Below are 57,671 nucleotides of genomic sequence, written 5' to 3'. Positions count from 1 at the left end.
GTTGGTGCTCGCCCTGGCCAACCTCGGCTCCGCGGCGGCGCCGGCGTTCTGGATGTTGCTGGCCACCCGGATCCTGGCCGCGCTCGGGGCGGCCGCCTTCACCCCGAACGCGGCGGCGGTGGCCTCGGCGCTCGTCCCGCCGCAGGCCCGGGCGCGAGCGCTGGCCGTCGTGGTCGGCGGTCTGACCGTCGCGACCGCGCTCGGCGTGCCGCTCGGCGACCTGCTGGCCGAGCGGATGGGGTGGCGCTCGGCGTTGATCGGGGTCGCGGTCGTGTGCGCGGTCGCCGCGGCCGGAGTCGCGGCGTGGGTGCCCGCGCTGCCTGGAAATCCGGTGGTGCCGTTGCTGACTCGGCTGGCGGTGCTGCGCGATCGATCGGTGGTGGCCGTGCTGCCGCTCACCCTGTTCGGCATGGGCGCGGCGTACACCGTGTACGCGTACGCGGTTCCGGCGTTGGGGGCCTTGGGTATCGGGTCCTCGGCGACCGCGTGGGTGCTGGGCTTGTACGGGGTCGGAGCGGTCGCGGGCAATCTGTCGTCGGGTTACGCCACCGATCGGTTCGGCCCGATCCCGGTGCTCACCGCCGGGTACGCGCTGATGGCCCTCTCCCTCGGCGTCATGGGCGTGCTGGCCGCCACGGGTACGCGTCTCCCCGTGCTCATCGGTGTGCTGGCGCTCGGCTGGGGTGCGGCGACCTGGTGTCAGACGCCCGCGCAACAGCACCGGCTCATCGCCGCCGCTCCCGCGGAATCCGGGCTGGTGGTGGCCTTGAACGCCTCCTGCATCTACCTCGGCATCGGGGCCGGGAGCTTGCTGGGCGGGGTCGCCCTCGGGCACGGCGTGACGGTCATGTTCGGTGTGTCGGCCGTGCTGGCGCTGGCGGCGCTCGGGTATCTGCGCTTCACCGCGCGCTGACGTGCGCTGAGACTCGGCTCACGAAATATGTTCTTGCTCCGGCCTGTTGATCTCGGTTACCGTAGTTCGGTTCTCATTCCCGTCTGATCGGAGACATGCCGTTGATCTTCTGAGGTGATCGCCGAGTGGCCCGCATTCGCGCGCCGCATTCGCTCACTCTCGGGAGGCCCGCATGTCTATGCCTGTTATTTCTGTTTCCGATCTCACCTTCGCGTGGCCGGACGGCACCCCTGTGTTCGACGGACTCGACGCCCAGTTCGGGCCGGGTCACGTCGGCCTGGTCGGCGCCAACGGCGCGGGGAAATCGACCCTGTTTCGCCTGCTCACCGGGCAATTGCGCGCCCAGCGCGGCTCGGTGACCATTCCGGGGCGGTTCGGGTATCTGCGTCAGGATCTCGGACTCGCCGCGGGGCAGCGCGTGGACGCGGTGCTCGGGCTGTCGGATATCCGGAAGGCGTTGCACCGCATCGAATCCGGTACCGGCGACGATACCGACTTCGAGACCGTCGGCACGGCCTGGGGCATCGAGGAACGCGCGGTGGCCTTGCTGGGGCGGCTCGGATTGCCTTACGTCGCAGGCGATGTCGCGCACCTGGACCGTCGCCTGGACACCCTGTCGGGCGGGGAGACCGTGCTGCTCGGCCTGGTCGCCGAACTGCTGCGCGAACCCGATGTGCTGCTGCTGGACGAACCGACCAACAACCTCGACGGGGTGGCGCGCGAGCGGCTCTACGAGGTCGTCGGCCAGTTCCCCGGCACCGTGCTCACCGTCAGCCACGACCGTGAACTGCTCGACCGGGTGACCACCATCGCCGAACTACGGCACGGCGAGGTGCGGATCTTCGGTGGCAACTTCACCGACTACGAACGGATCATCGACGCCGAACAGGAGGCCGCCCGCGCGGCCATCCGGGAGGCCCGCAGCGATGTCCGCAAGCAGTCGCGCGAACTCGTCGAAGCCCGCATCAAACTCGACCGCCGCCAGCGGTACGGGCAGAAGATGTGGGACCAGAAACGCGAACCCAAGATCGTCATGGGCGAACGCAAACGCCAGGCCCAGGTGTCGGCGGGCAAGCTGCGTAACAACCACATCGGCAAGGTCGAGGAGGCCAAGGATCATCTGACCGACATGCAGGACCGGCTGCGCGACGACCGGGAGATCCGTGTCGACCTGCCCGGCACCCGGCTCTACCCGGGCCAGGACGTCCTCGACCTGACCGAGGCGCGACTGCCGTGCGGACCCACCGTGACCCTGAAAATCACCGGGCCCGAACGCATCGCGCTCACCGGACGCAACGGCATCGGCAAAACCACGCTGCTGCACCGCATTCAGGAAGAGGGGCCGGCCGTGCCGTGGCGCATGCTGCCGCAACGCCTCGACGTCTTCGACGAATCGAAGACCGTGTTCGAGAACGTCGCGGCCACCGCGCCGCACGCCGCACCCGAGCGGATCCGCGCCCAGCTGGCCCGGTTCCTGTTCCGCGGCGCCGACGCCGACGTCGCGGCCGGGGCGCTCTCGGGCGGGGAGCGGTTGCGGGCGGCGCTGGCCATGCTGCTGCTGGCCGACCCGGCGCCGAAACTGCTGCTGCTCGACGAGCCGACCAACAACCTGGACCTGCCCAGCCTCGCGCATCTCACCGAGGCGCTGGCGAGCTTCCAGGGCGCGCTCGTGGTGGTCAGTCACGACCCGAGATTCCTGGCCGGCATCGGGGTGACACGACGGCTGGAACTGACCCGCGACGGGCTCGCGGCGAGTCCGAGCGAACAGTGAGCAGGACGGGTATCGTTCATCGCTCCGGAGCGGTTGGCACCGGCGGTGGACGCTGCCCCGGTCGCGATCCGATTCCAGGACTAAAGTGGATGATCTGGGTGGTTGAACGGTCCGATATGGTTTTCCTTTCGAGGCCGCGAGCGGAGGTGGCATGACACAGCATCTGGAGAAGGCGAACTCGGGGCAATCGCCCGAGGAAGGATCCGCCACCCCGGCGGCCAACGCACAGTCCGCGGCCGCCGCCCGCAACACCACCGCCGTCCCCACCTCCGCCTCCCGCCGCGTGCGCGCCCGCCTGGCCCGCCGCATGACCGGGCAGCGCGGCATCGCGGCGGTCAAGCCGGTCCTGGAACCGCTCGCCAGCGTGCACCGCGAGCTGTACCCGAAGGCGAATCTGGCTCTGCTGCAACGGGCTTTCGACGTCGCCGACGAGAAGCACCAGCACCAGTTCCGGAAGTCCGGCGACCCGTACATCACCCATCCGCTCGCGGTCGCCAACATCCTGGCCGAGCTGGGCATGGACACCACCACCCTGGTGGCCGCCCTGCTGCACGACACCGTCGAGGACACCGGGTACTCGCTCGACGAGCTGACCGCCGAATTCGGCACCGAGGTCGCCCACCTGGTCGACGGCGTCACCAAGCTGGACAAGGTCAATCTGGGCGCCGCGGCCGAGGCCGAGACCATCCGCAAGATGATCATCGCCATGGCCCGCGACCCCCGCGTGCTGGTGATCAAGGTCGCCGACCGGCTGCACAACATGCGCACCATGCGCTTCCTGCCGCCGGAGAAGCAGGCCAAGAAGGCGCGCGAAACCCTCGAGGTGATCGCGCCGCTGGCCCACCGCCTCGGAATGGCCACGGTCAAGTGGGAGCTCGAGGACCTCGCGTTCGCGATCCTGCACCCCAAGAAGTACGACGAGATCGTGCGCCTGGTCGCCGACCGCGCGCCGTCCCGCGACACCTACCTGGCCAAGGTGCGCGCCGAGATCGTCAACACGCTCGCGTCGAGCCGGATCACCGCCGTCGTCGAGGGCCGCCCCAAGCACTACTGGTCGATCTATCAGAAGATGATCGTCAAGGGGAAGGACTTCGACGACATCCACGACCTGGTCGGCATCCGCATCCTCTGCGACGAGGTGCGCGACTGCTATGCCGCGGTCGGCGTCGTGCATTCGCTGTGGCAGCCCATGGCCGGGCGGTTCAAGGACTACATCGCCCAGCCGCGCTATGGCGTCTACCAGTCGCTGCACACCACCGTGGTCGGCCCCGACGGCAAGCCGCTGGAAGTGCAGATCCGCACCCAGGACATGCACCGGACCGCCGAGTTCGGCATCGCCGCGCACTGGCGGTACAAGGAGACCAAGGGCAAGCACTCCAACGACTCCACCGAAGTCGACGACATGGCGTGGATGCGTCAGCTGCTCGACTGGCAGCGGGAGGCGGCCGACCCGGCCGAATTCCTGGAGTCGCTGCGCTTCGACCTGAAGTCGCCGGAGATCTTCGTGTTCACCCCCAAGGGCGACGTGATCACGCTGCCGCAGAAGTCGACCCCGGTCGACTTCGCCTACGCGGTGCACACCGAGGTCGGGCACCGCTGCATCGGCGCGCGCGTCAACGGACGTCTGGTCGCGCTGGAACGGCAGCTGGAGAACGGTGAGGTCGTCGAGATCTTCACCTCCAAGGCGCAGAACGCCGGACCCTCGCGGGACTGGTCGAACTTCGTGGTGTCCCCGCGCGCCAAGGCCAAGATCCGGCAGTGGTTCGCCAAGGAACGCCGCGAGGAGGCCCTCGAGGCGGGCAAGGACGCCATCAGCAAGGAGGTCCGTCGCTCGGGCCTGCCGCTGCAGCGTCTGATGAGCGTGGACGCCATGAGCGCCCTCGCCCACGAACTGCACTACACCGACATCTCGGCGCTGTACGCGGCCGTCGGCGAGAACCAGGTGTCCGCGCACCATGTGGTGCAGCGGCTCATGGCCCAGCTCGGCGGTGTCAGCGATGTCGAGAACGAACTGGCCGAACGGTCCACGCCGTCCACGGTGCCCGCCCGCCAGCGCACGACCGGGGACGCGGGCGTGGAGATTCCGGGCGCGCCCGGCACCGTCTCCAAGCTGGCCAAGTGCTGCACCCCGGTGCCCGGCGACGAGATCATGGGCTTCGTGACCCGCGGCGGCGCGGTCAGCGTGCACCGCACCGACTGCACCAACGCCGACTCGCTGCGCTCGGAGCCCGAACGCATCATCGAGGTCAAGTGGGCGCCGTCGCCGTCGTCGGTCTTCCTGGTCGCCATCCAGATCGAGGCCCTCGACCGCACCCGCCTGCTCTCCGACGTCACCAAGGTGCTCGCCGACGAGAAGGTCAATATCCTCTCGGCCGCGGTCACCACCTCCGGTGATCGAGTCGCCATCTCCAAGTTCACCTTCGAGATGGGCGACCCGAAGCACCTCGGGCACCTGCTCAATGTGGTCCGCAATGTGGAAGGCGTCTACGACGTCTACCGCGTGACCTCCGCCGCCTGACGCCCTCCGCCTCGAAACGGGGTGGGGGAGCGGTCATTCGGCGCGCAGCAGCGGCTGGGTGGAGCAGCGGAACGCGCCGCCGAACAGCCGCGACACCGAGAAATCGATGTACTCGACGGTGATGCCGCGCTCCTTCAACAGGGTGCCGACCCGGTCGAATCGCGGGTCGGTGATGTAGGTTTCGCTGTCGATGGGCAGGCCGTTGGTGGCCATGGCGGCGGCCTCGTCCTCGGTGACCTCGATGCGCTCCCACTCGCGCAGCGCCGCGGGCAAGCCGTCGGGGAGGCGGTCGGGGCAGGCGATGAGCAGACCCTCGCGGACCAGGCCCAGGGCGCAGTCCAGGTGCAGGACGTGTTCGGGCATCCGGACCGGGGTCACGGTGAAGCCCTGGGGGCGAAGGTATTTCGCGAGCCAGTTGTAGCCGAGGGCGTTGCTCGCCATCCCGGACAGGCCGACGAAGACCTGCTTGCCGAGGACCAGGACATCGCCGCCCTCGAGGAACGGACCGGGTCCCGGATGGCCGATGCCCGGCTGCGGCAGCGAGACGTAGTGCGCGGCGGCCGGCATCACGCGCGCCAGCAGCAGGTCGCGGCTGGGCAGCACCTCGCGGCGGCGGTGCGGGAACTGGAGTACGCCCTCGATCACGTTCTCGCCCACCGTGAACCACGGATCGCGGACGAAGAAGTTGGCGTAGCCCTCGGGTCCGGCGGCCGCCTTCTCGGCGGCGGTGAACAGGCGCGGGCGCAGCACCTCCACGCCGTGGCGTTCCAGGACCGCGGCCAGCTCCTCGCGTTCGGCCTCCCACGCGCGTTGCTTGTCGGGGTACACCTCGCCGAAGGTCTTGCCCCAGACCACGTCGAGGACGCCCACCGCGGCCGGTTCCACCGGCATCTCGTGGCCGATTAGCTCCTGGTTGTCCGGAGCGCGGAATTCGCTCTGGGCGACGACCACGGTCCGTAGGGGTGCGAACTCACTATCTACGCGAACATTCTCAGTTGCAGCAGACATAGGTGAACGATAGCGCCCGCCATCCGGTCCGGCGCGTCTGCGAGTCGGATTGCGGGCTGTTCGCTGATCGCCGTACCGTCAAGGACATGGTGGAGTGGCGGGCGCTGGTGCGGTTCGCGGCGGTCTACGCCGCCACCGCGACGGCCGGGCTGGCGATCATGATGCCCGTCAGCTACGGCTGGTTCACCTCCGCACCCCAGCAGGTCGACCTCATGGTGCGCAGCGTGCCGCCGGCCATGGAGTCCGGTGCCATGGTCGCGGTGATCTGCGCGGCCGCGGTGGTGAGCGTCCGCAGTAACCGTGCCGCCTGGTACGCGGTCGCGGTCGCGCTGCTGGGCATCCTGGTCAATCACGTGGGTATGTCCGGGGTCGGCATGGATTCGCTGACCACGGTCAACTACGTCGACGCGCTGTGCGCCGGTGTCATCATCGGCTGCCTCGCACCCGTGGTGTGGACGCCGTCCCTGGCGGGCGGCGCGTATCTGTTCGGCTGCCTGAGCTCGGTGATCTTCGGGGATATCGCCCAGCCCCCGGACCAGGATCGGTGGTCGAGCACCCTGGACCGCCTGTTCGGCGGTGCGCCGCCGGTGTGGCTGATCCTGGTCGCGTTGGCGCTGGTGGCGGCGAATCTTCCGGCCCGCGATCACATCGGGCCGATGCCCGGCGAGGGACCGGACTTCTCGCTGGCCCCGATCCTGTCCGGAGCCGTCGCCGTGTTCACGCTGGCTCGGGCCTCGCGCTGGCTCGCCGAGAGCGGTGACCGGGTCGCGGTGGTCGTCGCGGGTGTCGCGCTGGTGATCGTCGGCGCGTTCCTGGCCGCGCTGATTCTGCCCGGCCGTGACGGCGTGCTGCTGCTGTTGCTGGTCGCCTGCTCCGCCGCGGCGTCCGCGGTGGTCACCGTGCCGCGTCCGGGCTGGCCGAATCTGCTGATCGACGTGGCGGTCGCGGCGGGACTGCTGGTGGCCTGGCTGCGGCCGCGCCCCTACGTCGCCATCGCGGCGTCGGCGGTGCTGGCGGCCGTGGCGGCGCTACTCGCGGTGACCGGAATCGCGAATCCGACCTGGGCGGTGCTGGGCGTGGTGGCCATCAGCCTGGTGGGTGGCGGCAATCTCGGGTCCGCGCTGCCGCGGCGCGCGACGAGCGTGGTGGTCGCGCTGTCGGCGCTGTTCGTGCCGTCGGCGGCGGTCGCGTTGCGCGGCAGGCCGTTCGGGCGGATCGGGTATTCACCGCACTGGTATCGACTGCCGCAGGTACCCCACGAACCGGTGCCCGCCTACGCGGCGCTGGGAATCACGGCGGGCTGTGCCCTGGGGGTCTACCTGGTGCGGCGCTGGCGGCCGGAACAGCCCAAGCCCGTCGGTCCGGTCGCCGTCGAGATGGGAGAACGCCATGGCGACGCGTGACGACTCGGTGCCGACGAGCAGCGACTCGGTGCCGACGAGCAGCACCGCGCCGATCGGCGCGATGCCCATGGGCGGCGCGGTGCCGACCGGCAAGCGGGTGGCCCTCGCCCTGGGCAGCGGCGGGGCACGCGGATACGCGCACATCGGCGTGATCGCGGAGCTGCGGGAACGCGGCTACGAGATCATCGGGGTGGCGGGGTCGTCGATGGGCGCGCTGGTCGGCGGGCTGTACGCGGCGGGCAAGCTCGACGAATTCACTTCCTGGGCAACGACTCTCGGCCAGTTCGAGGTGGCGCGCCTGCTGGATCCGGCGTTCAGCGAGCCCGGGGTGATCCGGGCGGGGAAGATCCTGGACCGGATCCGGGAGATGCTCGGCCAACTGTGTATCGAGGACCTGCCGATTCCCTACATCGCGGTCGCCACCGACATCACCACGGGTCGCTCGACCTGGTTCCGGGACGGTGAACTCGACGCCGCCATCCGCGCCTCGATCGCCATCCCCGGCTTCATCACCCCGGTGCTGCGTGAGGGGCACGTCCTCGTCGACGGCGGCGTCCTCGATCCGCTGCCGGTGGTCGCCACCATGGCGCTGGGATCGGCCGACCTGCTCATCGGGGTCGACCTGTCCGGTCCGCCCGACCCCGCCTACGACCGGGCGCAACCGCGGACCAACTGGTTCACCCAGTGGTGGCGGGCGTCCGCGCAAAGGCTGGGCCGCACCCCGGACGCGCCCGTCGAGGAGCAGCCGCCCGCCTTGAGCAGCGTGCGCGCCACCGATGTCGCGCAGCGGGCGATCGATCTGATGCTGGCCTCCATCACCCGCCAGCATCTCGCCGCCCACCCGCCCGACCTGGTGATCTCGGTGCCGCAGAACGTCTGCGGCACCATGGATTTCCATCGCGCCGCCCCGATCATCGAGCAGGGCCGGGCGCTGGCGGTCGCGGCCCTGGACGCGCTGGCCGACGCGGGCGCCGGCGTCCTGCCCGACTGAACGATCGCCCGGAGACCACCGGTACGATCGGCGCGAACCGGACCGCCCGCCAGGCGGGTCCCCATCCGAGCAAAGGACTCCGTAGCAGCATGAAGTTCGAGAATGTCACCGTCACCAAGCGCGCCAACGTCTACTTCGATGGCAAGTGTGTGAGCCACAACATCGAGCTGGCCGACGGCACCAGCAAGTCGGTCGGTGTCATCCTCCCCGCCACCCTGACCTTCAACACGGGCGCGCCGGAGATCATGGAGCTGCTCGAGGGTCAGTGCAACGTCACCCTCGCCGGTGAGACCGAGGCCGTCGCCTACAAGGGCGGCGAGTCCTTCTCCGTCCCGGGCAACTCCAGCTTCGTCATCGAGGTCGTGGAGCCGGTCCACTACGTCTGCCACTTCGGCTGAGCCGAACTTCCCCGCGGCCCGGTCCCTCGAATGGGGCCGGGCCGCAGTCGTTTCCGCCGCCCGCGTGGTAGGCATGGGGGATGACGACGCTGGGAGTGGTGTTCCGGCCGCAGCAACCGCCGGAGCGGCTGCGGGAGGTGGTGCGGGCCGCCGACACGTCGGGGCTCGAAGAACTGTGGCTGTGGGAGGACTGTTTCCTCGAGGGCGGGATCGCGACCGCGTCGGCCGCACTGGCCTGGAGTGAGCGCGTGCGCATCGGCGTCGGGGTGTTGCCGGTGCCGCTGCGCAATGTCGCGATCACCGCCATGGAGCTGGCCACACTGGAACGAATGTTCCCCGGGCGCGGGATCTGGGGTGTGGGGCACGGGGTGCAGGACTGGATGGGCCAGGTGGGGGAGCGGGTCGCCTCGCCGATCACGCTGCTGCGCGAATACCTCGAGGCCTTGCGGGCCCTGCTGGCAGGGCAGCGAATCTCCGTGCGGGGCAGGTATGTTCAGCTCGACGACGTCGCGCTGGACTGGCCCCCGCCCGCCGCGCCGCCGATCCTGGCCGCGGCGACCGGGCCCCGCACCCTCGAACTGGTGGGCGCGGCGGCCGACGGGGTGATCCTCACCAGCTCCACCCCTGCCGCAGGGGTCCGCACGGCTGCCGGGATCGTGCGGGCCGCCCGGCCGGAATCCATGGCGGCGCATCCGTATCCGATCGTCGTGTACCTACTGGCCGCCACCGGGCCCGGAGCCGCCGACCGGGTGGCGGCGGAACTGCGGGCCGAGAACCGCGACACCATCCCCGGGATCGGGGTTGGCGGGGACGCCCGGGCCATCGCCGACGCGGTGATCGCCTGGACCGAGGCCGGGGCCACCGGTGTCGTGCTGCAACCCACCGGCGACGAGCCCGACCTGGTCGGCTTCGTCCGCTTCGCCGCCGAGCAGGTCAGGCCACTGGTGCCCTGAATCCGGCCGGACCGCACCGGATTCCGGTCCCGGCGCTCAGCGCAGGTCGCGGAAGAACTCGCGGATGTCGCCGACGAGGATCTCGGGTTCCTCCAGCGCCGCGAAGTGGCCGCCGCGGTCGACGTCGGTCCAGCGGGTGATGGTGTTCGACGGCTCGCAGTAGCGCCGGATGCAGACATCGTGGGCGAAGGCGATGACGCCGGTCGGGACACCGGAATTGGTTGCGGGAGCGCCCCATTCGCCGGTCTGGGCGTAGCCCACGTAGGCGGCGGAGCCCGCGGTGCCGGTCAGCCAGTACAGCATCACATTGGTGAGCAGGCGATCCCGGTCGATGATCTTGTCGGGCACGACATTGCGGGGATGCGTCCACTCGCGGAACTTGTCCATGATCCAGGCCAGCTGCCCGACCGGGGAGTCCACCAGGCCGTAGGCCAGCGCCTGCGGCCGGGTGGACTGGATCGCGATGTAGCCGAACTCCTCCCGCATGAACGCCTGGATCCGCCGGATCCGGTCGCGTTCGAGGTCGGTGAGTTCGTCGAGGTCGTTCACCGCCGACTGCGGGGGCAGATTGGTGCCGCCGTTGACGTGCACGCCGATCACCTTGTCCGGTGCCGACCGCGCCACTTCGGGGCTGACCGAGCCGCCGATGTCGCCGCCCTGTACGCCGTAGCGCTCATAGCCGAGGCGGCGCATGAGCTCGGCCCACAGCCGGCCGATCCGCGCCCGCGTCCACCCGGTGTCGGCGACCGGCCCGGAGAACCCGAACCCGGGCAGCGACGGAATGACCAGGTGGAACGCGTCGGCCGGGTCGCCGCCGTGCGCCGCCGGATCGGTGAGCGGCCCGATGACGTCGAGGAATTCGACCACCGAGCCGGGCCAGCCGTGGGTCAGCAGCAGCGGCACCGCGCCCGGTTCGGCCGAGCGGATGTGCAGGAAGTGCACCCGCTGCCCCTCGATCTCGGTGAGGAACTGCGGATACCGGTTGAGTTCTGCTTCGGCCGCGCGCCAGTCGTATCCGGTGCGCCAGTGCTCCACCAGTTCCCGCAGCCAGTGCACGGGCACGCCGGTGTCCCAGTCGTCGCCCGGCAGCGGGGCGGGCAGCTGGGCGGATTCGAGCCGCCGCCGCAGATCGTCGAGCTGAGTCCGAGGGATGTCGATGCGGAAGGGAGTGACCTGTTCGCTCATGAGAACAACGCTACGAGCCGGTTAGGACAGGTTCTGCCCTAGCTGTCGGGAAGAATCGGATTCATGTTGGAAACCTCGGCTCGACTGCTGCGACTGCTGTCGTTGTTGCAGACCCCGCGCGAATGGAGCGGCGCGGATCTGGCCGCCCGGCTCGAGGTGGACGTGCGCACCGTGCGCCGCGATATCGAGAAGTTGCGCGCCCTCGGCTATCCCGTGGACGCCACACCCGGTTGCGCCGGATACCGCCTGGGCGCGGGCGCGAATGTGCCGCCGCTGTTGCTCGACGACGAGGAGGCTGTCGCGGTCGCCATGGGCCTGCGCACCGCCGCGGGCGGCACCATCGCGGGCATCGAGGAAAGCTCCCTGCGCGCGCTCACCAAACTCGAACAGGTGCTTCCGTCGCGGCTGCGTCACCGCCTCACCGCCCTCCAGGACGCGACCGTGTCGGTCCCCTCCGGCGGCCCCCGCGTCGACCCCGACACCCTCACCACCATCGCCGCCGCCATCCGCGACCAGCACCGTCTGCGCTTCGACTACCGCACCCACGCCGGCACCGAAACTTCCTACCGCACAACCGAACCCCACCGTCTGGTGCACCACGGTCGCCGCTGGTACCTGACCGGCTGGGATGTCGACCGCGAGGACTGGCGCACCTACCGCGTCGACCGACTCACCCCGCGCATCCCCACCGGCCCGCGTTTCACCCCGCGTGAGGCCCCCGACCCCGCCGACCAGGTTTCGCGTGGCGTCACCTCGGCGCCCTACCGCTACCACGCCCGGATCACCCTGCTGACCTCCGCCGATCGGGCCGCCGACCTCATCTCCCCGACGGTCGGCGTCCTCGAAGCCGTGGACGCGACCACCTGCGTCCTGCACGCGGGCGCGAACTCCCTCGACGCGATAGCCGTCTACGTCGCGGGCTTCGGCTTCGAATTCCGGGTCATCGAACCACCGGAACTGGTCGACCGCATGCGCGAACTGTCCGCGCTCCTTCGCCGCGCGGCCGGAGACGGCTGAACGGATCCCGCGCTCTGGTCGATTCAGCCCGCGAGGGCCGTGGTGGTGGCCGAACGGATTGCGGCGGTGACGGTTTCGGGCTGCTCGAGCATGATCAGGTGGCCGCAGTCGGGGAGGGTGATGGCGTGGGCCGGGCGGAGGGTTTCGTTGAGACGGGCGCCCGCGGCGGCGGAGAGGATGCGGTTCTTCTCGCCCCAGACGGTGGTGATGGGCGGGAAAGTGAGGGAGGGGTGGAAGGTGTCGAGGGTGGCCAGCGTGGGGAGATCGCGCGCGATGGCGGCGGGCGGGTACAGGCGGCGCGGCTCGGACCAGCGGTGACGCAGGGCCGCGAACGACGGGGAGGTCATGGCGCGGCCGCGCGGGCCGAGCTGTTCGCGGACCACGAGGTTGGCGGCGACGCCGGGCAGGCGGATGGCGCTCGCGACGGAGTCGAGCGGGATGCGGGACGCGGCGCGGGCGGTCCAACCGGTCGGTGTCGGCCGCAGGGTGGCCGCGGTGAGCGGGCTGCACAGCACCAGGGCGCGCACGTTCTGCGGGTTGGCGCGGGTGTAGAGCAGCGACAGCGCGCTGCCGAAGCAGTTGCCGACCAGCGTCACAGTGGTGAGATCGTGGGCGCTGATGAACTCCGAGACCAGGCGCACGTAGTTGGCGACGGTATAACCGCTGGTGGGGGAGTCGGAGTCGCCGTAGCCGAACAGGTCCAGCGCGTAGACGCTGTGCGTGGCGGCCAGGGCCCGGGTCTGGTTGGCCCAGATGTGGCGGTCGCCGCCGATATTGTGCAGGAACAGGATCGGATCGCCGGATCCGGCGTGGTCGTAGGCGACGGATACGCCGTGATAGTCGAATGCCGGCATCGGGCGCTCTCCTCATTGAGTGCGGTACTGCGCTGTATCCAAGCCATGGTAGCCGGTACCGCGCGTAACACAAGGTTTCGCGGAGAGCGCCCGAACGCTGGTCAGTGGGTGGATCCGGCGATCACCCCCGTGCGGTGGATCCAGGATTTCAGTTCGGCCATGCCGGTGTCGCGGTCCATAACGGGCCGGTATCCGAAATCGCGGGCGGCGGCCGAGGTGTCGTAGGTGCCGGTGCGGGTGAGCACCGCCACCGAGTAGCGCGACAGCGGCGGGGTCCAGTGCTCGGCCAGATACGGGACCCGCCTGAGGTTCTCGATCACCGACACCACCAGCGCCACCAGACGCGGGTCCAGCGCCCGGCCCGGCGGCGGATACCCGAGGTCGGCGGCGACCTCGGCCAGGAACCCCCACACCTCGGTGCGTTCGGCGTCGGCGATGAAATACGCTCTGCCACCGACGTTCTCGCCGCCCGCGGCCTTGACCATGGCGTCGACGATATTGTCCACGTGGCACAGCGAGGCGTGGACGCCGCGCCCGCCCGACAGATCCGGCAGGGTCCCCGCCGCCGCCCGCTCCAGGAGCCGCACGATGGGTCCGGACCGGTCGCCCGCGCCCCAGATGGCGCGCGGCCGCAGCGCGCAGGTGGTGAAGCCGGGCGCATCGGCCGCCAGCACCAGGCGTTCGGCGGCGGCCTTGGTCTCGCAGTAGTGGTTCAGATAGCGCGACGGATACGGAACCGACTCGTCTATATCGATCTGGTCGCCGCCGTCACGATCCATCAGCGCGCTCGGACTCGACACGAACACGAACCGCCGCGCGCCACCGGCGGCGGCCGCGGCCAGCAAACGCGCGGTGGCCGTGGTGTTCTCGGCCCAGAAGCGGGCGCGGGTGCCGCGTTCGTCGACCCGGGCCGCACTGTGGAACACCATGTCCACGCCCGCGACCGCCCGCTCCAGCGACGCCGGATCGCCGAGATCGCCGACCACCCGCTCCACCTGGTCCAGGACCGGGGTCAGGTCGCGCAGATCGCTGGTGGGCCGCACCAGAATCGACACCTCGTGCTCGCCGTCCCCGACCAGGCGGCGGGTCAGCGCACCGCCGAGGAACCCAGAGGCTCCGGTCACCAAGACCTTCATGACGCCCCCGGTCCGAGCTGCTTGTCCGCCCATACCGCCAGCCGTTCGCGGCCGATCTTGGCGTTGTGGCGGATGTCGACCGGGAACCGGGGATGGAACAGGAACTCCGTCACCGGCTTGGTGATCTCGAATTCGTCGCGCCGCCCGCGCAATTCGCGCTCGACGGCGTCGCGGTCGGCGCCGGGCTCGAGTTCGACGCACAGCACCGGCAGGTGCTCGCCGCGCGTGCCCACGCCGACCAGCGCGGTCCGGGCGACGCCCGCGACGGTGTTGAACACCTGCTCGACCTGGACGGTGAACATCGGACCGCGCGCCGTCTCCAGGCGTTGACTCTTGCGGCCGCAGAACCGGATTCGTCCCGCGTCGTCGAGCCAGGCCAGATCGCCGGTGCGATGCCAGATCACCTCGTCGTCGGCGATCTTGCCGACCCGGTCCGCGGTCGGCGGCCAGAAGTAGTGGGTGCTGACATTCGGCCCGGACACCACCAGCTCCCCGATCCCGAGCGGGCCCGCGAGGCCGCCCCGCCCCTCGACATCCGGCCAGTCCGGCAGCGGATCATCGGTGATCGGGATGATGCGGGCCCGCACGTGCAGCGCCGGCGCGCCCACGCAGACGCCGTGCCCGGTGTGGGCCTGCGCCACGAGTTCGCCCAGCAGTTCCCGGGATTCGATGGTGGCCATGGGCAGCGCCTCGGTCGCGCCGTATCCCGAGTACACCCGGGCGTCGGCGGGCAGCACCTCGCGCAGTCCGGCGATGCAGCTGTCCGGCACCGGCGCGCCGCCGGAGTAGACGCTGCGAATGCTCGGCAGCGCGGCCCCGGTGCGGCGGATGTGGTCCAGCAGCGGGATCAGCACGGCGGGGGAGGCGAACATGGTCCGCACCTGGAACCGTTCGACCGCGTCCACCACGTGCGCGGGATCGGTCGCCCCGACCTTGGACGGGATCAACGGCGGTAGCACGCACCGGGATCCGAGCAACAGTTCCAGGATGCCCGCCACCGGCGCGGTGATCAGCGAGGTCTCCGGCGCGACATGCTCGCGCGCGGCGTCCACCTGATCGATCATGGCCGCGAGATTGCCGTGGGTGAGCACCACCGCCTTCGCGGGCCCGGTGCTGCCGGTGGTGTAGGCGATCAGCAGCGGCTCGTCATCGGGCGCGGGCTCGCGCTCGGGCAGGGCGGAAGCCGGTGTGCGGCCCCAGCTCTCCAGGGTGGGTCCCTGCCACCAGGACCGGCCCACGGTGACCGCCACCCGCACCTTGCGGAAGTAGGCGCGGAACACGATGCGCAGCGCCTGCGCCTCGGTGACCCCCACGAACGCCTCGGCGTCGGCGGCGCGCAGGCAGCGCAGCATCTTGAACAACCCCATGCCGGGGTCGATCACCACCGGCACCGCGCCGATCTTGAACAGTCCGTACAGCACCGCGTACAGCTCCGGCCCCGGTCGCACCAGCACGATGGTGCGCACGCCTGCGCCCACCCCGGCCGTGAGGAACCGCTCGGCAATGGTGTCCGACCAGGCGTCGAGCTCGGCGTAGGTGAGTTGCCGGTAGTCGGGCAGGCCGGCCCGGGTCCGGCCCTCGGCGTGGATCACCGCCGCCCGGGAAGGATGCTCGGAAACGATATCGGTGAATCGATCGAGGGCGCGCCAATAAACAGTGGGCAAGGAATGCGACACACTTCCCCCAGGGAATTGTCGAGGAATGCGAGAAATATGTCGGTGAGGCTACACGGGGCTCACCGTGGCCGCCAGCCGTATTGATTCGAATTCCTTTGATGGACAACAATTTTAGTGTGTCTCGCGGTACCGACACCGGTTACTCCGCACCCCCTATCCCACCCCTACGCGGATTCGAAATACTGTGTACAACAGGCTGATCCGTGATCAACGCCCACCTCCCGTCCACCCCTCCGTACGGTAGCTTTCCACTCGGCATCGGGGCCTACGGAAATCACCCGAGAGAGCAGGGGGCCACATGCGTACACGCTTCGAATCCATTGGCGCGTATACACCCAGCACCATCCGTTCCACCGAAGAAGTCATCAATGCCCTGTCGGTACCGCGGGCCTTGGATCTGGAACGAATTACCGGAATCAAGAATCGCCGCGTGCACAATAGCGACCCCGGCGATTACGAATCCTCCTTCGTGCTCGCGCAGCGGGCCATCGAGGATTGCCTGGAACGCTCCGGCTACACGGCCGAGGATCTGGACGTGATCATCTCGGTCTCGATCACCCGCTTCACCGCGCCCGGGCAATACTGCTTCGCCCCGTCGTTCGCCGCCCAGCTGGGCGCCGCCATCGGCGCGGGCAAGGCCCTGCACTTCGATCTGTCCAACGCCTGCGCCGGGATGATCACCGGCGTGCTGGTGCTGGACCGCATGATCAAGGCCGGCGTGGTGCGCCGCGGCCTGGTGGTCAGCGGCGAGCAGATCACCCCCATCGCCGAGACCGCCACCCGCGAGATCTCCAAGCCCTACGACCCGCAGTTCGCGGCGCTCACCGTCGGCGACGCCGCGGTGGCGGTGGTGGTCGACGACCGCGGTGACGATGACGACGAGATCCACTACATCGAACTCATGACCACCTCGGCCGGCGCGGAACACTGCATCGGCATGCCGAGTGACAAGACCACCGGCATCGCCATGTACACCGACAACCGGGCACTGGCCAGCGAATCACGATTCCTGCAGGGCATTTCCCGCATGGCCGACTTCCTCTTCGAGACCGGCCGAGCGTGGGAGAGCGAGAAATACGACTACTGGATCCACCACCAGTTCAGCGGCCCGGCCATCGAGTACATCAGCTCGCTCACCGAACGCCATTTCGACACCCCCATGCCGCAGGCGCTCAATATCTACGCCGAGTACGGCAATACCGCGTCCACCTCCCACTTCCTGGTGCTGCGCGAACATCTGGCGCAGGGGCGAATTCCGCGCGGCTCCAAGGTGCTGCTGATCCCCGAGGCGTCCGGGGTGGTCTCCGGTCACCTCGCCGCGACGATCTCCCGGCTGGAGGCCTGAATCCATGAACACCGCAATCGTTTCGGCGGCCGTGTGCACCGACGCCGACACCGGAAGCTATTTCGAACTCGCCGCCCGCGCGGGACGGCAGGCGCTGGCCGCCGCCGAGATCTCCGCCGACCGGGTCGGCCTGGTGATCAATGCCGGGGTGTTCCGCGACAGCAATATCGCCGAACCCGCCGTCGCGGCACTGATCCAGAAGCGCCTCGAGGTCGGTCTGGAGTACGAGACCGGCCGTCTGCCCGCCTTCTCCTTCGATCTGCTCAACGGCGCCACCGGGGTGCTGCACGCCCTCATGGCCGCGCACTGCTTCACCGGGCTCGGTGATGTCGAGTACGCGCTCATCGTCGCCGGGGACACCCACCCCACCACCGAACGCGGCCGTGAGGACTTCCCGTACACCGCCAGCGGTGCGGCGATCCTGCTGCGCGCCGACGGTGGCGCGGGCGGTTTCGGCCGCCTCTACACGACGGGGAACAGCGGCCCGCTCACCCCGACCGCGTGGGCCGACCTCGAGGCCGCCGGAACCGCGGGCCGCGGCGCGCTGACCGTGCGCGCCGCCACCTCCGATCCGCTCGACCTCGCCGAAACCATACTGCGGGAATGCCTTTCCGGCGAGGGCCTCGAGCCCGGCGACTTCGCGACCGGCGCGGCGGTGCTGCTCGCCCCGGCCCCGGTCGCCGGATTTCGCGAGCGCGTGGCCTACCGGGTCGGGGTGCCGTCGGCGGCGGTGGCCGGAATCGATCCCTTCGCGGGCGACCCGTACTCGGCGTGCCCGGTGCACGCCTACCTGGGCGCGGCGGGCCAGGGCATGCTCGACGAGGCCCGGTCCGTGGTGTTCCTCGGCGTGGACGGCGACGCGGCCGCCGCCCTGGTCTACCGTCCGCGAGTGCTCGCCCCCACCTCCTAGGGGAAAGTGAAATACACTGTTTGGCAGTAGATTTCGAAACCCGCTGTGCCCCGGCTGATCCTGGGCGTCCACACGCCCTCGCTGCAATGATGCCGCTCGCGCACACCGAAGCTCGCCGTGCCATGTCCGACAGCCGGGCGCCCGCGATTCGGTGAAGGGACCTCAGATGGCACGGTCGGTCGCACGGGACCGAGGGGGATTACCGGTGGGGGCCGGTGGCGGAACGAGCGGCGCGCCCGTCATCCGCACGACCGCGGGCCGGGTCGACCCGGCGGCGACGCGAGCGCGGCCGGATGCGGCCGGCGCGCAGACGGATTCGGGCGAGCTACGGTCCACCACCGCGGTTCCGGCGATTGCCCGAGCCGGGCGGGTGAACGCCTCCGTGCCCCGGTCGAAGGCGGCCGAGACCGAGCGGCTGCGGGTGGCGCGGGTGGCGGCGGTGCTGGGCGATCATGCTTCCCTGGGCCGGGTGGCGGCGCTGCTCGGCCGCGGCGTGGGCGAGATCCGGGCGGTGACGGCGGCATTGGTGCGGGCCGGGCTGATCGTGGGGGAGTGTCGTCCGCATCCGGACATGGCGGCGCTGGTGCTGCGTGAGCTTCCGGAGGAGGAGCGGCGGGCGTTGCACGCGGCGGCGGCGGAACTGCTGTGCCGGGAGGGGTTTCCGGCGGCGGTGGTGGCGGCGCACCTGGTCGCGGCGGGGGACACGCGCGGGTCCTGGGCGGCGCAGGTGCTGCTGGAAGTCGCCGACCATGCCTTCGACGCCGACGAATGGGACAGTGCCGGAACCTATTTGGAGCTCGCCTATCGGGCCAGTCGCCGAGCCGACGAGCGGGCGGGGATCGCGACGAAGCTGGTCGCGGTCGAATGGCGGATCAATCCGTCCGGTCGCACCCGCAACTTCGGGCGGCTCAAGGCGGCGCTGCGCACCGGGCGGGTGCCGTGCCCGGAGCTCCCGATGACCGTGCTGCAGATGCTCTGGCACGGTCACATATTGCACGCCGACCACGCCCTGCTGCGGCTGCGGCGGGAGGTGGACGCCGCGCTCGGCGATCGGCTCGAGTTCCTCGGCGCGTGGCTGCGCTACACCCACCCGGTCCAGGCCCAGCGGCACTCCTGGCTGCTCGCCGCACCGAGCTGCGGAGCGAAGTCGGGCTCCCAGGCGCCCGCCATCGCACACCACAACGCGCACTCGGGTGGACACGCCGATCCCGCGAGCTCGCGGGCCACGAAAGGGTCTCCGGTTCCCCGGATCACGCCCCGCCGCGCGGCGTCCGGTCCGCATGCGCCGCAGCGTGATTCGGCGCACCGGCAGGCCGCCGCCCTGCTCGACGGCCTGTGGAATCAGCGTCCGCCGGAGGAGACCGCCGCGGCGGCGCAACGCATGCTGGCCCAGCACCGCCTCGCGCCGGACACCGTCGAAGTGCTGGTGGCCGCCGTGGACTGCCTGCTGCACACCGACCGCCTCGACGCCGCCGACGCCTGGTGCGCGTCGCTGCTCGCGGAGGCGACCGCGCGGCGCGCCCCGACCTGGCAGGCGCTGTTCGCCACGGCCCGCGCGGAAACGCTGCTGCGCAAAGGCAATCCGGCCGAGGCCGCCGGGCACGCCGCCGCGGCGCTGAACCTGCTGCCCGCCGAACAGCTCGGGGTGTGGCTCGGCCGGGCGGTCGCGGTGCTGGTGCGCGCCCTCACCGCGCAGGGGCGTCACGTGGAGGCCGCCGCCCAACTGGAACGCCCGCTGCCGCGCGCGGTGTTCGAAACCCGTTTCGCGCTGGGCTATCTGCGCGCCCGCGGCGAGCACTGCCTGGCCATCGGGCTGCTCGACGAGGCCGAACGCCACTTCCGCCGCTGCGGCCGGCTCATGACCGAGTGGGGCCTGGACTTCGCGTGGCTCGCACCGTGGCGCAACGACCTGGCCGCAGTGAGCCTGGCGGCGGGGGAGTCGCGGCAGGCCCGCGCTCTCGCCACCCGGCACCTGGACGCGATCGGCGGGGCCGAACGGCATCACAGCGGCGGGGTGTCGCTGCGACTGCTGGCCGCCACCGGCGACCCGCTGCGGCGGGTCACCCTGCTGCGGCGCGCGGCCGCCCTGGCCCGCTCCGGCGGCGACGAACTCGAATTGGCCACCGTGCTGGCCGATCTCGGGGCCGCCTACCGCGCGCTGGGGGAGGCCGATCGAGCGCGCCCGCCGTTGCGCGAGGCGGCGCGGCTCGCCGAAACCTCCGGCGCGGAACCGCTCCTGGCCCGACTGCAGGTCGACTCCGGACCAGGACCGCGAGACACGCTGGGCGGCAGCGGCTTCGAGACCCTGAGCCCGGCCGAGCGGCGCGTCGCCGAACTGGCCGCGAGCGGGAATCGCAATCGCGATATCGCCGAAACCCTCGACATCACCACCAGCACGGTCGAGCAGCACCTCACCCGGGTGTACCGCAAACTGTCCGTCGCCCGCCGCAGCGAACTGCGATTCGCCCTGGCAGCCCGGACCGCGACGATCGGAAGGACCGCCACCGGCTGACCCGGATCAAGGTCGGGCATCGATTCGGGTGAACCCCCGCGGCCCCGCACGGGCACTCCTATCGTGAAGCCATCCGGAAGGGGTCGTCATGGCGGCAACGGACAAGATCCTCATCATCGGCGGACTGTTGACCCTCACCTACGGGACGCTCCTGGGATATCCCCTGGTCGCGCTGCGGCAGCGCGAGGGCAATCCACCGGCACCCCGCTATGTCAATGTCGCCCACGTCGGGGCCATTCTGCAGGGTGCGCTGGTGCTCGGCCTGGTCTGGGCGGCCCGGCTGTCGGATCTGCCCGACGGCTGGAACATCACGGCCGCTTCGCTGGTGGTGGCCTCGGGCGCGTTCATCGCCGCCAAGGACACCATCAACTGGCTGACCGGGGTCGAGGACGAATTCGCGGAGAAGGCCAAGACCATGCCACTCGGTCTGGCGGGCGCGCTGACCTTGACGGTCGGCCTGATCATCTTCATCGTGGGCGACCTGGTCGCGCTCTGAAGCGCGGTCAGTGCAGCGAATCGGCCTTGCTGATCCAGCCGACGATCGGGCGCGTCACGAACGGCGGGGACAATCGCTGCGCCAGACCGGTGAGTTTGGTCTGTAGTCCGACCAGTACGTGCGGGCCGCGCAGTGGTCCGCGGCCGGACGCGGTCCGCCACACCGCTTCCGCCACATCCTGCGGGGTCAACCGCACGCCGAGGGTGGTCGCGGATTTCGAGCCGCGGCTCACCTCGGTCATCATGTCGGTCGCCACGAACAGCGGCAGCAGATCGCTGACCGTGATCCCGTACTGCCGCCACTCCAGGTCGAGGGCCTCGGTGAGACTGCGGACCGCGGCCTTGGTCGCTCCGTACACGGCCAGCCCGGGTTGTCCGTAGAGCGCCGACGCCGACGCCAGGTTGATCACCCGGCTGCCCGGCGTCCGGCGCAGATAGGGGAGCGCGGTGTGGCACCCGTTGAGGACGCCCTTCACATTGACGTCCACCACACGGTGCTGGCGGTCCACGTCGATATCGCCGAACGCCCCCGACACCAGGATGCCCGCGTTGTTGACCAGTAGATCGAGACGACCGGTCGCCCCGGCGAATTCCTTGAGCGCCCGATCCCAGCCCGCCGCATCGGTGACGTCGAACGCGCCGGTGATCGTGTGCCCGCCGATCTCCGCGGCGGTACGGGCCACGGTGTCGGCGTCGATGTCATAGAGACCGACCGTCCAGCCCTCCCGCGCGAAGCGGGCGGCGATGGCGCGGCCGATCCCGGCGGCCGCGCCGGTGACCAGGACCGCGGGGCGGGAAGCGCTGTCAGGCTGGGACATCGGAGCCTCTCGGATCGCGGGTTCGGGCCGCCGCTGATACTCGCGGTCAGGCCGCGCTGCGGCCGACGCGACCCGGATCGATCATCGCACGATGGAACTCGGCCGCGTCGCGGGCGGCGTCGCGGCCGTCGGCGAGCAGATCCGCGCCCAGGTGGATGAGGGTGTGCGGCGCGCTGGGCCGGATCTGCAGGCGCAGCGACACCCCGGCCGCCTCGGCCCGGCGCGCCACCGCGAGCGCGTCGGTCAGCAGCATCTCCCGGGACCCGACCTGCAGGAAAATCGGTGGCAGACCGGTGAAGTCGTGATTCACCACCGACCACGCCGGATCCAGCTCCCCGTCCACCGCGATACCGCGGCGCACCACCATGTCCGGTCCGAGCGCGGGTAGCACCGCGTCGTCGCGGCTGTTGGGGTGCGCGAGACGGGCGGTCGAGTCGAAATCGGCCCACGGCGAGGTGACCGACAGCGCCACCGGCAATGGCAGCTCCCGCTCACGCAGCGTGAGCGCCAGCCGCAATGCCAGTCCGCCGCCCGCGGAATCGCCGGCCACGATGATCTTCTCCGGCGGGAAGCCCTCGTCGAGCAGATGCCGGTACCCGGTGAGCGCGTCGGCGAGGCTCTCGTTGGGGTGCGCGTCGGGCAGCTGGCGGTAGTCGACGGTCAGCACCGGCAACTCGCTCAGCGCGGCCAGGCGCGCGGTGTGGCGGCGATAGCTGTGCAGGCCGCCCGCGATGAACGCGCCGCCGTGCAGGTAGAGGATGGCGGCGTCGCGGTCCACGCGCGGATCGGGAACCGGTGCGCTCCACAGCCATTCGGCCTCGAAGTGCTCGAAGCGCAGGGTTTCGCGGCGGGTGCCGCGCGGGGTGCCCATGACCCGGGCGGGCTGCTCGGACAGCCGGGTCACCCGGAAGATCAGGTTGGCCGGACGCGGTCCCAGGTCGGCGACCCAGGCTCCGGCGCGCAGGAACTGCTGGAGCGTGGTGCGCAGGACGGGGTGCACGAGCCGGGTCCCGATGCGGGCCGGGGGGATCGTCTCCACGATCACCGAGGACGCGGGGCGCACTGACGATGCCGGGCGCACCGGGGATGCGGGATCCTGGCCCGCGGGCACGGGGTGTGAGGGCTGCGGCGTGGTCGCCACGGGCACTCCTGTCCGCGCCACGGCAGGAGGCGCTGAAGAGACAACGATGTCGGTTCGGCTGAAGGCCGTTGACCATCTTGACCGCTCGGACGCGGATTGTCATGCCCGAGAACGAAATTCCCACGAAATCGGGGGTGCGCTCCGGCGCGTGCGGCACCCCCGTTGACTTATGCAGGTAAATGCCTGCATAATTTGAGCCGTGCAACCCGAACCCGACATGGACACGGTCTTCAAGGCCCTGGCCGACGCCACTCGGCGGCAGCTGCTCGACCGGCTGCGTGAACACAACGGTCAGACGTTGCGGGAACTGTGCGAACGGGTCGCGATGGCCCGGCAATCGGTGACCCAGCACCTCGACATTCTCGAGCGGGCGGGGCTGGTCACCGTGCTACGCCGCGGCCGCGAACGGGTGCACTACATCAATCCGACCCCGATTCACGACATCGAACAGCGTTGGATCTCCGTGTTCGACCGACCCCGGCTGGACGTCCTGCGCGCCATCAAAGACCAGGCAGAGGAGTACGCCATGACCACCACCGTGCCGAACTACGTCTACGTCACCTATATCCGGGCCAGCGCCGAGCAGGTGTGGAAGGCCCTGACCGACGCCGACCTGACCGCCCAGTACTGGGGACACGCGAATGTGTCCGACTGGCAGGAGGGTTCGCGCTGGGAGCACCGCCGCGTCGACGGCTCGGACAAGCTCGACGTCGTCGGCAAGGTACTCGAGGCCGACCAGCCCAACCGCCTGGTTGTCACCTTCGAGGACTCCCCGCAGGAGGAGCGCTCGCCGTCGGTGGTGACCTTCTCGATCGAGCCGCACCAGGACATCGTGCGGCTCACCGTCACCCACGAGAACCTTCCGAACCAGGAAATGCTGCAAGGCATTTCGAGCGGTTGGCCCGCGGTCCTGGCCAACCTCAAATCGCTGCTGGAGACCGGTGCGGTGCTCCCGCAGGCGCCCTGGGAGATGGAGCCGGCGGCCTGCTCCTGATCCGGAACGCGAACGGCACCGGGCGAGCATGTGCTCGCGCCGGTGCCGTTGGCGTGTTCGCGGCGCGCCGGGCGCCGCTGCCCGCTGATTAGCGCGGGGCCATGCGGATCGCGCCGTCGAGGCGGATGACCTCGCCGTTGAGCATCGGGTTCTCCACGATGTGGCGGACCAGGGCGGCGTACTCGGCCGGGTCGCCCAGGCGCGAGGGGTGCGGCACCTGCGCGCCGAGCGCGTCGATGGCCTGCTGCGGCAGGGTCGCGAACAGCGGGGTGTGGAACAGGCCCGGCGCGATGGTCATGACGCGGATCTTGTACGAGGCCAGGTCGCGGGCGACCGGCAGGGTCAGGCCGACGATGCCGCCCTTGGAGGCGGAGTAGGCGGCCTGGCCGATCTGGCCGTCGTACGCCGCGACCGAGGCGGTGTTGACGATGACGCCGCGCTCGCCGTCGGCCTCCTCGACCGCGGACATGCGCTCGGCGGCCAGGCGGATCACGTTGAACGTGCCGATCAGGTTAACGTTGATGATCTTGGAGAAGGCCTCCAGCGGGAACGCGCCCTGCTTGCCGACCGTCTTGACGGCATTGCCGATTCCCGCGCAGTTCACCGCGATTCGCAGGGTGCCGAGCGCCTGAGCGGCATCCAGCGCGGCGCTCACGTCCGCCTCGCTGGTGACGTCGCCGGGGGAGAACACCGCGCGCTCACCGAGTTCCTCGGCGAAAGCCTTGCCGTCGGACGAGGGAAGGTCGAGGATAACGACCTTCGCGCCGGCCGAGTGCAGTTCCCGCACGGTGGCCATGCCCAGTCCCGACGCGCCGCCGGTCACAACCGCGACGATATCTGCTGTCTTCACAAAACCTCCAAAATTCTTGGTCTTGTTAATGTAGATTCCGCTCGGATCGCAGGGAAGACCGCCCCGTCGGCGTGGCGTTCACGAGACCGTACGAACCCTGCTACTCGCGCGCACGCGCGGATTGAACGGTGTGTCGTCCGGCGCGTCGAGTCGTTGGAATCCTGTTCATGCGAGAGAATTTCCGATCGGGACCGTTCGGACGCGGAGCCGGTGGCGACGTGGTACCGGCGGACGCACCCGGCACCACCGATCACCGACGACAACAACACCGTCAGCCACGACCGACCGCCGAGAGGGTCAGACGATGCCGAGCGACGTGCCCGCAGCGGGAATGTTGAAGTCGTACAAAAAACAGTCGCGCTGGTACCCGGCCCTCGACCCGGCCACCCCCGAACCGCCCGCTCGCGACGCGGCCCCCGAGACGCCCGCCTTCGACGAGAGCGCCGGCCCGGCCCGCTTCCCGCACTACATTCACGACACCGAGCCCGAGGTCGAACTGCCGCCGGTCCCCGAATCGGTGCTGCGGCACAATCGCTTCGACGGCACCTGGTCGGACTGGATGACCGGGACCGGCGAGACCGACCCCTACACGCCGCCGCGCTACCGCGGGAACACCGTGATCGAATTCCCCACGGACAGTGGCGAACCCGCCATCCCGGCGATCGACACCATCGCGCAGTGGCGCGAGACCTTCGAGGTCCCCGAACCCGCACTCGCCCAACGCCTCCCGGATCGGCGGCTGCTCACGCTCGCCTTCCTGATCGTTGCCATTGTTTTGCTGGCCATCGTCGGTGGGGTTGCCCTGTATGTGCTGAATTCCCATGGCGGCTCGGCGCAATCCCTCGGCGAACCCGGCGCCGGCGCCGGTTCTCACCCGATCGCGGTCGCGGCGGCGTACAACGAGATGACGGCCCCCGCGATCATCGGCGACCATGGACCCACCGCGGGCGTTCCGGCCGGATAAGAAGAGAGCGGAGACAATGGATCAGGACTGGAGCCGCTGGCTCGACGATGTGCCCGAAGTGGGCGAATCGTCGGGTCGTGCCGCGCGTTCCAAGACTCCGGTGGTGCGCTTGCGCAAGCGCCGTGGCGATTCCGGCGAGTCCGGACCCGCCCCGCGCCCGATTCTGGTGGTGGGAGGCTGCGGTGGTGCCGGGACGACGACCACCGCGCTCGGCATCGCGGGGGAGCTGGGCGCCGCCGGTGACCGAACCGTGGCCGTGGACGGCACTTTCGCGGGCAGCGACCTAGCGCTGCGGGGCGCTGACGAGCATCTGAGCCCGATCAGCCTGCAGGCCTGGCTCTACGGCCGCGGCGACGACGAGCCCGCGCCGCTCAAGGAGTGCCTCTCGCGGGCGACATCCGGAATCGGGTTGCTGTGGCGCGATCCCGCGCCGCTGCGCCGCCGCGCCACCTACCTGACCGTCGCCCGCGCCCTCGGGGAGTCCGGGTACACCCCGGTTTACGACGGCGGCAATCCGATCGCCAGCCGGCACCTGCGCCCGCTGCTCGAAGACGCCGATATCGCACTGGTGCTGGCGATTCCGGCGCGCGTGGACGCCGCCAACCGGCTGCGCGTCACCCTGGAGTGGCTCGACGATCAGTTCGGCGGGCAGGGCGAGGGCCCCGGCGACGGAATTGTCGGCGACACCACGATCGTCGTCTCACATCAGTTGCCGGGCAGCGATTCTCGAATCGCTGAACATTTGCGCGAGCATCTGGACGGTTGGGTGAACGAGGTCGTCGAGATACCCTATGACGCACACCTCGCGCGGGGGGAGCTGGTGCGGCACAGCGAGCTGGCCGCCGAGACACGCCGCGCGTATCGCCGCCTGCTTGCTGGAGTGGCATCATGACCGCAGCCATGAAGGAACGCCGATCCGCCGACCGGAACATCGATTCAGGGGCCGCTTTCGCGGCCGGTGTGGTGCCACCGCCGGAAGCCCGCCGCGCACCCCTGTGGGACCGACCCGTACCCGGTGGCGGCCGGGCGCCGCTGGTGTGGCTGCTCGGCGTGCACGGGGGCGCGGGTGCGACCACGCTCGCGCATGTGCTTGCGCCGGCGGCGGATTCGTACCGGCGCTGGCCCGGCGTCTACGAACGGGAGTCCCCGTTCGTGGTGCTGGTGGCCCGCGAGACCATCGCCGGGCTCACCCGCGCCCACGACCTGCTGCGCCAGCATCACGCCGGACTGGCCGGTCCGTGTGAGGTGCTGGGGCTGATCACCGTGGCCGCGCGCCCGGGCCGGATGCCCGCCGAGATCCGCCGCTACCGCGACGTGGTCGGTTCGCTGGCCGGTCAGGTGTGGCAGCTGCCCTGGCACGAGGAGTGGACGCTGGTCGAAGCCGACCAGTTGCCCGTCTGGTCGCCCGGCGACCCGCCGCCGGTGCAGCGCAAGCGCAAACCCGATCCGTTGGAAGAGGTTACGCAGGCTGTGCGGGACCTGGGCGCGGGCATCGTGGCCGCCGCCCAGGACGCGCTCGACTCCCCCCGTGACGTGTTCACGGACCGGGGGGAGTGATCATGAACACCCTTGGATTGCATTGTGCTGGAAAGATTTCCGAAGTAGGCGCCGCCTCCGGTTGGACGGCGGGGCCGGTGATCGGCGAGATTGTTACTAGCAGTTCGCTTTTGGAGAAGGACAGACAATGAGCATGCTCCTCGCCGTACATGACGCGTACGGTCAGATCCTCGCCCAGGTCGGTAACCCGACCCCCGAGGCGCCGCCCGCGTCGGACAAGTTGCTGAAACTGGTTCGGTACTTCACCTGGTTCGTACTTTTGTCGGGAATCCTGGGCATCACCTACGCCGGTGGCCGGTTCGCCTGGGAGAAGTGGACGGGAGGCGGTTTGGAGTCCCCGAAGATGGTGGCCGGCGCGATGATCGGAGGCATCGTCGCGACCAGCGCGGGCACGATCATGAACGCAGTGATCACCTAATGCCCGCCGCGCTGGTGCCACAGGCCCTGCATGCCGCGCTCTCCACCCGCGCGGACGCGGTGGCCGTGCTGGCCTACAAACAGATGCCGGCCGATGTGCTCCGGCCGATGATGCAGCTCATCGACTGGCTGCTGTGGTGCGTCCTGCTGTTCTGCCTGGCCTGGATGATCCTGGCCGCGGGCCGGCTGTGGTACGCGTTCCGCGGCGACCTGGCGGCCAACGAGGCGACGCACGGGGTGGTGATGAGCCTGCTGGGCGCGATCATGGCGACCTCGGCCAGCGGCATCGCGCTGGCCCTGCTGCCGACCTGAGGGGCCGGTCGGCTGAATTGACCACCCGCACACATGCTCTTGTCAACGACACCGTGGAGGCACTGCGATGAGCGAGAAGGAGTCGCCCGAGCGCGACGGCGTCTCGTTCGGCGTGATCGCCTCGGCCGCCCTGGTGGCGGTCATCCTGATCGCCGGTCTGGTGGTCTATTTCGGGCACGGCGACGCCAAGCCCAGCGCCAAACCCGACCCCGGCGCGACGCCGGCGACCTCGGACACCGGCGCCACCGGATTCGCCTCACCCGAGGTGGATCTGTTCGGCCGCCGCATCGACATCCCCAACAACACGGCGGGCCAGCCCCTGCCGCAGGTACCCGGCAAACAGCGCAAGGCCACCGACACCGACTGGCTGACCGCGGCCCCGCTGGGCATCACCGATCCGCACGGCTGGCAGCGGGTGTACGGGGCGTCGGTCCCCTTCTCCACCTCCGACGGCCCGGCTCGCCTGGAAAACGGCCTGGCCGTGGGTTATTCGCACACCCCGCAGGGCGCGGCCCTGGCGGCGGCGCAGATCACCTACCGGCTCAACGCCCGGCCCGCGGACCGGGAGCTGTACGTGCGGCAGGTCCGTGTGCCCGCCGAACAGCTCACCGCCTACGACCAGGCGCTGGCCGATCAGCGGCTGCCGAAACAGCAGCCCGAGAAGGTGACCCGCTACCTGGTCGCCCCCGACGGCTTCCAGGTCGAGAACTACGCCGACGACATGGCCATCGTGCGGCTGGCCGCGCGCGGGCCCGTCGTCGACGGCCGGCAGTTGTGGGCGGCGGTGCGCCTGATCATGGTCTGGGACGCCGGAGACTGGCGGCTCAAGCCCTCCACGTCGCGGACTTCGCAGACCGAGTACGTGGATTCGCTGGCGGGGTGGACCCGTTGGTGACGACAACAGCTCCACAGGTGACAGAAGAAGATATGGCATCGCGACCCATCGAGAGGTGGACCACATGCTGAGGCGGCTAGTCACGATTCTCGCGGTCGTATTCACCGTCATGATCGCGACCCCGACGGTGGCCTACGGCCAGACCTACGGTTTCGACCAGGCCTGCAACGAATTACACGACTCCCTCGACGGACTGGGCGTGCCCGGCATCTCGCTCGGCGACGCGGCCTCGGCCGCGTGCAAGGCCGGCAATGTCGCCACCCACCCGAACGAGGTGGCCAACACCGTGCGCGACAAGGCGTGGGACTCCACCTTCGGCAAGGTCGTGGACTCGCTGATGAGTGGTCTCGGTGAGGCGCTGATCCTGGCGCTCACGTTCTGGATGAAAATCCCGAACGAGAGAGTCAGCGACGCCGGAACGCTATTCACCAAGATCAACGACTACACCTATCAAGTCCAGATCCTGTTCTTGATGACCTCGGTGATACTCACCGGCCTGAAACTGGCGCGAGCCAGACGCGGGGCCGCGGTCGACCAGGCCACGGACTCGTTCTGGATGTTCGCCCGCGTGGTGTTCAGCTCCTGGATGCTGGGCGCGGTGATCGTGGCCGCCACCCAGGCCTCGGACAAGTTCTCCGAGTGGGTGATCAACGACTCCACCAACGGCAATGCCAAGAACATGGCCGAGCTGATGGTGAAAACCTCCAAGCTGCAGGCGTTCTCGCCGGGTCTGGTGCTGATCATCGCCATCGTCGGTCTGCTCGGGGCGCTCGCGCAGATCGTGCTGGCCATCGTGCGCCAGGGCATGCTGGTGGTCGCGGCGGGCGTGCTGCCGCTGGCCGCCGCGGGTTCGGGCACCGGCATCGGAATGTCGTCGTACAACAAGCTGATTCGCTGGATCATCGCGTTCATGCTGTACAAGCCGGTGGCCGCGATCGTCTACATGATCGCCTTCACCACCGCGGGCGTCACCGACGACCGCACCGGCACGGCGAACCTGCCCGACGCCGACGAGGCCCAGCGCATGCTGGTCGCCATCGTGCTGCTGGGCACCGTGGCGTTCGTGCTGCCCGCGCTCATGCGCCTGGCGACCGCGGGCGAGGTGGCCATCGTCGGTTCCGGCGGTTCGGGTCTGGCCGCCACCACCGGCACCCTGGTCGGTATCGCGGCGCTCGGCGCGGTCGGCTCGCGCGCGGTGGCCCCGCGCGGGGTCGCGGGTCCGGGCGCGGCCGGATATGTCGGCGGCGGCCGGGGCGGACGGCCCCGGCCCGGTCCCGGCGGCGGCCCGGGCGGCGGCGCGCCGCGCCCGACCCCGCCGCCGCGTCCCGCCGGTGGCGGCGCGGCCGCGAGTCCTGCGGCCCAAGGGGGCGGCGGCGCAGTACCGTCAGGCGCGTCCGCGGTGGCGAGCCGGGTCGCGCAGGCCCGGGCGGCGACCGCCTCGCTGGGCAAGGCCGAATCGACCGCGGGCGACGTCGCCGGTGACCGCTGGGCCAACCGTGCACCCGACCTCGGCAGGAGCACCATCCCGCGATGACGATGACCGACACCTACGAGCGGCGCTCGTACGGACTGTGGCAGAAGCCCCGCAGCGCCGGCCTTTTCGGCCTGCGCTGGGGCGAGACCGTGGTCGGATTCGCCGTCGTCATCACGGCGCTGCTGACGGCGCTGGTGGCCGGTCCGCAACCGGCCGCCGTGGTGGCGGGCATCGGCACGGTCGTGATGGTTCCACTGGTGTGGCGGACGGGGGGCCGCTCCGGCTACGAGAACGGATTGATGATGTTCCATTGGTTGCGCGGCCGGTCCAAGGGCGAGCACGTGTACCGGGGCGGGCGCTTCTCGCGGATCCCGGGCGGCGTCACCCGGCTGCCCGGGCTGATGGCCCCGTCGCGCCTGTACGAAGGCATCGACGCGGGCGGCTACAGCTTCGGCATGATCCACCTACCGCAGTTCGCCCAGTACACGGTCGTGCTGCGGGCCTGGCCGCAGGGCCACGAGGCCGTCGACCAGCCGGTCATCGACCGCTGGGTCGGCGCGTGGGGCACCTTCCTGGCCTCGCTGGGCCAGACCTCCGACATCGTGGCGGTGGTGCCGGTCATCGACACCGTGCCCGAGACCGGAAACCGTTTGCTCACCGAGGTTTCCGCCATCACCCGGCCCGAGGCCCCCGATCTGGCCCAGCAGGTCATGTACGAGCTGGCCACCGAACTGCCGCAGGAACGGGTGCAGTTGCTGCCGCGGGTGGCCATCACCTTCAAGGCGACCACCGCGGAGCGGCGCAAGAATCCGGCGGAGGAGGCGGTCGAGATCGGCCGCCGCCTGCCCGGCATCTGCGCGGCGCTGGCCGAGGCGGGCGTGCGCTGCCAGCCCATGGCCGCCGACGACATCATCTCCTTCATCCGCCGCAGCTACGACCCGGCCGCGCAGGCCGACCTCGAGGTGGCCGCGGGCGAACCCGGTGGGCACGGCCTGGATTGGGCCGATGCCGGACCGGTCTCGCACGAGGAGCGCTGGGACCATTTCATCCACGACGGCGGCCGCTCGGTCACCTGGGAGATGGACACCGCCCCCGAGGGCGCGGTCGACGAACGCGTGCTGCAGCGGCTGCTCGCGCCGAATCCGGAGGTGCCGCGCAAGCGGATCACCATCGTCTACCGCCCGCACTCGGCCGGTGACGCCGCCCAGATCGTGGACGACGACTACAAGAACGCCCTCGTCGCACAGCAATCCGAGCGCGGCGTCGTGTCCGCCGCCGCCACCCTGCGGGTCGGCGCCACCCAGCAGGCCCGCGAGGAGCAGGCCCGCGGCCACGGCGTCACCCGATTCGGCGCGCTGGTCACCATCACCGAACCGCTGCGCGGCGACCTGCCCCGCATCGAGTCCATCACCCGGGACCTGTCCACCCAGGCCCGCTTGAAGATCCGCCGCTGCTACCGCTATCAGGCCGCGGCCTTCGCGGCCTCCCTCGGCTGCGGGGTGATCCTCCCCGAACACGCCACCATCCCGAAAGCACTCGCGGGGTAACCCACCATGTCACGTGACCTCGACCCGCCCGTCCGCGAACGCGACGCCGCGCCACCCCCTGCGCGTCGCGGCTCGCGGCGGGAGCAGGCGCCCGCCGACGCTTACGACGACGCGGACCCCTACCCGCCCACCGGCTCCCGCGTCATGCGCGACGAGCACCGCCCCCGCCGCGGCACCCTCCCGGACCGCCGCATGCTCCGCCGCGACACTCCGATCGACTACTCGGCGGAGTTCGCGGACACCGCGGCGCGGTCCGGTGCCGACGGAGACGCCGGCGAGGCGCGCCGCGCCGACACCGGGGCCTGGGACAACGCGGCTCTCGGTGCACGACAGGACGATCCGGTCCGGGGCTCGGAGCCCGGAGTCCCCGGCCGGGGGCCCGGGGACTCGGAGTCCCACTCGACCAGCGGCCGGGCGTCGGCCGATCGTGCCGAATCGGTCATTCCCGCACCCGGTCTCGGCGATCGCGCCGGGGAAACGGGTGTGTCGGCGGGCCGCGGTGAGTTCGAGCCGGGCGGCGTGCGCGCGGAGGCAGGTCGTCCGGGCCCGGGGGAATCCCGGACGGCAACGGTGACCCGTGGCGCGCAGGAGGCTGCCGGAGCGGTCGAAGCGACCGGTCGCGATGACATCGCCGTAGCACGGAGCGGTACGTCGCCGAAGCGGCGGCTTCCGGCTCTGCCCGCCCTCGAACCCGGTGGCGAGAACACCGATTCGAGTGCGGCCCTCGGTGACAGCCGCGCGTCCGAGACGTCCTCGCGTGACGCTGCTTCCCGTGGGCGCGAGCTCGCGGTGCGCGACGCGCCGGATCCGGGTGCTGCTGTGCAAGGCGGCGCGGGCTCCGTGGCCGCGGAGCGCGGGCGGGCACGCGGGCCGGAACGAACCGAGGGGGATCGCATGGAGCGCAAGCGGACTCGTGAGGTCGAGCCCGGCCGCGGCACCGCGCGCCGCGCGGAGACCGGCGAGCGTCCACAGCGTGAACGTCCCGGCGACGAAGATCCCCGGCGCTCCCGGCGCGCTGCCGAGAGCGGTGACGGGCGTGACCGCCGGAGCGCCGCGAGTGACTCCGCGCGTGGACGGCGCGACGGCGACGGGCGCAGCGGCCGTGACCGACGTGAGGGCGAGGGACACCCCGGCCGTGAACGTCGCGGCGTGGAAGGCGAACTCGGGCGTGAACGTCGGCGTGCCGACGGAGATCCCGGACGTGACCGCCGCAACGCCGACGGACACCGCACGGCCGAAGCTCACCGCGGCGCCGACGGCCACCGCCGCGGCGAAGGTGACCTCCCGCGCGAGCGGCGCGCCACCGGCGACCGGGACGCGCGGCGCGGTGACGGCGAGCGGGATGCGCGGCGCGGCAGCGGGTCCGAAGGACGCGGCCGGGCGACCGACGCGGATCGGGTGCATCTGGGCGGCCGCACCGGAACTCCCGGGCGAACGCGATCGGCGCGGCCCGAGAGCGACGCGGGGGAGCGGCCGGCGCGCAACCGGCCCACGCGCAATGGCCGCCCCGAGCGGTCCACCGCGGAGGAGCGCGGGCGCGGCGGACTCCGGAAGAACAAGCGGGACAAGGACCTCGATCAGGCCGAGCGGGAGGCGGCGGCCAAGCGGGCCGCGGCGCGCAAGGCGGCGGCCAAGAAGAAGCAGTCCGGACCCAAGCTGCTCGACGACACCCAGCGGGCCAAGCTGGAGGTGACCGCGCGGGAGGGCAACGGGATCAAGGCGGCCTGGGCCACCTTCCGGCTGCACACCGACGACCTGCGGCGGCGCAACTTCGCGGCGCGGGCCGAGCGCATCGAGTACGGCAGCTTCGACGAATTCGACCGGACCACCGCGCAACTCACCGATCGCGGGTACATCGGCGCGGGCGGCGGGCGGATGAACGTGGTCGGCCGTCCCGTCGAGTATCGCGCCACCACCGCGCAGGTCGCGGGCCTGTGGCCGTGGTCGGTCGGCGCGGGCGCGCCGCTCATCGGCACCCCGCTGGGCTCGCACCTGCACACCGGCGCTCCGGTCTGCTTCGACCCGATGAACTGGTTCATGCGCGGCAGTTTCATCACCGCGCCCAGCCTGTTCGTCCTGGGCCTCAACGGTTTCGGCAAGTCCTCGCTGGTGCGCCGGATCGTGCTCGGCGGTGTCGCGCAGGGCATCACGCCGCTGGTGCTGGCCGACGTCAAGCCCGACTACCGCAAGCTGGTGGAGCTGGTCGGCGGTCAGGTCATCGATCTGGGCTACGGGCACGGCAAGCTGAACCCGCTCGCCGCGGGCGTGCTGGGCTCGATCGTGCCGCGGCTCGACGACTTTCCCGAACTCCAGACGCAGGTCATGCAGGAGATGCGGGCCCGCCAGGTCACCCTGGTCGCCGGTTTGGTGGAGCTGGTGCGCGGCGAGCGCGTGCGCGACTTCGAGGAGACCCTGATCTCGACCGGTCTGCGCATCCTCTACCGCGACGGCAGTACCTTCACCCCCGAGAATCCGCCGATCATGGAGGATCTCCTGGATGTGGTGGTCGCCGGCGGCGACGAACTGCGCCTGGACGCGGGCGCGGACGATATCGAGGAGTACGCGGACGCCATCAAGGAACTGCGTCGCTCCCTGCGCGCACTGACCCAGGGCCCGTTCGGCGCGATCTTCAACGGCCAGACCACGACTCCCATCGACACCGGCGCGACCGCGGTCTGCATCGACGTCTCCCACATCCCCACCGGCGACAAGAAGCTCAAGGCCGCGGTCATGCTGGCCTGCTGGGCCGACGGTTTCGCCTCGGTGGAGGCGGCGCACGTGCTGGCCGACGCCGACCTGGGCCCGCAACGCTACTTCCAGGTCGTGATGGACGAGCTGTGGCAGGTGCTGGGCCTGGGCGACTTCATGGTCGACCGCGTCGACGAGCTCACCCGTCTGCAGCGCGGCATCGCCACCTCGCTGATCATGATCAGCCACACCATCAAGGACCTGCAGGCGCTGGGTTCCGAGGCCGCCATCGCCAAGGCGCTCGGCTTCCTGGAACGGGCCCGCGCCAAGATCTTCGGCGCGCTGCCGGCCGAGGAGATCGCACGGCTGGACTCCACCGTGCCGTTCACCTCCGCCGAGGAGGACATGGTGACCAGCTGGTCCGCGCCGCAGGCGCTCACCGGTGAGGCGCTCAAGCCGGGCCAGCAACGCCCGCCCGCGCCCGGCACCGGCAAGTTCCTGCTCAAGATCGGCGAGGACCGCCGCCCCGGCATCCCGTTCCAGATGGAGTTCACGCTCTCCGAGCGGGAGAGCGGAATCCACGACACCAACCAGCGTTTCAGCGAATTCACCGAGACCACCGCCACGCGCGGCGCGGGCACGGAGTCCGGCTCGGACGAGGGGAGCGCCGCATGATGCCGCACCGGTCGTATCGAAGAGTGTCGCCGGAGGTCCGGCAGGCCGCGGTCGAACAGGTCATCGCGCTGACCGGCAAGCTGCGCTCGGAATCCGAGGCATGCCGGGTGGTGGCCGAACAGATCGGCGTGCACACCAATTCGGTGCGCAATTGGGTGCGCGCCGCCGAGACCCCCGGCCTCGAGCGCATGGACGCGGTCGCGCTGCGCCGCAAGGTGGCGCTGCTGCAACAACAGCTGGCCGCGGCCGCGGAGATGAATCGCTCGCTGGTGGAAACCCTCCACGACGCCAAGCGCGGCACATGAGCCGCTGCCGCGACGAAGACCCGAACGGCCGCAACGGGGCTGGACACGCCGAGCACCGAAACCGGCTGGTATGGCGCGCGCGCCGGACCCGGAGACTAGCCTGGAAGGGTGGTCCGATTGGGGTGGTGATGCTGGTGGTGAGCGTCACGATGCTGGCCACCGCCTGTTCCGGCGGCGGCTCGAACGGCGGCGGCTCGAATCCGCCTGCCGGGCAAGCACCCACGACCACCACCCGGTTGCTGGAGGTCGCGCCCGCGCCCGACCCCACCACCCCCGACGGGGTCGCGGTGGCGGCGCTGCAGCAGATCTACACCTGGTACCCGGCCACCGAATCCGAGGGCGACGCACTGCGACGCGCTCGGAAATGGCTGGGCCCCACCCTGATCCGCACCTTGGACAATCCGTCCACCGCCGTGGACACACCGCGCCCGACGCTGCGGTGGGCCGAATGGGCCAAGGAGAACGCGCACGTCGAGGCGTTCGCGTTCGCCTCCGGCGAGAAGGCGCCCGCGGGCGCCGACCCGAACCGGCAGCAGTACAAGATCGGTATCGAGCAGACGGTCGTCCACCCGGACGGCAGGCGGGAAAAGCTACCCCCGGCCACGGTCGTCGCCACCGTCGTGCGTGGCCCCGACGGTAGCTGGTTGCTGGACGAATTCCGTTGAGTGGCAACGACTCACAGGTCATCCCAGGAGGATAGAGATGGCGAAGACACCGGTGCAGGACCCGGCCGATCCGGGTCCAGACCGCACCCTGCACCTCGTGTACGCGGGTTTCTATATCTTCGGAACCCTGTGGCTGGCAGTACAACTGGGCAATCTGCTCAGCTCCCCGCGCCAGAACCTGCCGATCAACCCGATCGCCATCGTCGTCAACCTGATCAAGGGCCAGGTGCGCTGGCCCACAGCCGCCACGGTCATCGTGGTGCTGGTGGTCGCCGGGACGGCGGGCTGGGTGTTCTACAAGCGCCACCGCGCCGAGACCTCGAAGAAGGGCCGCCTGGCCATCGACGACAAGGCCGACCACATGGGGTCCGGCGGCGCGATCAAGGCGCTCACCCTGGCCGGGGTGCGGGAGAAGGCCGGGAAGATGGGCGTCCCGCTGCACACCCACCTCACCGGCGACAAGGTCATCCCCGGATCGCTCATGCGGCCGGGAGACGCACTGGTGCCGGGCATTCCGATCGGCATGTCGGTCGCCGACGGCGAGATGATGTACGGCTCCTACGAGGACCTGCAGGTCGACATCTGGGGACCGCGCCAGGGCAAGACCACCTCCCGGGTCATCCCGGCGGTGCTGGCCGCCATCGGCCCGGTGGTCGTCACCTCCAACAAGCGTGACGTCGTCGACGCTACCCGGGATGTGCGCGCGGGCAAGGGTTCCCCGATCTTCGTCTTCGATCCGCAAGGCGTGGCCCCGGATTCGCACGACTGGCAGGCCCAGCAGGAACCCCAGTGGTACTGGGATCCGCTGGCCTGGGTCGACGTGCACCGCCCCGGCGCCGAGGTGCGCGCGGTCAGCCTGGCCGGGCACTTCTCCGACGCCGAGGGCAGCCCCTCGGCGGGCGGCGGCGCCGACTCCTACTTCGACCCCGAAGCCGAGGACCTGCTCGCGGCGCTGTTCCTGGCCGCGGGCCTGGAGGGCAGCAATATCCTGCGCGCGTGGGAATGGGTGAACAACCCACTCGACACCACGCCCGTGGAAATCCTGCGCCGCAGTGCCAAGCACTACATGGCCGAGGGCCTGGCCGGGCAGTACAACCTCGACGTGCGTACCCGCGACGGCATCTTCGGTGGCGCGAAGGCCATGATCCGCTGCCTGAAACTGCCGCACATCCAGCCGTGGATCATCCCCAACGGCGGCCGCGAACCCTTCGACGAGCTCGCCTTCCTGGAGGGCAACGGCACCCTGTACTGCCTGTCCCTGGAAGGCCGGGGCTCGGCCGCGCCGCTGGTGAGCGCGCTGACCGCGGCGGTCATCGAGGTCGCCACCCACAAGGCGTCCCGCTCGCCCGGCGGCCGCCTGCCGGTGCCGCTGCTGGCCGCGCTCGACGAGGCCGCGAACGTGGTGCGCTGGAAGGATCTGCCGAAGCAGTACAGCCACTTCGGATCTCGCGGCATCGTGGTGATGACGGTGCTGCAGTCCTGGGCCCAGGGCGCGCGCTGCTGGGGACCCGACGGCATGGAAGCGCTCTGGGGCGCGGCCAATATCAAGGTGATCGGCAGCGGCATCGACGACATGGCCTTCCTGCAACAGCGCTCCGAGGCCATCGGCGACTACGACTCGATCGCGCAGTCGGTGTCGGAATCCAAGGGCGGCAAGAGCTATTCGCGTTCGCTGAGCTCCTCGCGCACCTTCAACGCGCACGCCCTGGCCACCCTGCCGCGCGGGCGCGCGATCCTGTTCTCCTCCGGCACACCGGCGGTGCTGTTGCGCACCGTCCCGTGGTGGGAGGGCGCCGACGCGGCCGCGGTGGAGCGTTCCATCGAGGCGCACGACCCGTCACCGACGAAGAAGACCACCATCGATGATCTGACCAGTCCCGCGCTGATCAAAGAGACAATCCCGGATGTCGCGGCTCCCAAGGAGGTCCGACCGCTGTGAGCGACGAGCAGCACCCCGACAATTTCCCCTTCGACGACTCCCGCGGCCGTCGTCCCGACGAGCCGCAGCGCATGGTCTACCAGAGCGTGGTCGAGTTCGTCGAGAACTACCTGAGTCTGGTGTACCGCCGGCAGGTGACCGACATCAGCGACACCGTGTGGTGTCCGGAATGGTGGAAGCACGCCGAGGCGGTCGCGCGACTGGATGCCATGTGGCGGGCGTGGGAACACTTCCGCCACGACGGCAAGACCGGACTGAGTGTGTGGTTCCTCGACCACGCCGACCCGCACATGGCGAAGCTGTTCGACCCCAAGGGCCCGTTCAAGTACTGCAGTGTGCGCAACGGGCACAAGGACATGCTGACGCCGCTGCCGTTGAAGTCGCCGCAGCAGGGCCTGTTCAGCAATCCCACCATGGGCGAGTTCCCGCTCTAGGCCCCGGAAACGGATCGTGGCGGATCGCAAGGCGATCCGCCACGGTACACATCACAACAGCCGAAACGACTGGTACTCAGACTCGTTCGCGCGAGCGGGCGCGTTCGCGCTCCCGCTCGTGGGCTTCTTGCTCGCGGACGCGACGCTGAGCCGCCTCCTGCTCGCGGATCCGCACGGCGTCCTGAGCGGACTGCGCCTGACCGACTTCCATCAGCATGCGCACCGATTGCAGTTCCGGCGAGATGCCCATGCGCGAAAGATGCTGGGCCAGAGCGGTTCGCCGCTCCACCGAGTCGTACCGGGCGCCACCGCGACCGGCCTGCTGCGCGGCCATGCGGGAGGCCTCGGTCGCCGCCGAGAAGCGATCCTTCTCGAGGGAGACGCCGCCGCGTTCGAGCGTGGGGCGCTCCAGGATTCGCGAGAGTTCACGGTTACGCGGATCGCGGGCCTTGGCATCGGCCGCCTCACGCAACCGGCGCTCACGGCCTTCCTTCTGGCGGGCCTCGGTGACCCTGACACGCGCTTCCGCTTCCTTCTGGCCACGTTCCCGGGTGCGCAGCGCGACAAGTGTCGCGAGCTGCAACATTTGCCTCATCATCGCCGCCGTCTCGCGGCCGATGTCGTCGAGTTCCTCGGCCATTGCCTGCTCCCCGATGCTGCAGTTGGATCACTATGGATGATGGTGCTTCGTCACGGACATCGCTACACGAACGGTGGTTGCGCATAGGTCGTCCCGCCTGCAAACGCGGACACCCGGAGAACATGGGGCAAAGCGGCGGCCCGAGTGGGGATTGCCCGTGGGCTTTACTTCGCCTTGGTACTCCGTTCTACGAGATTACCAGCGAAAACTCTGAAACCGCCGTACGCGCGCGTCGCGATCCAGCATATATCGCACAATTCCGGCAGGTGAGGGAAAACTCAGGATTTTCTTTGGTTAGGGAAGCCTTACGCGAGAGGTTCAACGGGACCTTCCCGAGACTTTCGCCGGAAAAGCAACGGCCCCGGCGCGATTCGCGCCGGGGCCGAAATACCATGCTGGTCAGTTGATTTGGACCGACTGGATGTTCACATCCATGGCCGGCTTGCCGTCCTGACCGCCGCCCGCGACGCCGCCCTTGGCGATCTTGTCGAGGGTGGCCAGCCCGGCCTCGTCGACCGTGCCGAAGATCGTGTACTGCGGCGGCAGTTGGGAATCGCCGTAGACCAGGAAGAACTGGCTGCCGTTGGTGCCCGGGCCGGCATTGGCCATGGCCAGCACACCGCGCTTGTACTCGACCGGGAACTGCGCGGCCTGATCGGTCGCCGCGTACTGGTCAGTCGGGTACTCGTTGTCGAATTCGTAACCGGGGCCGCCCATTCCGGTGCCGGACGGGTCGCCGCACTGCAGCACCTGCAGACCCTTACCGGTGGTCATGCGGTGGCAGCTGGTCGCGTCGAAGTACTTCTGCTTGGCCAGCGACTCGAAACTGTTGACCGTGCAGGGGGATTCGCCGGGATTCAGGGTCATGGAGATGGGGCCCTGATTGGTGTCCATGGTGGCCTTCACCTGACCGGCGGCGGTGATGTTGGCCGTGCCCGGCGCGCTCACCTGCTTGTCGGCGGGCTTCTGCGACGGACGGTACTCACAGCTCACCGAGGCCGGCTTGGCCTTCGCGGCCGGCGGGGGAGCGGCGGTCAGCGAGGCGTCGGGCGTCTCGGACGCCTTCGCACTGTTGCTGCTGTTGTCATCGCCCTTGGTCAGGAAGTAGATGCCGACACCGGCCGCCACGGCGACCACGACGCCCAGCGCCGACGCCGCGATGGTGAGCTGCTTGCGCTTGCGCGCGCGCTGGGCCCGGTTCTCGAGTTGACGCTCCAGCTTCCGTTTCGCCGCAGCGCGTCGCTGTTCATTGCTCGGCACTAACTGTCCCTCCGTGAACGGTCGGTATCTGATGTCTGTACAGACTTGGGCCGTCAGCACAAACGAGCCCGTCAGCCCAGCGGCCGCGGCAGACATTACCTGCATTCGCTGAGAAAAACCTACATATGAGGGCCGGGCCGGTAACCGGTTGGACTTGTCGCGCGGCCGTGGTGGAAACTTGACAATCGTGACCAAGACCAGCAGCTTCAGTGCCCCGAGGGGGGTCCCCGACTATCTGCCCCCCACCTCCGCGGAGTTCGCCGCCGTCCGTGACGGACTGGTGGAGACCGCGCGACTGGCCGGATACGGGCATGTCGAGCTGCCGGTTTTCGAGGAGACCGCCCTGTTCGCGCGCGGTGTGGGGGAGTCGACCGACGTCGTCTCCAAGGAGATGTGGACCTTCGCCGACCGCAACGGCGAGAGCTTCACCCTGCGCCCCGAGGGCACCGCGGGCGTCATGCGCGCGGTCATCCAGAACGGCCTCGACCGCGGCCCACTGCCGGTCAAGCTCTGCTACGCCGGGCCCTTCTTCCGCTACGAGCGCCCGCAGAAGGGCCGCTACCGGCAGTTGCAGCAGGTCGGCGTGGAGGCCATCGGAATCGACGACCCGGCCCTGGACGCCGAGGTGATCGCCATCGCCGACGCCGGGTTCCGCAACCTGGGCCTCGAGGGCTTCCGGCTCGAGATCACCTCGCTCGGCGACGAGACCTGCCGCCCGCAGTACCGGGACCTGCTGCAGGAATTCCTCATGAAGCTCCCGCTCGACGAGGAGACGCGCCGCCGGGCGCTGATCAACCCGCTGCGCGTGCTCGACGACAAGCGTCCCGAGGTCAAGGAGATGACCGCGGACGCGCCGCTCATGATCGACCACCTGTCCGAATCCGCCAAGACCCACTTCGAGCAGGTGCTCGGTTACCTCGACGCGCTCGGCGTGCCGTACGTGGTCAACCCGCGCATGGTGCGCGGCCTCGACTACTACACCAAGACCACCTTCGAATTCGTGCACGACGGGCTCGGCGCGCAATCCGGCATCGGCGGCGGCGGCCGCTACGACGGGCTGATGGCCGAACTCGGCGGGCAGGCGCTGTCGGGCATCGGCTACGGCATCGGCGTCGACCGCACCGTGCTCGCGCTCGAGGCCGAGGGCAAGACCGCCGTCCACACCCCGCGCGTGCAGGTCTTCGGCATCCCGCTCGGCGACGTCGCCAAGCAGCGCCTGGTGGTGCTGGCCGCCGACCTGCGCCAGGCCGGAATCCGCACCGACCTCGCCTACGGCGGGCGCGGCATGAAGGGCGCGATGAAGGCCGCCGACAAGTCCGGCGCCCGGCTCGCGCTGGTCCTGGGCGACCGCGAGGTCGCCGACGGCGAGATCGGGCTCAAGGACCTCGGCAGTGGCGAACAGCGGCAGATCCCGCTGGACGAGGCCGTCGTCCAGGTCGCGGCCGCTCTTGCGGGCGAACAGGACTGATCGCGTAGGCGGGACCCGGCAGTACCGAGATGCGCTGGGTCTCGCCGCCCGCTCCCGCCGCACGACGGCACCTGCTCCGCCGCCGCACGATGTGACAACCGGCTGCCGCGCCCGCCGTGGCCGTGGCGGGCGTGGCCCCACGGCCGGTCCGGGTCGCGATCAGCGGCTGTGAACCACCAAGGATGTCGTCGACCGGCTGGCCTGGCTGCGACACGAGCGCTCTCGGCGCCGGGCGCGGCAGTGCCACCGGGCAGCGCGGCATCGTTGTTACCTGGCGGTGCGGCATTGTTACGGCCCGGCGAACCTCCGCCGAATCCGCGTACGGGTGCGCGAATCGGGGTATGAGGTAGAGGCCAGCTGACATACCCGCGCACGCCGCACGGGCCGGTGCCCGCCGGCGGACCGCGCGAACCCTACAGACCTGGACGAATGCACCGCTGTGACTCATGAATCGACGCCGGGATCCGGCGAGGTCGGCCTCGACCTGATCGCCCCCGAACTGCTGGCCCCCGCGCTGCGCAAACTCACCCTCGCCGCGCTCGGCATCGGCATCGGGGTCGGCCTGCTGATGGCGCTGTTCGTGCACTGGCCGACCGCGCTGGCGGCGGGTCTGGTCCTGGGCGCACCGACCGCCTTGTACGCCATGGCCGTGCAACGCCGCCGGATCACCGTGTCCGGCAGTGTCATCCACGCCCGCACCTGGCGCGGCGAACGCCACCTGGACCTGGCCGCGGCCACGGCCGTGGAGATCGTCGTCCACCCCGGCAAGATCAGCCGCATCGTGCTGCGCGCGACCGCGGGCCCCGATGTTCAGGTCGTGCCGCTGGCGATCTACAGCGACTCCGGCAGCGGCCGCGAACTCCACATTCTGGGCCTGCGCAAACTCGCCGACGCCCTGGCCGGATGCCCGCTCGCCGCCGCCCTGGCCATCTCCGGGCTGCTGGTCCAGCAACTGCGCGCCGAGGCCCGCGACGCCAATGCCGAGCAACGCCCGCTCTACCGTGCGGTCCAGCTGGTGCGGGCCCGCGACGAGGCCGGGCCGATCGTCCTCGCCGACTCCGATATCGCCGACCTCGCCCGCTGAGGCGACGCGGACCGGACATCGATCACCGACTACCCCCGCGGCACGACGGCGCACGCTGCCGCGGCCCTCGGGTCGGGGTGGGCCGCCGTCGCGGATGGACGCCGCGGTACACCCGGCGGTGATCGCCGGTCGCGCACTCCGACGGCGGCCGGGGCCTGGTAGCGGCCTGTGATGTGAGCTCGCGGCCGGTGTTCCGTTGCTCACGGCCGCGCCTCACGCGCGGTGAGCGTCGATAGGGTCGAAGAGAGATCAGCCGCTATCGCGAGGAGATCGCCGTGAGCAACGTTGCGCCAGTGACCGTCACCGTGACCGGAGCCGCCGGGCAGATCGCCTACGGCATGCTCTTCCGCATCGCCTCCGGAGCCCTGCTCGGGAAGTCCACGCCGGTGCGCCTGCGGCTGCTCGAGATTCCCGCCGCCGTCGGGTCGCTCGAAGGCGTCGCGATGGAACTCGAGGACGGCGCGTTCCCGCTGCTGGCCGGAATCGATATCGCCGACGACCCGTGGCTCGGATTCGAGGGCGCGAACATCGCCGTTCTGGTGGGGTCGCGGCCGCGCAGCGCGGGAATGGAACGCGCGGACCTGCTCGCCGCCAATGGCCCGATCTTCACCGATCAGGGCGCGGCCATCAATGCCAACGCCGCCGATGACGTCCGGGTGCTGGTGGTCGGGAACCCGGCCAACACCAACGCCTACATCGCCATGAACAATGCCCCCGACGTTCCCGCCGAACGGTTCACCGCCCTCACCCGCCTCGACCACAATCGCGCGATCGCGCAGGTGGCCGCGAAGACCGGGGCCGCGGCCGCCGACATCGCGCGGATCACCGTGTGGGGCAACCACTCCGCGACCCAGTACCCCGACCTGGCGCACGCCACCGTCGGCGGCCGCGACGCGCTCACCGTGATCGACGATCCCGCCTGGGTGACCGGCGAATTCGTGCCCACCGTCCAGCAGCGCGGCACCGCCATCATCGCCGCGCGCGGCGCGTCCTCGGCGGCGAGCGCGGCCAGCGCCGCCATCGACCACATCCACGACTGGGTGCTGGGCACCGCTCCCGGCGACTGGACCTCGATGGCGGTGCCCTCGGACGGCTCCTACGGCGTGCCCGAGGGACTGATCAGCTCGTTCCCGGTGACCTGCGCCGACGGCGAGTACACCATCGTGCCGGACCTGGAGATCGGCGAATTCGCCCGCACCCGAATCGATCACAGCGTCGCGGAACTGGTCGGCGAACGCGACGCCGTGATCGACCTGGGCTTCGCGAAGAAGGCGTGATCAGCCCCCGCTCAGCGGGAGAGTTCAGCTCAGCTTGGCGATCACGTTGTCGCTGTACCACTTGATCTTGGTGATCTTCTCTTCCAGGGTCTCGGTGTCCTGCTCCTTGGCGTAGGAGTTGCGGAAACCGACGATCAGGTCGGTGATGCCCTTCTCCTCGCAGCGCTTCACCCCGTCGGGGGTGTAGCCGTCGTAGGAGACCGCGTGGATCTCGAAGTCGCCCTTGTGGTCCCGCTCGGCGCGCAGCTCGTCGATCCGGGCCAGGTACTTGTCCAGCTCCTCGGCATTGCCGCCGGCGTGCATCCAGCCGTCGCACAGGCGGACCGCGCGGCGCAGCGCGGCGTCGCTGTGGCCGCCGAGCAGGATCGGCAGCGGCTCGGTGGGGGCGGGGGTGAGCTTGATCTTCGGGATGTCGTAGAACTCGCCGTGGTACTCGAAGTACTCACCGGTCGACAGACCGCGCACGATCTCGATGCACTCGTCGATGCGCTTGCCGCGCTTCTCGAACGGGACGCCCATGATCTGGAAGTCCTCCGGCCACGGGCTGATGCCCACGCCGAGCGCGAAGCGGTTGTTGCTCAGCCGGGCCAGCGAGCTGGCCTGCTTGGCCACCAGCACCGGCGGGCGGATCGGCAGCTTGAGCACGAACGGGGTCTGGCGCAGCGTGGTGGTGGCCGCCGCGATGGCCGCCGACAGCACGAAGGTCTCGATGAACGGCTTCCCGTCGAGGAACTCGCGATTGCCGTCCGCGGTGTAGGGATACTTCGAATCCGACTCGGCCGGGTAGGCGATGCTGTCGGCCACGGTGATGCTGTGGAACCCGGCGGCTTCGGCAGCCTGAGCGAGGGGGATGTAGTAATCCGGGTTGGTCATCGCCTCCGCGTAGGTGAAGCGCATCGATCGTCCTCTCGACAGTGAGCAAGTGCCAAAAAACTAGAACCGATTCTAGTTTTGCGACTGATGCTAGCGCCACCCTCGCCAAAAGGCATCAGTTCCGGGGCGATCCGGACAGTCAATCCACCCGCCGGACGCCCCGCCGCCACTGTCCCGCTAGCCGAGATGATCCGCGACCGGGGCTTGCTGGATTGTTCTGCCTCTTGTTCTAATCGCCCCATGACCATCGCCATCACCGGCTCCGGTTCCGGCATCGGCGCGGCCACCGCCGCCGCCCTGCGTGCCGCCGGGCACGACATCATCGGCATCGACCTGCGCAACGCGGACATCACCGTGGACCTCACCGACGCCGACGCCCGCAACGCCGCGGTCGAAGCGGTGCTCGAGCGCTCGGGCGGCAGCCTCGACGGCCTGATCCTCTGCGCCGGCGTCGGCCCCCAGGTGCCCGATCCCAACCTGGTGGTGGAGATCAACTACCGGGCCACCGTCGCCCTGCTCGACGCGCTGCTGCCCGCCCTCACCAAGGGCGAGAACCCTGCGGCCGTGGTGGTTTCGTCCGTCGCCTCCACCCATATCAAGTGGGAGGACAACCCGATCGCCTCCGGCACCGAGGCCGAGGCCTTCGCCCAGGCCGGGGACTACGCGGGCAGCTACGCCTACGCAGCCTCCAAGAACGCCGTCACCGTGGCCGTGCGCGAGCGCGCTGTCGAGTGGGGCGCCGCCGGCGTCCGCCTCAACACCGTCGCCCCCGGCAGCGTCGACACCCCGCTGCTGCAGGCCGGGCTCGACGACCCGCGCTACGGCGACGCCATCCGCAACTTCGTCTCCCCGATCGGCCGCAACGGCCGCGCCGAGGAGATCGCCTCGCTCATCGTCTACCTGATGGGTCCGCAGGCCGGATTCATCCACGGTTCCCAGTTCGTCATCGACGGCGGAGTCGACGCGCAGGCGCGCCCGACCGCGGTGTAACCCACCGCGGCGTGCGCCGGCGCGCCCTGAAACGGTGGCCGAGCCCGCGGGGTGTACATCCGCTTTCGGTCTCCACCGATGCCGCGGTGGTCTGGGTACCCGTCCAGATCACCGCGGCATCACCCTTTTCCGGAGTGATCGGGTTGTCAGTGATCGGGTTGTCTCAGAGCTGATCGAGCTCGGCGTCGGCCGGATCCTCGGCATCGCCGAGGACTCCCGGGGCGACGGTGCCCAGATTGCCGGTGAGTTCGCTCTCGGCCGTGGGACTTCGGTGCGGTTGCACCGTCCGGCCGTGCGGTGCGTCGCCCGCACCGCCCTTGCCCGCACCGGCCACGGCGGGGGAGCCCAGGAAGCCCGAGCCGGCGGGTAGACCCGGACCGGGCACGCCGCCCGCGCCCACGCCGAACTGATTCGCGGGATTGGTGATCCTTCCACCAGGCACCGACGAGCCCGGCCCGCCGGGAGCCGACGGCATGCCGGCGCCGAGACCGCCCGCGCCGCCGCCGTGTCCGAGGCCACCACCCCCGCCGACACCGGTCGCGGAAGTATCCGGAAGCTCGCCCGGAGAATTCGATCGGGACGGATCGTCGGGCGTGGAAGTCGCTGCCGGCAAACCGCTTTCGAGCAAGTCCTCGGCCTGCTCCAGGAGCGGCCGGGCCACATTCTGGACCAGGGCCTGAGCGACCGTGGCCGGATCCGGGCCGCCGCCCAGCCCGACCAGCTGCCCGATCAGCCCCTGCACCTGTGCGGTGCAGACCGACAGTTCGCCGTGCGCGGTGTTCACGACCGTCACGGCCTCCCCGAGATGCCGGGTGGCCGAAGCGATCAGGGTGGTCTGGCCGAGCGGGGTCAGGATCAGCGGGGCCAGCGCGGTGGCCTCCGTGGCGAAAGCCTGCGCGATGGCGCTGAGCTGGATATTGCCGCGCCGAACGACGGCAGCGGCCTGATCGGTGATCGCCGACAGGGCGAACCCACGCTTGGCGGTCTCCAGACCGTGATCCCCGGCCCGCCTGCCCGACGCCTGAGCGCTCTGGGAAGCCTCTCCCTGCCACAGGGATTCGACCGTCCGCAGCGCGCCGCTGCCAACCAGCATCGCGGACTCGATGGCCTTCGACCCGGTGCTGAGCAGTGTGGTCGGACTCAGCCGGCCCGGCACGCCGGTGCCGAACGCTCGCAGCAGTTGCAGGAACGGTGCGAACAGCGCGTCCAGTCCCGGAATCGCGGGCAGCGCCAAGCCCTTCATCAGATCGCCGACCGGATCAGCGGGCAGCGGCGGCAGGGGCGCGACCAGATCCGTGGCGGCCCGCGCGAACGCTGCCTGCGCGGCATCGAGCGCGGCGGGCACCCCGTCGACCGCGGCCTGCACACCACCGAGCGCGGTCCCCGCCGAGCCGAGAACGTCCTGCGCTGAACCCAGGGCGGCCTGCGCACCCGCCATCACGCCGTACGCGCCATCGAGGGCAGGTGCGATCACGCCGCCGAGGGTTCTCGGCTCGGACCCGCCGCCGGGGATCGGGCCGGGTACACCGGCGACCGGTGGGCCGCCCTGGTCGCCCTCCTTGCGCGCGAGCACGAACGCGGGCGGTTCGAACGACGGCACATCGGCGGGCAGCACACCCACCGGCAAATCCGGAATCGGGCCGGGTGCGACGACGTCCACGCGAAGCGCTCCCAGCACGCCGAAGTCCGGACCGGCAGGGGCGGCTCCGATGACGCCGGAGTCGAGCGGCCTCATACCTGGTCGCCGATCTGCCCGGCGACCGCGCCGAGCCCGCCCGCGCAGTCGGCGTCGATGCGCTCGTAGATGGCTGCCGAACCGAACGCGGCCCGTCCGAGCTCGGCGAAGCGGCCGGCGAGGGCGGTGATGTCGCGGTCGTGCAGGAGTTCGGCGACGGCGTAACCGGCCAGGAAGTCCGCGCCGATGAGCCCGAAGACCGGGGTCATGGCGGCGACGTGGGTGACGGTGTCCAGACCGCCCTGGGCGGCGATGTCGGCGGCCACGCCGTCCTGGGCCGCCGCGAAGGCGCGAACCGCGACGGTGTCGACCGAAAGATCGGCCATATCAGCTCCCCCAAGCGTCGTGGACATGCGAAGGCCGAATATATACCGTCGAGAGTCCAGTCCGGCGTGGCGTTCGCGCCCACGCCGAGGGATGTGTGCCGCCGCGCGGCGCCACCGGGCGTGTCGGCACCGTGACGCCGCCCGCATCCCGACCGCGACGTCGTCCGCATCCCGCCCGTGATGTGACCGTTCTTGCAAATTAGAACAAGTTCTATATTCTTCTGACCATGAAGGTCGCAGTCACCGGCGCTGCCGGGTTCCTTGGCACCAATTTGCTTCGCCTGCTTACTGATCGCGGTCACGAGGTCACCGCCATCGACCGGGTCGCCGGTGCCACCCAGCCCGGGGTGACCTGGGTGAACGGTGACGTGCTGGATCCGGTCTCGATGCGGTCCGCGCTCGACGGCGCCGAGGTGGTCTACCACCTGGTCGCGCTGATCACCCTGGCCCACAAGAACGATGTCGCCTGGCGGGTCAACACCGAGGGTGTGCGCGTCGTCGCCGAGGCCGCGCTCGAGGTCGGCGCGCGCCGCATGGTGCACACCAGCTCCATCCACGCGTTCAACCAGTACTCCTGCGGCGGCGTCATCAACGAGCGCTCGCCGCGATCGATCGACCCGGATCTGCCGGTGTACGACCGGTCCAAGTGGCAGGGCGAGATCGAGCTGCGCTCGGTCATCGACAAGGGCCTGGACGCGGTCATCTGCAACCCGACCGGCGTGTACGGCCCGATCGACAACACCGCCTCGCGCATCAACACCACGCTGTGGGACGCCGCCCGCGGCCGGGTGCCGGTCATGATCAGCGGCGGCTTCGACCTGGTCGACGTGCGCGACGTCGCCACCGGCCTGGTCCTGGCCGGCGAGCGTGGCCGCACCGGCGAGAACTACCTGCTCGGTGGCCACTTCACCGACATGTTCCAGGCCACCCGCACCGCCGCCGAGGTCAACGGGAAGATGAAGCCCGCCTTCGCGATCCCGGCCAAGGTGATCAACGCCTGCATGCCGGTCATGGAGCCGGTGGCCAAGGCCTTCGGCAGCGACCGCATCTCCAAGGCGGCCATGGGCGCGCTGCTGGCCGCCCCGATCGTCGAGCACACCAAGGCCACCGAGGAACTCGGCTACCGTCCGCGGCCCGCCGAGCAGACCATCCGGGACCTGGTCGCCTTCTACAACGGGCGGCCGATCGAGGCCGACACGCAGAAGATTGCTTGACACTCGTTAGAACACATGTTCGACTGGGGTGGTGCGTTGGCAAAGGCAAACCCTCGGCGCCGATGACGGCGCGCTCCCCGGGCTCGAACGTGCGGGTTTCGTACGCAGCGTACAGACACCCGAGTTCGAGGGCATCACGTTCCACGAGGTGCTCTGCAAGAGTGCGCTGAACCGGGTGCCCGACAGCGGCACCCTCCCGTTCAGCTGGACCATCAACCCCATGCGCGGGTGCTCGCACGCGTGCCGCTACTGCTTCGCCCGTGGCACCCACGAGTACCTCGATCTCGACGCGGGCGCCGACTTCGACTCCCAGATCGTGGTCAAGACCAACGTCGTCCCGATCCTGCGGCGTGAACTGCACAAACGGTCCTGGCGGCGCGAACACGTCGCGCTGGGCACCAATACCGATCCGTATCAGCGCGCCGAGGGCCGCTACCGGCTGATGCCGGGCATCATCACCGCGCTCGCCGAATCCGGGACCGGATTCTCCATCCTCACCAAGGGCACCCTGCTGCGGCGGGATCTGCCGCTGCTGGTCGAGGCCGCCGGGCAGGTGCCGGTGGAACTCGCGGTGTCCATCGCCATCCTGGACGAGGAACTGCATCGCGGGCTCGAGCCCGGCACGCCGTCACCCCGGGCGCGGCTGGAACTGGTGCGCGCCCTGTCGGATGCCGGATTCGCCGTGAATGTCATGGTAGCTCCGGTCATTCCGTATCTGACCGACTCCCAGGCGCATCTGGACGCGCTCTTCGCCGCCATCGCCGAGGTCGGGGCGGCCCGGGTCACGGCGTTCCCCATGCATCTGCGCGGTTCCACCCGCGGCTGGTTCCTGGCCTGGCTGGCCGAGGCCCACCCGGCGCTGCTGCGCCGCTACCGGCAACTGTATGGTCGGGGAACTTCGGTGACACCGGAGTATTCTGCGTGGCTACGCGGCCGCATCGAGCCGCTGCTGGAGAAACACCGTTTGAACCGTGATCGACCGGCCGAGCCCGAGGTTCGCGCCGTCGAATCGCACACGCCCGACCCGCAGTTGGCGTTGTTCGCCTGACGGCGGTTCTTTTGATCGAAACCATTGCGCTTCACGGGTGTGTCGCGAATATTGCGGAGTAGTTTGGCGTTGGTACCTCACATCTGACGAGGAAGTGATGCACGCGCATGGCTCATTCGAAGGACACCGTGCAGCATGACGACTCTGCGACGGCCGGAAACGGCGACGGCCCAGGGAAATTGGCGGTGGAGAAACTGGAACGGGTCGTCATCCGCTTCGCGGGCGACTCCGGTGACGGCATGCAGCTCACCGGTGACCGGTTCACGCACGAGGCCGCCGCATTCGGCAATGATCTTGCCACCCAACCGAATTTCCCCGCCGAGATCCGCGCACCCCAGGGCACGCTCCCTGGTGTGTCGTCGTTTCAGATCCAGATCGCGGACTACGACATCCTGACCGCCGGTGACCAGCCCGATGTGCTGGTGGCGATGAATCCCGCTGCGCTGAGGGCGAATCTGGAGGATTTGGCGCGCGGGGCGACAGTGATCGTCAATACGGACGAATTCACCAAACGCACCCTGGCCAAGGTCGGGTACGCCGGGGATCCGCTCACCGATGACACCTTGACCGATTTCGTGGTGCACCGGGTGCCGATGACGTCCTTGACGCTCGGTGCAACCGAACCGACCGGTGTGGGTAAAAAGGATGGGCAGCGCGCGAAGAATATGTTCGCGCTCGGCTTGCTGTCCTGGATGTACGGGCGGCCGATCGGCGGCACCGAACAGTTCATGCGGGAGAAATTCGCCGCCACCCCCGACGTCGCCGAAGCAAATATCCTCGCATTCCGGGCAGGGTGGAATTACGGCGAAACCACCGAGGCGTTCGCCACCACCTACGAAGTGGCCCCCGCGACGCTCCCGGCGGGCACCTACCGGCAGATCACCGGCAATACCGCGCTCGCCTACGGCATCGTCACCGCCGGGCAGCTGTCCGGGCTGCCGGTCTTCCTCGGCACCTACCCGATCACCCCGGCCTCGGACATCCTCCACGAACTGAGCAAGCACAAGAACTTCGGCGTGACCACCTTCCAGGCCGAGGACGAGATCGCCGGAATCGGCGCGGCCCTGGGTGCCTCGCTGGGCGGGGCACTCGGGGTGACCAGTACGTCCGGTCCCGGGCTGGCGCTCAAGAGCGAGACCATCGGCCTGGCCGTCATGACCGAACTGCCGCTGGTGATCATCGACGTGCAGCGCGGCGGCCCGTCCACCGGTCTGCCCACCAAGACCGAACAGGCCGATCTGCTGCAGGCGCTCTACGGGCGCAATGGCGAATCCCCGGTGCCCGTGGTCGCGCCGCGATCGCCCGCGGACTGCTTCGACGCCGCCGTGGAGGCCGCCCGCATCGCCCTCACCTACCGGACACCGGTGCTGCTGCTGTCGGACGGTTCCATCGCCAATGGCTCCGAGCCGTGGGCGATTCCGCGGGTCGAGCAGCTCGCCCCGATCGACCCGGCCTTCGAACCCGCGGGCGCGCAGGACGATTCGTTCCAGCCCTACGCGCGCGATCCCGAGACCCTGGCCCGGCCGCTGGCCGTGCCCGGCACCGCGGGCCGCGCGCACCGCATCGGCGGGCTCGAGAAGGCCGACGGCAGCGGCAATATCTCCTACGAACCGGCCAATCACGAACTCATGGTGCGATTGCGGCAGGCCAAGATCGACGGCATCGCGGTGCCCGACCTGGCGGTGGACGATCCCGGCGGCCACGCCGAACTGCTGCTCATCGGATGGGGCAGCTCCTACGGTCCGATCGGCGAGGCCTGCCGGCGGGCGCGGCGGCGCGGGGTGCCGGTGGCACAGGCGCACCTGCGGCATCTGAATCCCTTCCCGCCCAATCTCGGTGAGGTGCTGCGTCGCTACCGCACCGTGGTCTGCCCGGAGATGAACGGCGGCCAGCTGGCCATGCTGCTGCGCGCCCGCTACCTGGTCGACGTGCAGCCGTGGACCAAGGTGGCCGGCACCGCCTTCCAAGCACAGGAACTGGTCGGCGTCATCGACGCGGCCCTGGACGGCTCCATCGCGGAGATGGAGCAGGACAAGGCCTTCGCCGCACGGGCGCGCGCGACCTACCGCACCCCAGGGGGCAAGGCATGACCATTCTCGAAAACCTGCTCGTGGGAACCGATCTGGGCCTCACCGGACTGTCCGGGGTGCCGCAGGCGGCGGGCCCGCAGAAGGCCAAGGACTACACCTCCGATCAGGAGGTGCGCTGGTGCCCCGGCTGCGGCGACTACGTCATCCTCGCCACCGTGCGCGGCTTCCTGGCCGAGCTGGGCCTCGAGCGCGAGAACCTCATGTTCGTCTCCGGGATCGGCTGCTCGAGCCGGTTCCCGTACTACCTGGAGGCGTATGGGATCCACTCCATCCACGGCCGCGCCCCGGCCATCGCCACCGGGATGGCGGTCACCCGGCCCGACCTGTCGGTCTGGGTGGTGACCGGCGACGGTGACGCGCTCTCCATCGGCGGCAATCACCTCATCCACGCGCTGCGCCGCAATGTGAACATGACGATCCTGTTGTTCAACAACCGGATCTACGGCCTCACCAAGGGCCAGTACTCGCCGACATCGGAGACCGGCAAGGTCACCAAGTCCACCCCGATGGGCTCCATCGACCATCCGTTCAACACGCTGTCGGTGGCGCTGGGCGCGGAAGCCACCTTCGCGGCCCGGGCCCTGGACTCCGACCGGGCCGGGCTCACCGAGGTGCTGCGGGCCGCCGCCGAACACCGCGGCACCGCGTTCGTGGAGATCCTGCAGGACTGCCCGATCTTCAACGACGGCTCCTTCGACGCGCTGCGCCGCGAGAACGCCGAATCGCATCTGGTCCGGCTGCGGCACGGGCAGCCCATCCGCTTCGGCGCGGACAATGAATTCGCCGTGGTCCGTGACGGTTTCGGTCTGAAGGCGGCGCGCGCCGAGGGCGTCGCCGAATCCGACATCGTGGTGCACGACGCCTACACCGACCAGCCCGAATACGCCTACGCGCTGTCGCGGCTGTCCGACCAGGACCTGACCCACGTGGTGACCGGCGTCTTCCGCAGCGTCACCCGCCCCACCTACGACGACGGCGTCCGCGCCCAGCTCGGCACCGCCGTCGAACGCAAACCGGTGAGCCCGGACTCCTTGCAGGAGTTGCTCACCGGCAACGAAACCTGGACGGTCGGCTGAGTTTCAGGCCGGAGTGAAGGCGTTCAGCAGGCGCTGGAACAGATCGTCGAAGCGCTTGCGGGACGCCTTCTGCTCGTCACTGAGGCCGTCGGTGATCTCGGGCGCGTACACGATCAGATGCAGATCCTGGTCGCGGTGCTCAGGCATGTAATCGATGATCGAGGTGCCCTTGTCGGTGGCCTCCGGGGTCCCCATATCGACGGTGACCAGCGCCTTCATCTCGGTCGCCGCCGCGGTCAGCACATCGGCCGGCACCTTCCCGTTCACCGGCTGCGCGGTCGGATCGGACCGCTTCACCGCGTGCCCGTCCGGCTGCACCTCGAGGGAGGGCCGCAGATCGGTCCGGGTCTGCCAGCCCGCGGGCAGAGCGGTCAGCGTGAACAGCGCGGGGGGAGCGGCGGCCGCCGGCCGCACTCCCGCGAATCCGCCCGCGCCCGTGAGCAACACCGCACACGCCGCCGCGGTCAGCGCGGCCCGCGACCCTCGCCGCCGACCCGTGGCGCCCGATCCCGCGCCGAAGTCTGCTGTTCCCATCGCATCCCTCCGAACTCCCTGGCGGGCGTCCGCCCGCCGCCCGCAGATTGTGGCCGCACACCCATCCCGGCGCGAAGCGCCACGCCGACGGCACGCCGGGATGTGACACGGCGCGCGGGATTCGCCCGAATTCGCCTGTGGCGGAGCCGCTCGACGCGCACATCCGACATCGCGTGGAAACCGCCACTGTCCTCTGCTGGATCACCACGTGAAGCGCAGCACGGCGGCAACTCACCGGCGGTCGCACCGACAGGGCACGTGATCCTGGTTGCCAAGCGCGACAGTGCTGGGCGCGCTGCTCGAACTCGTCGCGCTCGGCGACCAGCGCGACCCGCCGCCGCTGCTGTCAGCGGCGATCGGGTGGGGAAAACAGCGAGGTCCGCGGCCGACACGGACGGGGACCTCGGGTCGGAAGGGGTCAGCGCAGGGCGGGCGGGTTGCCGAGGTCCTGGGCGGAGTAGGTGTCGCAGGCCTTGACCTGGCCGGTCTTGTAGCCGGTGAGGAACCACTTCTGGCGTTCCACCGAGGAACCGTGGGTCCAGGCTTCGGGGTTGACGCGGCCGGTGGAGGCCTTCTGGATGCGGTCGTCGCCGACGGCGGAGGCGGCGGAGAGCGCGTCGCGAATGTCGTTGTCGGTCAGCGGCTTCAGGAAGGGCTGGCCGCCGCCGGGGGCGGGCAGCTTGTCGGCGTAGGCGGCCCAGACGCCGGCGTAGCAGTCGGCCTGCAGTTCGGTGCGGACCGCGCCGGAGGTCGGGCCCTTGGGGTCGCGCTGGGCCTTGTTGATGTCGCCGAGCTGGTTCTGGATGTGGTGGCCGAACTCGTGGGCGACCACGTACTCCTGGGCCAGGGGTCCGCCGCTGGAGCCGAAGCGGTCGACCAGTTCCTGGAAGAAGCTGGTGTCGAAGTAGGCGGTCTGGTCGGCGGGGCAGTAGAACGGGCCCACCGCCGAGGACGCGCGCCCGCAGGCGGTGTTCACCGCGCCGGAGAACAGCGTCACCTTCGGCGCCACGTATTTGCGGCCGGTCTGCTTGGGCAGCTCGGTGCCCCACACATTGTCCAGGCTCTGGACGGTGGCGATGACCCGGCAGTCCACGTACTTGTTGGCGTCCGCGCCGGTCTTGCAATGGTCGGGGGTCGTGGCCGTGCCCGACTTGGCGTTCGAGTCCGCGCCGGTGAACTGGCCCAGAATGCTGCCCGGATCGCCGCCGAGCAGCAGGGACGCGATCAGGGCGATGATGCCCAGCGCGCCTCCGCCGAGAGCCAAGCCGCCGCCCAGTCCGGGTCCTCCGCCGCCGCTCACCCGGTTCGGGTCGATTTGCAGGCCCTCGTTGAAGGTCATGCGTATCACTCTGACACGGGCGAGCGGATATCGGTTTCCACTCGCCCCACGTGTCTCTCTACGATGGGTCTGCACCTGGTCACCCGCACCGGTGCTTCGAGTCCCGTCGAAAGGAATCCCGTGCTGCGCACCCACTTGGCTGGTTCGCTGCGAAGCGAGCACGCCGGTCAGACCGTCACCCTCACCGGCTGGGTGGCCCGGCGGCGAGACCACGGTGGCGTGATCTTCATCGATCTGCGCGATGCTTCGGGTGTGGCCCAGGCCGTCTTCCGTGAAGGCGAGCCCGCGGAGGCCGCCCACAAGCTGCGCAACGAGTTCGTCGTGAAGATCACCGGCGTGGTCGAGAACCGTCCCGAAGGCAGCGAGAACCCGAACCTGCCGACGGGCGCGATCGAGGTCAACGTGACCGCGCTCGAGGTGCTCAACGAGGCCGCGCCGCTGCCGTTCCAGCTCGATGACGAGCCGGGTGAGGAAGCCCGCCTCAAGTACCGCTACCTGGATCTGCGCCGCGAGGGCCCGGCGCACGCGATCCGCCTGCGCTCCAAGGTGAACTCCGCCGCCCGCGAGGTGCTGGCGAAGCACGCCTTCATCGAGGTCGAGACCCCGACCATGACCCGCTCCACTCCGGAGGGCGCGCGCGACTTCCTGGTTCCGGCCCGCCTGGCACCCGGCAAGTTCTACGCCCTGCCGCAGTCGCCGCAGCTGTTCAAGCAGCTGCTCATGGTCGGCGGCATCGAGCGCTACTTCCAGATCGCGCGCTGCTACCGCGACGAGGACTTCCGCGCCGACCGTCAGCCGGAGTTCACCCAGCTCGACATCGAGATGAGCTTCGTCGAGCAGGAGGACGTCATCCTGCTCGCCGAGGACATCCTGACCGCGCTGTGGAAGCTGGTCGGCTACGACATCCCGACCCCGATCCCGCACATGACCTACGCCGAGGCCATGCGCCGCTACGGCTCGGACAAGCCCGACCTGCGTTTCGAGGTCGAGATCACCGAGATGATGGAGTACTTCCAGGACACGTCCTTCCGTGTGTTCCAGGCTCCTTATGTCGGTGCGGTGGTCATGCCTGGCGGCGCCTCGCAGCCGCGTCGCCAGTTCGACGCCTGGCAGGAGTGGGCCAAGCAGCGCGGCGCCAAGGGCCTGGCCTACATCACCTTCAACGAGGACGGCACCCTCGGCGGCCCGGTCGCCAAGAACCTGACCGACGCCGAGCGCGAGGGTCTGGCCAAGCAGGTCGGCGCCGAGCCGGGCGACTGTGTCTTCTTCGCCGCCGGTGAGCAGAAGTCGAGCCGGGCGCTGCTGGGCGCGGCTCGCGGCGAGATCGCCCGCAAGTGCGGTCTCATCGACGAGAACGCCTGGGCCTTCGTCTGGATCGTGGACGCCCCGATGTTCGAGCCGACCGCCGACGCCACCGCGAGCGGCGATGTGGCCCTGGGCTATTCGGCCTGGACCGCGGTGCACCACGCGTTCACCTCGCCCAAGCCCGAGCACATGGCCACCTTCGACACCGATCCGGCGTCGGCGCTGGCCTACGCCTATGACATCGTCTGCAACGGCAACGAGATCGGCGGCGGCTCGGTCCGTATCCACCGCCGCGACGTGCAGGAGCGGGTGTTCCAGGTGATGGGCATCGGCGAGGAAGAGGCGCAGGAGAAGTTCGGCTTCCTGCTCGACGCCTTCTCCTACGGCGCCCCGCCCATGGGCGGCATCGCCTTCGGCTGGGACCGCATCACCGCGCTGCTGGCCGGGGTGGACTCGATCCGTGAGGTCATCGCGTTCCCGAAGTCGGGCGGCGGCGTCGACCCGCTGACCGACGCGCCGACCCCGATCACGCCGCAGCAGCGTCAGGAAGCGGGCCTCAACGCCAAGCTGGACGCGAACGGCAACCCGGTCAAGGACGAGGGCAAGTAGCCTCGACACGGATATACGACGACGCCGCGCTGCCCGGGCAGCG

General features: G+C 70.0%; 49 protein-coding genes and 1 pseudogene (1 of these 50 running past the window's edge). 35 read left to right on the top strand and 15 right to left on the bottom strand.

The window, feature by feature from the left end:
• The 3 genes from ABZ412_RS32880 to ABZ412_RS32870 form a co-directional block, all read left to right on the top strand.
• Positions 1-913, top strand: partial view of an MFS transporter gene (locus ABZ412_RS32880; RefSeq protein WP_357288198.1) — the 3' portion only. 278 nt of this gene lie to the left of the window's left edge; 913 of the gene's 1,191 nt are visible here — the last part of the coding sequence; its start codon lies beyond the left edge, outside the window; the stop codon is at positions 911-913.
• 172 nt (positions 914-1,085) lie between these two features.
• Positions 1,086-2,684: an ATP-binding cassette domain-containing protein gene (locus ABZ412_RS32875; protein ID WP_357288195.1), complete on the top strand. Its 1,599-nt coding sequence runs from the start codon at positions 1,086-1,088 to the stop codon at positions 2,682-2,684.
• A gap of 151 nt (positions 2,685-2,835) precedes the next feature.
• Positions 2,836-5,202 carry a RelA/SpoT family protein gene (locus ABZ412_RS32870; RefSeq protein ID WP_357288192.1) on the top strand — a complete coding sequence of 789 codons (2,367 nt, stop codon included), beginning with the start codon at positions 2,836-2,838 and terminating at the stop codon, positions 5,200-5,202.
• Positions 5,203-5,235: 33 nt separating this feature from the next.
• Here ABZ412_RS32870 and ABZ412_RS32865 read toward each other — a convergent pair whose 3' ends face one another.
• Complete coding sequence (locus ABZ412_RS32865) at positions 5,236-6,210, bottom strand: arginine deiminase family protein (RefSeq protein WP_357288189.1); 975 nt, start codon at positions 6,208-6,210, stop codon at positions 5,236-5,238.
• A 2-nt stretch (positions 6,211-6,212) separates the two neighbouring features.
• Between ABZ412_RS32865 and ABZ412_RS32860 the strand changes: the two genes are divergently transcribed.
• From ABZ412_RS32860 to ABZ412_RS32845, 4 genes are all read left to right on the top strand, one after another.
• Positions 6,213-7,613, top strand: coding sequence for a hypothetical protein (locus ABZ412_RS32860; RefSeq protein ID WP_357288186.1), 1,401 nt, complete (start codon positions 6,213-6,215; stop codon positions 7,611-7,613).
• Between the two features lie 61 nt (positions 7,614-7,674).
• Positions 7,675-8,604 carry a patatin-like phospholipase family protein gene (locus tag ABZ412_RS32855; protein WP_357288261.1) on the top strand — a complete coding sequence of 310 codons (930 nt, stop codon included), beginning with the start codon at positions 7,675-7,677 and terminating at the stop codon, positions 8,602-8,604.
• Between the two features lie 89 nt (positions 8,605-8,693).
• Positions 8,694-9,002: a pyrimidine/purine nucleoside phosphorylase gene (locus ABZ412_RS32850; protein WP_357288183.1), complete on the top strand. Its 309-nt coding sequence runs from the start codon at positions 8,694-8,696 to the stop codon at positions 9,000-9,002.
• 80 nt (positions 9,003-9,082) lie between these two features.
• Positions 9,083-9,955, top strand: coding sequence for an LLM class flavin-dependent oxidoreductase (locus ABZ412_RS32845; protein ID WP_357288180.1), 873 nt, complete (start codon positions 9,083-9,085; stop codon positions 9,953-9,955).
• 36 nt (positions 9,956-9,991) lie between these two features.
• Here ABZ412_RS32845 and ABZ412_RS32840 read toward each other — a convergent pair whose 3' ends face one another.
• Positions 9,992-11,140: an epoxide hydrolase family protein gene (locus ABZ412_RS32840; protein WP_357288177.1), complete on the bottom strand. Its 1,149-nt coding sequence runs from the start codon at positions 11,138-11,140 to the stop codon at positions 9,992-9,994.
• A 63-nt stretch (positions 11,141-11,203) separates the two neighbouring features.
• On the opposite strand from ABZ412_RS32840, the gene ABZ412_RS32835 reads away from it, so the two are divergent.
• Positions 11,204-12,157, top strand: a complete 954-nt coding sequence (locus tag ABZ412_RS32835) for a YafY family protein (protein WP_357288174.1) — start codon at positions 11,204-11,206, stop codon at positions 12,155-12,157.
• Between the two features lie 23 nt (positions 12,158-12,180).
• Here the strand turns inward: ABZ412_RS32835 and ABZ412_RS32830 are convergent, their stop codons facing one another.
• The 3 genes from ABZ412_RS32830 to ABZ412_RS32820 form a co-directional block, all read right to left on the bottom strand.
• On the bottom strand, positions 12,181-13,011 hold the full coding sequence (locus ABZ412_RS32830) for an alpha/beta hydrolase (protein WP_357288171.1): 831 nt from the start codon (positions 13,009-13,011) through the stop codon (positions 12,181-12,183).
• 101 nt (positions 13,012-13,112) lie between these two features.
• Positions 13,113-14,135: an NAD-dependent epimerase/dehydratase family protein gene (locus ABZ412_RS32825; protein ID WP_357288168.1), complete on the bottom strand. Its 1,023-nt coding sequence runs from the start codon at positions 14,133-14,135 to the stop codon at positions 13,113-13,115.
• A gap of 8 nt (positions 14,136-14,143) precedes the next feature.
• Entirely contained in the window at positions 14,144-15,811 is a 1,668-nt protein-coding gene (locus tag ABZ412_RS32820; RefSeq protein ID WP_357288165.1) for a fatty acid CoA ligase family protein, read from the bottom strand.
• Positions 15,812-16,253: 442 nt separating this feature from the next.
• Here ABZ412_RS32820 and ABZ412_RS32815 point away from each other — a divergent pair, with 442 nt between their 5' ends.
• From ABZ412_RS32815 to ABZ412_RS32800, 4 genes are all read left to right on the top strand, one after another.
• A complete protein-coding gene (locus ABZ412_RS32815) occupies positions 16,254-17,168 on the top strand; it encodes a 3-oxoacyl-[acyl-carrier-protein] synthase III C-terminal domain-containing protein (RefSeq protein WP_357288162.1) in 915 nt (304 codons plus the stop codon).
• Positions 17,169-17,172: 4 nt separating this feature from the next.
• Positions 17,173-18,078, top strand: a complete 906-nt coding sequence (locus ABZ412_RS32810) for a hypothetical protein (protein WP_357288159.1) — start codon at positions 17,173-17,175, stop codon at positions 18,076-18,078.
• 205 nt (positions 18,079-18,283) lie between these two features.
• Positions 18,284-20,590, top strand: coding sequence for a LuxR C-terminal-related transcriptional regulator (locus ABZ412_RS32805; RefSeq protein WP_357288156.1), 2,307 nt, complete (start codon positions 18,284-18,286; stop codon positions 20,588-20,590).
• 88 nt (positions 20,591-20,678) lie between these two features.
• Entirely contained in the window at positions 20,679-21,086 is a 408-nt protein-coding gene (locus ABZ412_RS32800; RefSeq protein WP_357288153.1) for a hypothetical protein, read from the top strand.
• A 7-nt stretch (positions 21,087-21,093) separates the two neighbouring features.
• Here the strand turns inward: ABZ412_RS32800 and ABZ412_RS32795 are convergent, their stop codons facing one another.
• Complete coding sequence (locus ABZ412_RS32795; RefSeq protein WP_357288151.1) at positions 21,094-21,903, bottom strand: SDR family oxidoreductase; 810 nt, start codon at positions 21,901-21,903, stop codon at positions 21,094-21,096.
• A gap of 46 nt (positions 21,904-21,949) precedes the next feature.
• Entirely contained in the window at positions 21,950-23,044 is a 1,095-nt protein-coding gene (locus ABZ412_RS32790) for an alpha/beta hydrolase (RefSeq protein ID WP_357288148.1), read from the bottom strand.
• A gap of 217 nt (positions 23,045-23,261) precedes the next feature.
• Between ABZ412_RS32790 and ABZ412_RS32785 the strand changes: the two genes are divergently transcribed.
• A complete protein-coding gene (locus tag ABZ412_RS32785; protein ID WP_357288259.1) occupies positions 23,262-24,038 on the top strand; it encodes a metalloregulator ArsR/SmtB family transcription factor in 777 nt (258 codons plus the stop codon).
• Positions 24,039-24,126: 88 nt separating this feature from the next.
• On the opposite strand, the gene ABZ412_RS32780 is transcribed toward ABZ412_RS32785, so the two are convergent.
• Positions 24,127-24,888 (bottom strand): 3-hydroxyacyl-CoA dehydrogenase, encoded by a 762-nt coding sequence (locus tag ABZ412_RS32780; protein WP_357083524.1) that lies wholly within the window; start codon positions 24,886-24,888, stop codon positions 24,127-24,129.
• 304 nt (positions 24,889-25,192) lie between these two features.
• On the opposite strand from ABZ412_RS32780, the gene ABZ412_RS32775 reads away from it, so the two are divergent.
• From ABZ412_RS32775 to ABZ412_RS32715, 13 genes are all read left to right on the top strand, one after another.
• Complete coding sequence (locus tag ABZ412_RS32775; protein WP_357288146.1) at positions 25,193-25,852, top strand: hypothetical protein; 660 nt, start codon at positions 25,193-25,195, stop codon at positions 25,850-25,852.
• Between the two features lie 16 nt (positions 25,853-25,868).
• On the top strand, positions 25,869-26,744 hold the full coding sequence (locus ABZ412_RS32770) for a hypothetical protein (RefSeq protein WP_357288143.1): 876 nt from the start codon (positions 25,869-25,871) through the stop codon (positions 26,742-26,744).
• 8 nt (positions 26,745-26,752) lie between these two features.
• The gene (locus ABZ412_RS32765) at positions 26,753-27,409 is read left to right on the top strand and encodes a hypothetical protein (protein WP_357288256.1); all 657 of its coding nucleotides are present in this window, start codon (positions 26,753-26,755) and stop codon (positions 27,407-27,409) included.
• 127 nt (positions 27,410-27,536) lie between these two features.
• Entirely contained in the window at positions 27,537-27,827 is a 291-nt protein-coding gene (locus ABZ412_RS32760; RefSeq protein WP_213556317.1) for a hypothetical protein, read from the top strand.
• Positions 27,827-28,138, top strand: coding sequence for a hypothetical protein (locus ABZ412_RS32755; protein WP_357083512.1), 312 nt, complete (start codon positions 27,827-27,829; stop codon positions 28,136-28,138). The genes ABZ412_RS32760 and ABZ412_RS32755 overlap by 1 nt, the downstream gene beginning before the upstream one ends.
• 67 nt (positions 28,139-28,205) lie before the next feature.
• Positions 28,206-29,033, top strand: coding sequence for a hypothetical protein (locus ABZ412_RS32750; protein WP_357288141.1), 828 nt, complete (start codon positions 28,206-28,208; stop codon positions 29,031-29,033).
• Positions 29,034-29,097: 64 nt separating this feature from the next.
• Positions 29,098-30,567: a hypothetical protein gene (locus ABZ412_RS32745; RefSeq protein WP_357288138.1), complete on the top strand. Its 1,470-nt coding sequence runs from the start codon at positions 29,098-29,100 to the stop codon at positions 30,565-30,567.
• Positions 30,564-32,054 carry an SCO6880 family protein gene (locus tag ABZ412_RS32740; protein WP_357083503.1) on the top strand — a complete coding sequence of 497 codons (1,491 nt, stop codon included), beginning with the start codon at positions 30,564-30,566 and terminating at the stop codon, positions 32,052-32,054. The genes ABZ412_RS32745 and ABZ412_RS32740 overlap by 4 nt, the downstream gene beginning before the upstream one ends.
• A 6-nt stretch (positions 32,055-32,060) precedes the next feature.
• Complete coding sequence (locus ABZ412_RS32735) at positions 32,061-35,417, top strand: hypothetical protein (protein ID WP_357288135.1); 3,357 nt, start codon at positions 32,061-32,063, stop codon at positions 35,415-35,417.
• Positions 35,414-35,722: a transposase gene (locus ABZ412_RS32730; protein WP_357100470.1), complete on the top strand. Its 309-nt coding sequence runs from the start codon at positions 35,414-35,416 to the stop codon at positions 35,720-35,722. The genes ABZ412_RS32735 and ABZ412_RS32730 overlap by 4 nt, the downstream gene beginning before the upstream one ends.
• A gap of 128 nt (positions 35,723-35,850) precedes the next feature.
• Positions 35,851-36,387, top strand: a complete 537-nt coding sequence (locus ABZ412_RS32725; protein WP_357288253.1) for a hypothetical protein — start codon at positions 35,851-35,853, stop codon at positions 36,385-36,387.
• Positions 36,388-36,424: 37 nt separating this feature from the next.
• Positions 36,425-38,326: a TraM recognition domain-containing protein gene (locus ABZ412_RS32720; RefSeq protein WP_357288133.1), complete on the top strand. Its 1,902-nt coding sequence runs from the start codon at positions 36,425-36,427 to the stop codon at positions 38,324-38,326.
• A complete protein-coding gene (locus ABZ412_RS32715; protein ID WP_357288131.1) occupies positions 38,323-38,760 on the top strand; it encodes a DUF4913 domain-containing protein in 438 nt (145 codons plus the stop codon). Before ABZ412_RS32720 ends, ABZ412_RS32715 begins: the two co-directional genes overlap by 4 nt.
• A 76-nt stretch (positions 38,761-38,836) precedes the next feature.
• On the opposite strand, the gene ABZ412_RS32710 is transcribed toward ABZ412_RS32715, so the two are convergent.
• Both ABZ412_RS32710 and ABZ412_RS32705 read right to left on the bottom strand, forming a co-directional pair.
• On the bottom strand, positions 38,837-39,400 hold the full coding sequence (locus ABZ412_RS32710; protein ID WP_357288128.1) for a hypothetical protein: 564 nt from the start codon (positions 39,398-39,400) through the stop codon (positions 38,837-38,839).
• A gap of 399 nt (positions 39,401-39,799) precedes the next feature.
• Entirely contained in the window at positions 39,800-40,660 is an 861-nt protein-coding gene (locus tag ABZ412_RS32705) for a peptidylprolyl isomerase (RefSeq protein WP_357288125.1), read from the bottom strand.
• A gap of 187 nt (positions 40,661-40,847) precedes the next feature.
• Here ABZ412_RS32705 and hisS point away from each other — a divergent pair, with 187 nt between their 5' ends.
• The 3 genes from hisS (at position 40,848) to ABZ412_RS32690 (ending at position 44,489) form a co-directional block, all read left to right on the top strand.
• A complete protein-coding gene (gene hisS / locus ABZ412_RS32700; protein ID WP_357288122.1) occupies positions 40,848-42,128 on the top strand; it encodes a histidine--tRNA ligase in 1,281 nt (426 codons plus the stop codon).
• Between the two features lie 439 nt (positions 42,129-42,567).
• The gene (locus ABZ412_RS32695; RefSeq protein ID WP_357288119.1) at positions 42,568-43,212 is read left to right on the top strand and encodes a hypothetical protein; all 645 of its coding nucleotides are present in this window, start codon (positions 42,568-42,570) and stop codon (positions 43,210-43,212) included.
• Positions 43,213-43,487: 275 nt separating this feature from the next.
• Complete coding sequence (locus ABZ412_RS32690) at positions 43,488-44,489, top strand: malate dehydrogenase (RefSeq protein ID WP_357288116.1); 1,002 nt, start codon at positions 43,488-43,490, stop codon at positions 44,487-44,489.
• A gap of 24 nt (positions 44,490-44,513) precedes the next feature.
• Here ABZ412_RS32690 and ABZ412_RS32685 read toward each other — a convergent pair.
• Positions 44,514-45,407: pseudogene (locus ABZ412_RS32685) on the bottom strand (TIGR03619 family F420-dependent LLM class oxidoreductase); the annotation flags it as partial.
• Positions 45,408-45,602: 195 nt separating this feature from the next.
• On the opposite strand from ABZ412_RS32685, the gene ABZ412_RS32680 reads away from it, so the two are divergent.
• A complete protein-coding gene (locus ABZ412_RS32680; RefSeq protein WP_357288113.1) occupies positions 45,603-46,352 on the top strand; it encodes an SDR family oxidoreductase in 750 nt (249 codons plus the stop codon).
• 163 nt (positions 46,353-46,515) lie between these two features.
• Here the strand turns inward: ABZ412_RS32680 and ABZ412_RS32675 are convergent, their stop codons facing one another.
• Both ABZ412_RS32675 and ABZ412_RS32670 read right to left on the bottom strand, forming a co-directional pair.
• Positions 46,516-48,087: a hypothetical protein gene (locus tag ABZ412_RS32675; RefSeq protein WP_357288111.1), complete on the bottom strand. Its 1,572-nt coding sequence runs from the start codon at positions 48,085-48,087 to the stop codon at positions 46,516-46,518.
• Positions 48,084-48,413 carry a type VII secretion target gene (locus ABZ412_RS32670; protein WP_357288108.1) on the bottom strand — a complete coding sequence of 110 codons (330 nt, stop codon included), beginning with the start codon at positions 48,411-48,413 and terminating at the stop codon, positions 48,084-48,086. Before ABZ412_RS32670 ends, ABZ412_RS32675 begins: the two co-directional genes overlap by 4 nt.
• Positions 48,414-48,640: 227 nt before the next feature.
• Here ABZ412_RS32670 and ABZ412_RS32665 point away from each other — a divergent pair, with 227 nt between their 5' ends.
• From ABZ412_RS32665 to ABZ412_RS32650, 4 genes are all read left to right on the top strand, one after another.
• Positions 48,641-49,627, top strand: a complete 987-nt coding sequence (locus ABZ412_RS32665) for an NAD-dependent epimerase/dehydratase family protein (protein WP_357288105.1) — start codon at positions 48,641-48,643, stop codon at positions 49,625-49,627.
• Between the two features lie 31 nt (positions 49,628-49,658).
• Complete coding sequence (locus ABZ412_RS32660) at positions 49,659-50,675, top strand: Rv2578c family radical SAM protein (RefSeq protein ID WP_357288102.1); 1,017 nt, start codon at positions 49,659-49,661, stop codon at positions 50,673-50,675.
• A gap of 107 nt (positions 50,676-50,782) precedes the next feature.
• Positions 50,783-52,765: a 2-oxoacid:acceptor oxidoreductase subunit alpha gene (locus ABZ412_RS32655; RefSeq protein WP_357288100.1), complete on the top strand. Its 1,983-nt coding sequence runs from the start codon at positions 50,783-50,785 to the stop codon at positions 52,763-52,765.
• Positions 52,762-53,841, top strand: coding sequence for a 2-oxoacid:ferredoxin oxidoreductase subunit beta (locus ABZ412_RS32650; RefSeq protein WP_357288097.1), 1,080 nt, complete (start codon positions 52,762-52,764; stop codon positions 53,839-53,841). Before ABZ412_RS32655 ends, ABZ412_RS32650 begins: the two co-directional genes overlap by 4 nt.
• 3 nt (positions 53,842-53,844) lie before the next feature.
• Here the strand turns inward: ABZ412_RS32650 and ABZ412_RS32645 are convergent, their stop codons facing one another.
• Both ABZ412_RS32645 and ABZ412_RS32640 read right to left on the bottom strand, forming a co-directional pair.
• Positions 53,845-54,375 carry a hypothetical protein gene (locus ABZ412_RS32645; RefSeq protein WP_357288094.1) on the bottom strand — a complete coding sequence of 177 codons (531 nt, stop codon included), beginning with the start codon at positions 54,373-54,375 and terminating at the stop codon, positions 53,845-53,847.
• 418 nt (positions 54,376-54,793) lie between these two features.
• The gene (locus ABZ412_RS32640) at positions 54,794-55,714 is read right to left on the bottom strand and encodes a neutral zinc metallopeptidase (protein ID WP_357288092.1); all 921 of its coding nucleotides are present in this window, start codon (positions 55,712-55,714) and stop codon (positions 54,794-54,796) included.
• A gap of 120 nt (positions 55,715-55,834) precedes the next feature.
• Between ABZ412_RS32640 and aspS the strand changes: the two genes are divergently transcribed.
• Positions 55,835-57,628 (top strand): aspartate--tRNA ligase, encoded by a 1,794-nt coding sequence (gene aspS / locus ABZ412_RS32635; RefSeq protein ID WP_357288089.1) that lies wholly within the window; start codon positions 55,835-55,837, stop codon positions 57,626-57,628.
• Positions 57,629-57,671 lie beyond the last annotated feature (43 nt).

Source organism: Nocardia sp. NPDC005746 (genome assembly GCF_040630785.1).
Classification (GTDB): domain Bacteria; phylum Actinomycetota; class Actinomycetes; order Mycobacteriales; family Mycobacteriaceae; genus Nocardia.
Note: the sequence above shows the minus strand (reverse complement) of the source record. Positions and strands in the feature narration are given on the sequence as shown.

Bases quoted from the DNA above. Each gene is read 5' to 3' on its own strand.
- ABZ412_RS32875 (WP_357288195.1), top strand. From the start codon at position 1,086: ATGTCTATGCCTGTTATTTCTGTTTCCGATCTCACCTTCGCGTGGCCG.
- ABZ412_RS32870 (WP_357288192.1), top strand. From the start codon at position 2,836: ATGACACAGCATCTGGAGAAGGCGAACTCGGGGCAATCGCCCGAGGAA.
- ABZ412_RS32865 (WP_357288189.1), bottom strand. From the start codon at position 6,210: ATGTCTGCTGCAACTGAGAATGTTCGCGTAGATAGTGAGTTCGCACCC.
- ABZ412_RS32855 (WP_357288261.1), top strand. From the start codon at position 7,675: ATGCCCATGGGCGGCGCGGTGCCGACCGGCAAGCGGGTGGCCCTCGCC.
- ABZ412_RS32850 (WP_357288183.1), top strand. From the start codon at position 8,694: ATGAAGTTCGAGAATGTCACCGTCACCAAGCGCGCCAACGTCTACTTC.
- ABZ412_RS32845 (WP_357288180.1), top strand. From the start codon at position 9,083: ATGACGACGCTGGGAGTGGTGTTCCGGCCGCAGCAACCGCCGGAGCGG.
- ABZ412_RS32840 (WP_357288177.1), bottom strand. From the start codon at position 11,140: ATGAGCGAACAGGTCACTCCCTTCCGCATCGACATCCCTCGGACTCAG.
- ABZ412_RS32835 (WP_357288174.1), top strand. From the start codon at position 11,204: ATGTTGGAAACCTCGGCTCGACTGCTGCGACTGCTGTCGTTGTTGCAG.
- ABZ412_RS32830 (WP_357288171.1), bottom strand. From the start codon at position 13,011: ATGCCGGCATTCGACTATCACGGCGTATCCGTCGCCTACGACCACGCC.
- ABZ412_RS32810 (WP_357288159.1), top strand. From the start codon at position 17,173: ATGAACACCGCAATCGTTTCGGCGGCCGTGTGCACCGACGCCGACACC.
- ABZ412_RS32800 (WP_357288153.1), top strand. From the start codon at position 20,679: ATGGCGGCAACGGACAAGATCCTCATCATCGGCGGACTGTTGACCCTC.
- ABZ412_RS32795 (WP_357288151.1), bottom strand. From the start codon at position 21,903: ATGTCCCAGCCTGACAGCGCTTCCCGCCCCGCGGTCCTGGTCACCGGC.
- ABZ412_RS32785 (WP_357288259.1), top strand. From the start codon at position 23,262: ATGGACACGGTCTTCAAGGCCCTGGCCGACGCCACTCGGCGGCAGCTG.
- ABZ412_RS32775 (WP_357288146.1), top strand. From the start codon at position 25,193: ATGCCGAGCGACGTGCCCGCAGCGGGAATGTTGAAGTCGTACAAAAAA.
- ABZ412_RS32770 (WP_357288143.1), top strand. From the start codon at position 25,869: ATGGATCAGGACTGGAGCCGCTGGCTCGACGATGTGCCCGAAGTGGGC.
- ABZ412_RS32765 (WP_357288256.1), top strand. From the start codon at position 26,753: ATGAAGGAACGCCGATCCGCCGACCGGAACATCGATTCAGGGGCCGCT.
- ABZ412_RS32760 (WP_213556317.1), top strand. From the start codon at position 27,537: ATGAGCATGCTCCTCGCCGTACATGACGCGTACGGTCAGATCCTCGCC.
- ABZ412_RS32755 (WP_357083512.1), top strand. From the start codon at position 27,827: ATGCCCGCCGCGCTGGTGCCACAGGCCCTGCATGCCGCGCTCTCCACC.
- ABZ412_RS32750 (WP_357288141.1), top strand. From the start codon at position 28,206: ATGAGCGAGAAGGAGTCGCCCGAGCGCGACGGCGTCTCGTTCGGCGTG.
- ABZ412_RS32745 (WP_357288138.1), top strand. From the start codon at position 29,098: ATGCTGAGGCGGCTAGTCACGATTCTCGCGGTCGTATTCACCGTCATG.
- ABZ412_RS32740 (WP_357083503.1), top strand. From the start codon at position 30,564: ATGACGATGACCGACACCTACGAGCGGCGCTCGTACGGACTGTGGCAG.
- ABZ412_RS32735 (WP_357288135.1), top strand. From the start codon at position 32,061: ATGTCACGTGACCTCGACCCGCCCGTCCGCGAACGCGACGCCGCGCCA.
- ABZ412_RS32730 (WP_357100470.1), top strand. From the start codon at position 35,414: ATGATGCCGCACCGGTCGTATCGAAGAGTGTCGCCGGAGGTCCGGCAG.
- ABZ412_RS32725 (WP_357288253.1), top strand. From the start codon at position 35,851: ATGCTGGTGGTGAGCGTCACGATGCTGGCCACCGCCTGTTCCGGCGGC.
- ABZ412_RS32720 (WP_357288133.1), top strand. From the start codon at position 36,425: ATGGCGAAGACACCGGTGCAGGACCCGGCCGATCCGGGTCCAGACCGC.
- ABZ412_RS32710 (WP_357288128.1), bottom strand. From the start codon at position 39,400: ATGGCCGAGGAACTCGACGACATCGGCCGCGAGACGGCGGCGATGATG.
- ABZ412_RS32680 (WP_357288113.1), top strand. From the start codon at position 45,603: ATGACCATCGCCATCACCGGCTCCGGTTCCGGCATCGGCGCGGCCACC.
- ABZ412_RS32675 (WP_357288111.1), bottom strand. From the start codon at position 48,087: ATGAGGCCGCTCGACTCCGGCGTCATCGGAGCCGCCCCTGCCGGTCCG.
- ABZ412_RS32670 (WP_357288108.1), bottom strand. From the start codon at position 48,413: ATGGCCGATCTTTCGGTCGACACCGTCGCGGTTCGCGCCTTCGCGGCG.
- ABZ412_RS32665 (WP_357288105.1), top strand. From the start codon at position 48,641: ATGAAGGTCGCAGTCACCGGCGCTGCCGGGTTCCTTGGCACCAATTTG.
- ABZ412_RS32655 (WP_357288100.1), top strand. From the start codon at position 50,783: ATGGCTCATTCGAAGGACACCGTGCAGCATGACGACTCTGCGACGGCC.
- ABZ412_RS32650 (WP_357288097.1), top strand. From the start codon at position 52,762: ATGACCATTCTCGAAAACCTGCTCGTGGGAACCGATCTGGGCCTCACC.
- ABZ412_RS32645 (WP_357288094.1), bottom strand. From the start codon at position 54,375: ATGGGAACAGCAGACTTCGGCGCGGGATCGGGCGCCACGGGTCGGCGG.
- ABZ412_RS32640 (WP_357288092.1), bottom strand. From the start codon at position 55,714: ATGACCTTCAACGAGGGCCTGCAAATCGACCCGAACCGGGTGAGCGGC.